43 protein-coding genes and 1 tRNA gene are annotated in these 48,257 nt (G+C 34.4%); 24 read left to right on the plus strand and 20 right to left on the minus strand.

Features of this window, described 5'->3' with window-relative positions; genetic code table 11:
• Nucleotides 1–97: 97 nt before the first annotated feature.
• From IWX83_RS13765 to IWX83_RS13785, 5 genes are read right to left on the minus strand one after another with little or no spacing between them, the layout of a single operon-like run.
• Nucleotides 98–787 (minus strand): YjjG family noncanonical pyrimidine nucleotidase, encoded by a 690-nt coding sequence (locus tag IWX83_RS13765; protein WP_196830457.1) that lies wholly within the window; start codon nucleotides 785–787, stop codon nucleotides 98–100.
• A 9-nt stretch (nucleotides 788–796) separates the two neighbouring features.
• Nucleotides 797–1,492, minus strand: coding sequence for a DNA repair protein RadC (gene radC / locus IWX83_RS13770; RefSeq protein WP_196830459.1), 696 nt, complete (start codon nucleotides 1,490–1,492; stop codon nucleotides 797–799).
• A gap of 12 nt (nucleotides 1,493–1,504) precedes the next feature.
• Nucleotides 1,505–1,963 carry a GNAT family N-acetyltransferase gene (locus tag IWX83_RS13775; protein WP_196830461.1) on the minus strand — a complete coding sequence of 153 codons (459 nt, stop codon included), beginning with the start codon at nucleotides 1,961–1,963 and terminating at the stop codon, nucleotides 1,505–1,507.
• Nucleotides 1,964–1,970: 7 nt separating this feature from the next.
• Entirely contained in the window at nucleotides 1,971–3,326 is a 1,356-nt protein-coding gene (gene murC / locus IWX83_RS13780) for a UDP-N-acetylmuramate--L-alanine ligase (protein WP_196830463.1), read from the minus strand.
• A 43-nt stretch (nucleotides 3,327–3,369) separates the two neighbouring features.
• The gene (locus IWX83_RS13785; RefSeq protein WP_073351475.1) at nucleotides 3,370–4,068 is read right to left on the minus strand and encodes a lipopolysaccharide assembly protein LapB; all 699 of its coding nucleotides are present in this window, start codon (nucleotides 4,066–4,068) and stop codon (nucleotides 3,370–3,372) included.
• Nucleotides 4,069–4,197: 129 nt separating this feature from the next.
• On the opposite strand from IWX83_RS13785, the gene IWX83_RS13790 reads away from it, so the two are divergent.
• The 3 genes from IWX83_RS13790 to IWX83_RS13800 all read left to right on the plus strand — a co-directional run bounded on the left by IWX83_RS13790 (nucleotide 4,198) and on the right by IWX83_RS13800 (nucleotide 10,383).
• Nucleotides 4,198–5,490 (plus strand): hypothetical protein, encoded by a 1,293-nt coding sequence (locus IWX83_RS13790; RefSeq protein ID WP_196830465.1) that lies wholly within the window; start codon nucleotides 4,198–4,200, stop codon nucleotides 5,488–5,490.
• Between the two features lie 36 nt (nucleotides 5,491–5,526).
• On the plus strand, nucleotides 5,527–7,503 hold the full coding sequence (locus IWX83_RS13795; RefSeq protein ID WP_370568430.1) for an MG2 domain-containing protein: 1,977 nt from the start codon (nucleotides 5,527–5,529) through the stop codon (nucleotides 7,501–7,503).
• Nucleotides 7,504–7,614: 111 nt separating this feature from the next.
• Nucleotides 7,615–10,383: an alpha-2-macroglobulin family protein gene (locus IWX83_RS13800; RefSeq protein ID WP_196830469.1), complete on the plus strand. Its 2,769-nt coding sequence runs from the start codon at nucleotides 7,615–7,617 to the stop codon at nucleotides 10,381–10,383.
• A gap of 72 nt (nucleotides 10,384–10,455) precedes the next feature.
• Here the strand turns inward: IWX83_RS13800 and obgE are convergent, their stop codons facing one another.
• The 4 genes from obgE to hpt all read right to left on the minus strand — a co-directional run bounded on the left by obgE (nucleotide 10,456) and on the right by hpt (nucleotide 14,138).
• A complete protein-coding gene (gene obgE, locus IWX83_RS13805; protein ID WP_132067556.1) occupies nucleotides 10,456–11,457 on the minus strand; it encodes a GTPase ObgE in 1,002 nt (333 codons plus the stop codon).
• A 72-nt stretch (nucleotides 11,458–11,529) separates the two neighbouring features.
• Nucleotides 11,530–12,804: a hemolysin family protein gene (locus IWX83_RS13810; protein WP_073351588.1), complete on the minus strand. Its 1,275-nt coding sequence runs from the start codon at nucleotides 12,802–12,804 to the stop codon at nucleotides 11,530–11,532.
• Nucleotides 12,805–13,019: 215 nt separating this feature from the next.
• Entirely contained in the window at nucleotides 13,020–13,592 is a 573-nt protein-coding gene (locus tag IWX83_RS17290; protein WP_084129481.1) for an adenylate kinase, read from the minus strand.
• 15 nt (nucleotides 13,593–13,607) lie between these two features.
• Complete coding sequence (gene hpt / locus IWX83_RS17295; RefSeq protein WP_084129483.1) at nucleotides 13,608–14,138, minus strand: hypoxanthine phosphoribosyltransferase; 531 nt, start codon at nucleotides 14,136–14,138, stop codon at nucleotides 13,608–13,610.
• Nucleotides 14,139–14,353: 215 nt separating this feature from the next.
• On the opposite strand from hpt, the gene IWX83_RS13820 reads away from it, so the two are divergent.
• Entirely contained in the window at nucleotides 14,354–15,505 is a 1,152-nt protein-coding gene (locus tag IWX83_RS13820; protein WP_196830470.1) for a 5-(carboxyamino)imidazole ribonucleotide synthase, read from the plus strand.
• Nucleotides 15,506–15,613: 108 nt separating this feature from the next.
• Nucleotides 15,614–16,099, plus strand: coding sequence for a 5-(carboxyamino)imidazole ribonucleotide mutase (gene purE, locus IWX83_RS13825; protein ID WP_196830473.1), 486 nt, complete (start codon nucleotides 15,614–15,616; stop codon nucleotides 16,097–16,099).
• Nucleotides 16,100–16,149: 50 nt separating this feature from the next.
• Here purE and IWX83_RS13830 read toward each other — a convergent pair whose 3' ends face one another.
• Entirely contained in the window at nucleotides 16,150–16,821 is a 672-nt protein-coding gene (locus tag IWX83_RS13830) for a hypothetical protein (protein ID WP_196830475.1), read from the minus strand.
• Nucleotides 16,822–17,044: 223 nt separating this feature from the next.
• Between IWX83_RS13830 and IWX83_RS13835 the strand changes: the two genes are divergently transcribed.
• The 4 genes from IWX83_RS13835 to IWX83_RS13850 all read left to right on the plus strand — a co-directional run bounded on the left by IWX83_RS13835 (nucleotide 17,045) and on the right by IWX83_RS13850 (nucleotide 24,199).
• The gene (locus IWX83_RS13835; protein ID WP_196830477.1) at nucleotides 17,045–19,072 is read left to right on the plus strand and encodes a M3 family metallopeptidase; all 2,028 of its coding nucleotides are present in this window, start codon (nucleotides 17,045–17,047) and stop codon (nucleotides 19,070–19,072) included.
• A gap of 24 nt (nucleotides 19,073–19,096) precedes the next feature.
• Nucleotides 19,097–22,765 (plus strand): SNF2-related protein, encoded by a 3,669-nt coding sequence (locus IWX83_RS13840; protein ID WP_196830479.1) that lies wholly within the window; start codon nucleotides 19,097–19,099, stop codon nucleotides 22,763–22,765.
• A 268-nt stretch (nucleotides 22,766–23,033) separates the two neighbouring features.
• Nucleotides 23,034–23,741, plus strand: a complete 708-nt coding sequence (locus IWX83_RS13845) for a YqjF family protein (RefSeq protein WP_073351500.1) — start codon at nucleotides 23,034–23,036, stop codon at nucleotides 23,739–23,741.
• A gap of 5 nt (nucleotides 23,742–23,746) precedes the next feature.
• Nucleotides 23,747–24,199 (plus strand): SRPBCC family protein, encoded by a 453-nt coding sequence (locus IWX83_RS13850; RefSeq protein ID WP_073351503.1) that lies wholly within the window; start codon nucleotides 23,747–23,749, stop codon nucleotides 24,197–24,199.
• A gap of 105 nt (nucleotides 24,200–24,304) precedes the next feature.
• On the opposite strand, the gene IWX83_RS13855 is transcribed toward IWX83_RS13850, so the two are convergent.
• Nucleotides 24,305–25,117, minus strand: coding sequence for a hypothetical protein (locus IWX83_RS13855; RefSeq protein ID WP_073351505.1), 813 nt, complete (start codon nucleotides 25,115–25,117; stop codon nucleotides 24,305–24,307).
• A 147-nt stretch (nucleotides 25,118–25,264) separates the two neighbouring features.
• Here IWX83_RS13855 and gcvP point away from each other — a divergent pair, with 147 nt between their 5' ends.
• The 6 genes from gcvP (at nucleotide 25,265) to IWX83_RS13885 (ending at nucleotide 32,646) form a co-directional block, all read left to right on the plus strand.
• Entirely contained in the window at nucleotides 25,265–28,114 is a 2,850-nt protein-coding gene (gcvP, locus tag IWX83_RS13860; RefSeq protein WP_196830481.1) for an aminomethyl-transferring glycine dehydrogenase, read from the plus strand.
• A 281-nt stretch (nucleotides 28,115–28,395) separates the two neighbouring features.
• The gene (locus IWX83_RS13865) at nucleotides 28,396–29,454 is read left to right on the plus strand and encodes a 3-oxoacyl-ACP synthase III family protein (protein WP_196830483.1); all 1,059 of its coding nucleotides are present in this window, start codon (nucleotides 28,396–28,398) and stop codon (nucleotides 29,452–29,454) included.
• 231 nt (nucleotides 29,455–29,685) lie between these two features.
• Complete coding sequence (locus tag IWX83_RS13870; protein WP_196830484.1) at nucleotides 29,686–30,210, plus strand: methyltransferase; 525 nt, start codon at nucleotides 29,686–29,688, stop codon at nucleotides 30,208–30,210.
• On the plus strand, nucleotides 30,210–31,058 hold the full coding sequence (locus IWX83_RS13875; RefSeq protein WP_196830486.1) for a glycosyltransferase family 2 protein: 849 nt from the start codon (nucleotides 30,210–30,212) through the stop codon (nucleotides 31,056–31,058). The genes IWX83_RS13870 and IWX83_RS13875 overlap by 1 nt, the downstream gene beginning before the upstream one ends.
• A gap of 80 nt (nucleotides 31,059–31,138) precedes the next feature.
• Nucleotides 31,139–31,888, plus strand: a complete 750-nt coding sequence (locus tag IWX83_RS13880; RefSeq protein WP_066081144.1) for an ABC transporter permease — start codon at nucleotides 31,139–31,141, stop codon at nucleotides 31,886–31,888.
• Nucleotides 31,885–32,646, plus strand: a complete 762-nt coding sequence (locus IWX83_RS13885; RefSeq protein ID WP_073351517.1) for an ABC transporter ATP-binding protein — start codon at nucleotides 31,885–31,887, stop codon at nucleotides 32,644–32,646. The genes IWX83_RS13880 and IWX83_RS13885 overlap by 4 nt, the downstream gene beginning before the upstream one ends.
• Nucleotides 32,647–32,650: 4 nt before the next feature.
• Here the strand turns inward: IWX83_RS13885 and IWX83_RS13890 are convergent, their stop codons facing one another.
• Both IWX83_RS13890 and IWX83_RS13895 read right to left on the minus strand, forming a co-directional pair.
• Nucleotides 32,651–33,253 carry a SprT-like domain-containing protein gene (locus IWX83_RS13890; RefSeq protein ID WP_066081151.1) on the minus strand — a complete coding sequence of 201 codons (603 nt, stop codon included), beginning with the start codon at nucleotides 33,251–33,253 and terminating at the stop codon, nucleotides 32,651–32,653.
• A gap of 12 nt (nucleotides 33,254–33,265) precedes the next feature.
• Entirely contained in the window at nucleotides 33,266–33,943 is a 678-nt protein-coding gene (locus tag IWX83_RS13895) for an SDR family oxidoreductase (protein ID WP_073351521.1), read from the minus strand.
• 130 nt (nucleotides 33,944–34,073) lie between these two features.
• Between IWX83_RS13895 and IWX83_RS13900 the strand changes: the two genes are divergently transcribed.
• Nucleotides 34,074–34,652, plus strand: coding sequence for a GNAT family acetyltransferase (locus IWX83_RS13900; RefSeq protein WP_196830488.1), 579 nt, complete (start codon nucleotides 34,074–34,076; stop codon nucleotides 34,650–34,652).
• Here IWX83_RS13900 and IWX83_RS13905 read toward each other — a convergent pair.
• The 6 genes from IWX83_RS13905 to IWX83_RS13930 all read right to left on the minus strand — a co-directional run bounded on the left by IWX83_RS13905 (nucleotide 34,645) and on the right by IWX83_RS13930 (nucleotide 40,175).
• Nucleotides 34,645–35,616: a M20/M25/M40 family metallo-hydrolase gene (locus IWX83_RS13905; protein ID WP_196830490.1), complete on the minus strand. Its 972-nt coding sequence runs from the start codon at nucleotides 35,614–35,616 to the stop codon at nucleotides 34,645–34,647. The genes IWX83_RS13900 and IWX83_RS13905 overlap by 8 nt on opposite strands.
• Nucleotides 35,617–35,668: 52 nt before the next feature.
• Nucleotides 35,669–36,322, minus strand: a complete 654-nt coding sequence (locus IWX83_RS13910; RefSeq protein WP_196830493.1) for a hypothetical protein — start codon at nucleotides 36,320–36,322, stop codon at nucleotides 35,669–35,671.
• 4 nt (nucleotides 36,323–36,326) lie between these two features.
• Nucleotides 36,327–37,361, minus strand: coding sequence for a D-alanine--D-alanine ligase (locus IWX83_RS13915; protein ID WP_196830495.1), 1,035 nt, complete (start codon nucleotides 37,359–37,361; stop codon nucleotides 36,327–36,329).
• 10 nt (nucleotides 37,362–37,371) lie between these two features.
• Complete coding sequence (locus IWX83_RS13920; RefSeq protein WP_196830504.1) at nucleotides 37,372–38,082, minus strand: NRDE family protein; 711 nt, start codon at nucleotides 38,080–38,082, stop codon at nucleotides 37,372–37,374.
• On the minus strand, nucleotides 38,070–38,558 hold the full coding sequence (locus tag IWX83_RS13925) for a hypothetical protein (RefSeq protein WP_073351530.1): 489 nt from the start codon (nucleotides 38,556–38,558) through the stop codon (nucleotides 38,070–38,072). The genes IWX83_RS13920 and IWX83_RS13925 overlap by 13 nt, the downstream gene beginning before the upstream one ends.
• 480 nt (nucleotides 38,559–39,038) lie before the next feature.
• Nucleotides 39,039–40,175, minus strand: coding sequence for an acyl-CoA dehydrogenase family protein (locus IWX83_RS13930; protein WP_066081176.1), 1,137 nt, complete (start codon nucleotides 40,173–40,175; stop codon nucleotides 39,039–39,041).
• Between the two features lie 88 nt (nucleotides 40,176–40,263).
• On the opposite strand from IWX83_RS13930, the gene IWX83_RS13935 reads away from it, so the two are divergent.
• The 8 genes from IWX83_RS13935 (at nucleotide 40,264) to IWX83_RS13970 (ending at nucleotide 46,617) form a co-directional block, all read left to right on the plus strand.
• Nucleotides 40,264–41,331 carry an anhydro-N-acetylmuramic acid kinase gene (locus IWX83_RS13935; protein WP_196830506.1) on the plus strand — a complete coding sequence of 356 codons (1,068 nt, stop codon included), beginning with the start codon at nucleotides 40,264–40,266 and terminating at the stop codon, nucleotides 41,329–41,331.
• Nucleotides 41,328–41,684, plus strand: a complete 357-nt coding sequence (locus IWX83_RS13940) for a DUF2809 domain-containing protein (RefSeq protein ID WP_196830508.1) — start codon at nucleotides 41,328–41,330, stop codon at nucleotides 41,682–41,684. The genes IWX83_RS13935 and IWX83_RS13940 overlap by 4 nt, the downstream gene beginning before the upstream one ends.
• A gap of 106 nt (nucleotides 41,685–41,790) precedes the next feature.
• On the plus strand, nucleotides 41,791–43,017 hold the full coding sequence (locus IWX83_RS13945) for a Glu/Leu/Phe/Val dehydrogenase dimerization domain-containing protein (RefSeq protein ID WP_196830510.1): 1,227 nt from the start codon (nucleotides 41,791–41,793) through the stop codon (nucleotides 43,015–43,017).
• 229 nt (nucleotides 43,018–43,246) lie between these two features.
• Entirely contained in the window at nucleotides 43,247–43,951 is a 705-nt protein-coding gene (locus IWX83_RS13950) for a MotA/TolQ/ExbB proton channel family protein (RefSeq protein ID WP_073351540.1), read from the plus strand.
• Nucleotides 43,952–43,953: 2 nt separating this feature from the next.
• Nucleotides 43,954–44,346, plus strand: coding sequence for a biopolymer transporter ExbD (locus IWX83_RS13955; RefSeq protein WP_073351542.1), 393 nt, complete (start codon nucleotides 43,954–43,956; stop codon nucleotides 44,344–44,346).
• A 33-nt stretch (nucleotides 44,347–44,379) separates the two neighbouring features.
• Nucleotides 44,380–45,177, plus strand: a complete 798-nt coding sequence (locus IWX83_RS13960; protein WP_196830512.1) for an energy transducer TonB — start codon at nucleotides 44,380–44,382, stop codon at nucleotides 45,175–45,177.
• A gap of 59 nt (nucleotides 45,178–45,236) precedes the next feature.
• Nucleotides 45,237–46,457 (plus strand): folylpolyglutamate synthase/dihydrofolate synthase family protein, encoded by a 1,221-nt coding sequence (locus IWX83_RS13965; protein WP_196830514.1) that lies wholly within the window; start codon nucleotides 45,237–45,239, stop codon nucleotides 46,455–46,457.
• Nucleotides 46,458–46,542: 85 nt separating this feature from the next.
• Nucleotides 46,543–46,617 (plus strand) — tRNA-Val (locus IWX83_RS13970).
• Nucleotides 46,618–46,881: 264 nt separating this feature from the next.
• On the opposite strand, the gene IWX83_RS13975 is transcribed toward IWX83_RS13970, so the two are convergent.
• Nucleotides 46,882–47,637: an NUDIX hydrolase gene (locus IWX83_RS13975; RefSeq protein WP_196830516.1), complete on the minus strand. Its 756-nt coding sequence runs from the start codon at nucleotides 47,635–47,637 to the stop codon at nucleotides 46,882–46,884.
• Nucleotides 47,638–48,257: the final 620 nt, after the last annotated feature.

The raw sequence follows: 48,257 nt of genomic DNA on the forward strand, positions 1-48,257 counted from the left end.
CGAATTCAACTGTTTTCATAATGTCGTTTTTTAGGACATCTAAGTTACGAAAAACTCATCGGTGTTTGCGTTTGCTAAATCATGGATATTTCATAGTTTATAAATATTTTTTGATTTCTAATAAATGGTTAATTTGTTTAATGTGAGTTCCAACTTCAATTTTTGCTTCGTTGAAAAATACAGCATCTAATCCTGCGTCAATCGCTCCTTGAACGTCAGCATCTAAGCTATCTCCAATCATAATGCTACTTTCTTTTTTGGCTTTAGCCAAATCTAAAGCAAAATCAAAAATTAGTGGATTTGGTTTCTTAACTCCAGCCATTTCAGAATTAGTAACGGTTCGAAAATAAGACTCAATCTTAGAATTACTTATCTTTTTATATTGAACCTCCGCAAATCCATTTGTAATTATGTGAAGTGTATACCTTTGATTTAAATACTCTAAAACTTCAATTGTTCCATCAAAAAGGTGATTGTTATCGGGCAAAAAACGAAGATAATCCTTGGCAATAGCATCTATTTCTTCATCGGAAATTGTATAATTTATAGCATCAAAAGAGTGTTTCAGTCGATTGTATCGCAGTTCTTGATGAGTAATTTTATCATATTGATACAACTTCCAACATTCTTGATTTATGGGTACGTATTTTTCAATAAATTGTTTGGTTTCAATTTCGGGATGATTTCTATTAAAAATCCCCTCGAAAGTCAACTCTGAATTTTTATCAAAATCCCAAAGTGTATGGTCTAAATCGAAAAATACATCTTTTATGTGTGTTTGTTTCATTTTTAAATTTTAAAATATTCCTTCATCTGCAAAGCTGAAATAACTGTTTTCAGTTACAATGACATGATCCAAGACTTTTATTTCTAAACTATCTCCAGCTAATTTCAATTTCCTTGTAATTTGCTTGTCTGCATCACTAGGAATCAAAGTACCAGAAGGATGATTGTGGCATAGTATTAAGGCTGTAGCTCCCATTTCTAGCGCCGTTTTAAAGACAATACGAACATCCACTAGCGTTCCCGTAATACCGCCTTTACTTAACTGCGATTTAGCAATCACCTTATTTGAATTATTCATGTAAATGATCCAAAATTCTTCATGGGGTAATTCACCAATAATAGGTTGCATAATCTCAAAAATAATTTTGCTAGAGGTGATTTTTTTTAACTCTATTGCATCCTCAGAACGCCTGCGCCTTCCTAATTCCAAAGCTGCTATAATTGAAATTGCCTTTGCCTCTCCTATTCCTTTGAACTGAATAAGCTGAGAAAATGATAATTTTCCCAACGCATTCAAATTATTGTCCACACTTGCTAGAATCCGTTTACTTAAATCCACCGCCGATTCATTTCTACTTCCAGAACCAATCAAAATAGCAATTAATTCCGCGTCACTTAAGACACTTTTGCCTTTGAGCATCAGTTTTTCGCGTGGCTTATCATCTTCAGACCAATTCGTTATAGGGAAAAAGGAATTTTCAGCCATTTAGTTTGTTGTTTAAATTGGTTTCCGCATGCAAATACTATTTTCTAAACCTACATAAGGCTCATAATTATCAACTATGACATATCCAGCTTTTTGATATAAAGCAATCGCTTCTTTTTGTTTATATAAAGTTTCCAAAACAGAAAATGAATATCCTAAGCCCTTTGCCCAACGTTCTAATTCCATTAAAATAGTTTGCGCTAAACCCATTCCTCTCGCTTCAATAGAAACAAACATACGCTTTATTTCAATTTTATTTGTATCGTATTTTTTAAAGCAACCACAACCAACGGCTTTGTCTTCTAGATAAAAAATAACGACATTTGGATTTAATTCCAAAATATTATTACCCCAATAATCCGATTTTAATTCCGGATAACGCTCCCATAAACTCTTATCCAAAGCAGCAATCAAATTGACAAAATCTAGGTTTTCACTGGTAGTCTTAACAATTCTAATATTTTCTTTCATACCACTTTTACTTTACCAATTCTTTTACCTCATCAAAGTTTAATCCACCGTAATTACCGGAACTCATCAATAGTAAAGCAGAATTTTCAAGATTCAAGTTGAAAAGATAGTCTTTGAAATCTTTTGGATTAGTATAAATAATTAAATCTTCACGATTAAACGCTTTAGCAATTTGTTCGTAAGTAACTTCTTCAAGCTGTTTGATTTTCACGGCATCTGGCGAATAAAAAACGAATGCTTTATCGGCATATTCCAATGCACCTTCGTATTCTTTCAGGAATTCAGCATTCAAGCTACTATACGTATGCAATTCTAAACAAGCTACTAACGTTCGGTTTGGATATTGCTCTTTCACCGCTTTTGTAGTTGCTGAAACCTTACTTGGTGAATGGGCAAAATCTTTATAGGCAACTTTCGTTTTGCTTTCGGCAATTTTTTCTAATCTTTTTGATGCGCCTTTGAAACTGGCAATGGCTTCATAAAAATCAGCTTCATCAACGCCCATATTTTGACAGATCCATTTGGCTCCAGCCAAATTATTCAAATTATGCGCTCCAAAAACTTCAATTGGCATGTCGCCCTCTGGAGTTTCCAGTAATGTTACGCCATCATTGACAGCATATTTTGGCGTATGATAGGCTAGTTTTCGAATTGGATTTGTCGCGGCTTCAGCAACCCGTTTTACTTCAGCATCATCTTCATTATACACCAGAATTCCGCCATTAGTGATTTTACCAATAAAACTTTCGAACTGTTCTACGTAGTTTTCATAGGTTGGAAAAACATTAATATGATCCCATGCAATCCCTGAAATCAAAGCGATATTGGGTTGGTATAAATGAAATTTTGGTCTGCGGTCAATTGGAGAAGACAAATATTCATCTCCTTCCAAAACTATAAAATCATTCTCCTCCGTAAGATGAACCATCGTATCGAAGCCTTCCAACTGTGCACCAACCATGTAATCTACCGCTATGTCATGGTAATGCATAACATGCAAAATCATTGAAGTAATTGTTGTTTTCCCATGAGATCCGCCAATAACTACTCGTGTTTTATTTTTGGATTGCTCGTAAAGAAATTCAGGATAAGAATATATTTTTAGCCCTAATTCTTGTGCTTTTAATAATTCTGGATTATCTGCTTTGGCGTGCATCCCAAGAATAACTGCTTCAACAGCTGAAGTTATTTTCTCAGGAAACCAGCCTAATTCTGGAGGCAAAATCCCCTTTTTATCTAATCTTGATTTTGATGGTTCAAAAATTGCATCGTCACTTCCAGTAACTTGATATCCTTTGTTATGTAGTGCTAAAGCCAGATTGTGCATCGCGCTTCCGCCGATAGCTATAAAATGTGTACGCATTCTAATTTTGGTTTATTAATTTTGGATTCAGAAGAAATTATAATTAGTCCTGATTTTTTTTATTATATGTTTCTAATACTGTTTTTGCCTTTTCAGGATCCCGCATTTTGTTTTTGTACAAGCTAGCTAATTTTTGATAACTTGTTTTGGAACCTCCAGCCATTATCGCTTTTTTGTATTGTTGTTCTGCTGTTTTATATCTTTTAAAATATTCTTCGATGTGTCCTCGTGACAAATAACCGTCAACAGGCGACAATCGTAATAATTCATTGGAATATTTGATAGCTTTCGATTCGCTTCCACCTACAATTCCCGGCAACTGAATATACAGCTCAATTAATGCCCAACGCGCTTCAAGGTGCTTAGGATTTAGGGTGATTGCTTTTTCGAAGGAGGTCTTCACTTCGTCAATCATTCCAAGGGCTTTAAACTTGTTTGAATCTTTGGCTTTCATTCCTAAAGCGCCACCATATTTATAATAATAATTAGCTTCAGAAGGTTTGAGTTGCTTGAGTTTTTTATAATAGCCAATCGCCTTATCCCACAATTTATCATGACCAGCAATATCTCCAAGATATTCAATGGTTTTTAAATCCGATGGATTAGACCTCAAAACAGATTCAAAAGCCACCTCAGCTTGATCCATTTTATCTGCCTTATACAGTTTTTCTGCTTTTTCGAAATCTGATTGTCCCCACATCATAACCGGTAGAAATACAAATAAATAAATAATATGTTTCATTCTTCAAAAATAGGGAAATATGATAAGTTAGATTTGATTTTAAGTAAATATTAGTAATTTAGTAAGAAATATTTCTAATATTAATTCTCCATAATTGAAAAATATTTACAACTTATTTTAAATCAACTTATGAAAAAAATTTTCTTACTCCTTATTTTAGTATCTACTTCAATTTTTGGACAAAACTATGACAAAAACTGGCTTAAAGTAATTGAATTTGAAAACGAAGGGAAAATAAAATCAGCCAATGAAATAGTTTCTAAAATCCGTCAAAAAGCTACTCGAGATAAAGATGAAGTTCAAATCATAAAATGTTTTTTCTATGAATCCAAATATTTACAAGTTTTGGATGAAGATGCTCAAACCAAAATTATCAACAATTTAAAAACTGAAATCAACAAAGTCTCCATTCCATCTAAAGCAATTTTGAATTTGGTTTATGCGAAATGTTTAATTGATTATCGAAATCAAAACTCATATTTATTGTACAACAGAACCAATACGGTGAGTTTTGACGATCAATTTTTAACTTGGACTCCAAAAGACTTTTCGGAACAAATAGATGGTGCTTTAAAAAAAACACTTCTTAATGAAACAATATTAAAACAAACTTCCTTGAGCACGTATCTTCAAATATTTGATTATAGTGACGAAGAAAAAACTAAAAAAGACAATCTATTTAACTATTTAGTAAAAGAAAACATTGCGCTATATACGCCACAGATTAGGCAATGGGAAATTCAAAAAAAAGAATTCTTGCCTTATGAAAAAGGATTTTTAGAGAATTCAGAATCTTTTGCACAACTCAATTTTGATTTTGTAAAAAATGAAAAACTAAAAAAAGTGCTTGAATTATACCAAAAACAAGAGAAAAACACTCCTACTTTAGAAAACCAATTCGACCGAATTCAATTTTGCAACAACGTTTTGTTAGATTCAAACGAAGGATTTATGAAATCCTTACGATCCATGCAAAAAGAATCCAAGGACACCATTTTGATTCAAAAAATACAATTAGAAAAGGCAATTATTCTCAACAATCTCGCTTCAAAAGAAGCACATCCTGATTATAACATTCAAGCCATCGCAACACTTGACAGCATTTTAAAAATTAATAATCGTTCAAATGCTCACAAAATAGCTTTACAAAAAATACAAAATATTCAAGCTAAATCCTTGAACATTCAGCTTCAAAAATTCAGCTATACTGATGAAAATACCAGAGCATTTATTCGGTATAAAAATTTAAATCGCCTGTCAGTTTCTTTCTTTAAAATTGATCAAAACATGACAAAAAATTTCCGAAATTCTCCTCACAACAAAGACAGTTTAGTAGCTGCAATCATCAAAAACAAAAAAGCAATTGCCAGTAAAAACTATGTACTTGAAGAAAAAAATAATTATTTTGAATACAGCACGTAAGTCCTTTTACCGCCATTAAAAACAGGCAGTTATTTGGTGTATTTTGAAAGCAATTCAGACCTCAAGAATGCAAAAGCATTTGCTTACGAAACTATTACAGTTTCTAATATCACCGTACTAACTTCGGAAAACGATAAGAAAGAAAACTATCAAGTTTTAGACAGAAAAACGGGAAAATCTCTAGAAAATGTTTCAATAAAACTATTAAATCAAACCATTATAAATGACAAAAGTGGTAATGCAACGTTTACCAAAGAAAATAACAACCGCAATTACAGTCTTATTGAATTTACAACTGAAAACGATTCACTGTTACTAAACAATCGATACTCAAATTACTATAATGATTATGCTACTTTAGAAAACCAAAAAGCAAAAGGTAAAGTCGAATTCTATTTGGACCGCGCTATTTACCGTCCGGGACAAACGGTTTATTACAAAGGAATTGCTTTTAGAAAAGACCAAGACAAAACGAGCGTGGTTGCAAAAACAGCATTCAAAATTACAATTCAAGACCCTAACGGTACTGCCTTCAAAGAATTTGAAGCCGTTACTAATGAATACGGCTCTTTTTCTGGAGAATTTTTATTACCAAAAAGTGGAATGACAGGAAATTTCAGAATCATTGCTGATGAACCTGATGATTATGAAAAAGATGTTTTTTACGATAAAATAAAAGACGAGCACCCGTTTTGGGACAATGTAAATTATGAGAATTCTCAAATATCATTTCAAGTGGAAGAATACAAACGTCCTAAATTTGAAGTTACTTTTGAGGCAGTAAAAAAAACATATAAAGTCAATCAAAAAGTAAGTGTAACTGGAATTGCCAAAGCTTTTTCGGGAAGCAACATCTCCGATGCAAAAGTAAGTTATAAGATTACACTAATCCCTTACACCTTAAGCAACGGTTACTATTACCAACAAAACGGCAAATCAGAAAATCTTTTAGTTGGTGAGACTACAACAGATGCTTCGGGGAAATTCGATATAAATTTTATCGCTAAACCATTTGAAAACAGCTCTAAAGAACAGTTACCCATTTTTGAATATTCTATCTCAGCATCCGTGACTGATAGTAATGGGGAGACCCAACAAGCTCAAACAAATGTTAGGGTTGGCTATCATTCTTTGACACTTACTGCAACTATACCAAATCGAATTGAAACCAAAAATGAAAATGAAATTGAACTAAAAAGCACCAATCTCAATGGAGAATTTTTAGCTGTAAAAGGCGAGATTAACCTTTATTATGTGAGTCCTTTTTTGGATAAATTTAAATCCCGAGTTTTTCCACAACCAGAAATCGAATCGATTTCAAAAGAAGAGTTTGAGCGATTATTTCCATACGAACAAAATGAAAAAGCAACTGTTGAAAAACCAAGTCCAACTTTAGTCTTTTCTAAAAAAATTGACACAGAAAAAGACAAGATATTAGTTTTAGATTTTATTTCCAATTACAAATCCGGGAATTACAAAGTGGTATTTTCCGCTAGAGATGCTTTTGAAAATCCAATAGAAACCAGTACTAATTTCCAATTGATACAAAACAAAGACAAAATTGATTCGAGTAAACTATTCACGGCAAAACAAATTAATACTGATGCCAAAAAAGATGGTTTTGTTTTAGTACAATTAACCTCGATTATTCCGGAACTGTATATCAACACCACCGGAAATTACCAAAGTTTCCTCTATTTTGAGCATAATTTCCACTTGCAAAACAATCAAATCATTGTCAAAATTCCTTTGAAAAAAGAATTTGAAAAAAGCATGAAAATTGCTTTTGAAAGTGTTTTTGAAAATCAAACTTTTTACGACCAAATAGACGTAATTCTTAGAGAGGAGGAATCCAAATTGCAATTCACAGTTGAAAGTTTCAGAAACAAATTACAACCCGGAACCAATGAAAATTGGTCGTTTCAAATAAAATCAACTAATACTGCAAAAGAAGCTGAAGTCTTAGCCTCAATGTATGACAGTTCTTTAAATCAGTTTGCTAAAAGAGACTAGAATCCCCTGAAATTCAATAATTATAATTACAATTCTGCTAATTTTAAAACTAGTATCGGATTCGATAAAACCTCAATTTACATTCGGAATCTAAATCCTATTCCAAATCGCATGGAACTTATTGATGAAACTACAAAACTAATATGGTTTGGCTTTAACTTCAACGAAATCATAAAAACTGAGTTTGACGCTGTATTAACTGTAGAGCCAAGGGGAACTGGCAATGCATCCCTGTTAGAAGAAGTAGACAATCAAATTTATAATACTGCAGGAATAGATATGAAATTAGAAGGAAAAGCTAATGGAATAACAATTAGAGGAAACTCTAATATTTCAGGCAACTACAAAAATGCCTTGTATATCGTTGATGGCGAAGTAATAACGGAAGAGCAATTCAGATTAATTTCTCCGACCGATATTATTGCTATTGATGTTCTAAAAGAAGAGAAAGCCATCGCATTATATGGAAGTAAAGCAGCTAACGGGGTCATTATCATCACAACCAAAAAAGCTTTAGAAGCCTTGACTCAAGTGAAAGCCAGAAAAAATCTCTCAGAAACTGCTTTCTTTTATCCGAATCTAAAAACAGATAAAACAGGAAAAGTAAGTTTCAATTTCACTTCGCCTGAAGCTTTAACCGCTTGGAAACTTCGGCTATTAGCGCACAATAAAGAGGCAACAAGCGGCTATTTAGAAAAAAGTGTCATTACTCTAAAAGAGTTAATGGTTACACCAAATTTTCCTCGTTTTTTCAGGGAAAAAGACAGCATTTATATCACGGCAAAAGTGGCGAATATTACCAATGAAGCCAAAACTGGAATTGCTGTTTTACAACTTTTTGATGCAACAACAATGCAACCAATAGATGCTAAAATGGAAAATGCGAATTCAGTAAAAAACTTTAAAATCGCTCCTTTTGGAAATACAACCGTGAGTTGGAAAATTTATGTTCCAGAAGGTCTGCAAGGAGTTCAGTATAAAGTTTTAGCTAAGGCAGGTAACTTTTCGGATGGGGAAGAAAACCTACTTCCTGTTTTAACAAATTCTATGTTGGTTACCGAGAGCATTCCGATTTGGGTTCGAAAAAATTCAAAGAAAGAATATACCTTCGAAAACCTAAAAAACAACAATTCGACCAGTCTGCAAAACCATCAATTTACGTTAGAATACACCTCAAATCCATCTTGGTTAGCCATTCAGTCTTTGCCCTATTTGATGGAATACGAACACGAAAGCGCGGAACATACCTTTGCCAGATTTTATGCGAATGCTTTAGCGTCTGAAATTATTTCTAGCAATCCAAAAATTGCTAATCTATTCGAAACTTGGAGAAAAAATGAAAAGTTGAATTCGAAACTAGAAGAAAACGAAGAACTAAAATCGATTATTCTTGCAGAAACACCGTGGTTGAATGATGCTCAAACCGAAGAAGAGAAAAAGAAAAATCTTGCTTTACTTTTTGATTTAGAAAAAATGAAAAACGCACAAGAAATAACTTTTGATAAGCTGAAACAAAAGCAAACAACGTCCGGAGGTTTCGCATGGTTTGAAGGAAGTACTGAAAACGAATACATAACCCGACATATTTTGGCCGGTTTAGGACATCTTTCAAAATTAAGTAATAATGAAAACATCACTTCCAAAATCAAGCAAATTACAGCAATCGGAATTCCATTTTTAGATAAAAAGTTTTTAGAAAATCATAAAACCAGAACAGAAAAATTAAAAACAAAAGAAAAATTGATTTGGTTCAATCCGTATTCTGATTTACATTATTTATACACCCGAAGCTATTATCTGAAAACGTATCCGCTTTCGGATACGTTACAAAAAGCCTCTAAATTGTACCTTGAAATTGCGAAAAAAGAGTGGTTAACCTATTCCTTATACGAAAAAGGATTAGCGGCATTGACTCTAGAGCGCTTTGGCGAAAAAGAAGCTGCCAAAATAATTCTGGCAAGCTTGAAAGAAACCGCTTCGAATAATGAAGATTGGGGAATGTATTGGATAGCTAATAAATCTGGCTATTTCTGGTACCAAGCCCCTATTGAAACGCAAGCACTATTGATTGAGGCTTTCGCAGAAATTAGCAACGACACTAAATCTGTAGATGCTATGAAGGTTTGGTTATTAAAAAACAAACAAAGCAAAAACTGGCCCACCACAAAATCCACCACCGAAGCAATTTATGCTTTATTGATGCAAGGAACCGATTGGTTGAGCGTCAAAGACAACACAATTTTCAAAATTGGAACCGAAAAAATATTAACCAAAAAATTAGTTGAAAACGAAAAAGAAGCCGAAACAGGTTATGTAAAACTAAACTGGAACGCAGAAGAAATCAAAAAAGACATGGCAACTATTTCCATCGAAAACAAATCTAAAGTTCCAGGTTTTGGAGGTATTTATTGGCAATATTTTGAAGAATTAGATAAAATAAAAACCAATTCTGGAACTGCATTATCAGTTTCCAAAGAATTATATGTAAAGAAAGATACTGACAAAGGCGAAATATTGGAACGAATCAATTCAAATAATCTATTGAAAATCGGTGATTTAGTCACCGTTAGATTAGTAATTTCTGCAAAGGAAGACATGGAATTTGTACATTTAAAAGACATGCGTGCTTCTTGTTTTGAACCCATAGATGTACTTTCTGCATACCAATACAAAGGTGGGTTGGGCTTTTATAAAAGTACTAAAGATGCCGCAACTCATTTCTTTTTTGACCAAATAAACAAAGGAACTTATGTTCTGGAATATGATATTCGAGTAAATAACATCGGTGATTTCTCTAATGGTATTTCTACGATTCAAAGCATGTACGCTCCTGAATATTCCAGTCATACTAAAGGAATTCGGGTACAAGTCAAGGAATAAAATCACTACAATAGCAAAAAAATCCGCTTCAAGTTATTTGAAGCGGATTTACTATTTTAAAGAAAACTTAAATTAGTCATTCAACATTTTCCACAACTTGTCTTTCAACTCTGTCAATCCTTGTTGAGCCACAGAAGAAATAAACATATATGGCACATCCTTAAAAGCGACATCTAGTTCTGTTTTCAATTCTGCTTTTAATTCGTCATCCAGCATATCGCATTTTGAAATTACTAGCAAACGCTCTTTGTCTAGCATTTCTGGATTGTATTTGGTCAACTCATTCACTAGAATATCATATTCTCCTTTAATATCTGGTGTATCAACCGGTACTAAAAACAGCAATGTTGAATTACGCTCGATATGTCTTAAAAAATAATGTCCAAGTCCTTTTCCTTCGGCAGCACCTTCAATAATTCCAGGAATATCAGCAATTACAAACGACTGAAAATCTCTGTAGGCTACAATTCCAAGATTTGGTTTTAATGTCGTAAAAGGATAATCAGCAATTTTGGGTTTAGCTGAAGTCAAAACTGACAACAAGGTTGACTTTCCTGCATTAGGAAAACCTACCAATCCTACATCGGCTAGTACTTTCAACTCTAGAATAACGTCCATCTCTGCTCCTGGCAATCCTGGTTGAGAATACCGTGGTGTTTGATTTGTTGAACTTCTAAAATGCCAGTTCCCTAAACCCCCTTTACCTCCTCTTGAAAGTATTTGTTTCTCGCCATCTTCGGTGATTTCAAATAATATTTCTCCAGTTTCTTTGTCTTTTACCACAGTTCCTAAAGGGACTTCGATAAATTTATCATCACCGTCGGCACCTGTACTTCTATCACCACTACCATCTCCACCATTACCTGCTTTGATGTGTCTGGCGAATTTTAAGTGAAATAAAGTCCATAGACCTTTGTTTCCAACCAAATACACATGACCACCGCGACCACCGTCTCCACCATCTGGACCTCCTTTTTCAATAAATTTTTCTCTGTGCAAGTGCGTAGATCCTTTTCCTCCCTTTCCGGAAGAAACATATATTTTAACGTAATCTACAAAATTCCCTTCTGTCATTTTTTCTACTATTCAATTTTCAACTACACCATTGAAATTCCATTTTGAAATTCCCCATGATGTTCACTATTTTTATACTTGTAATGCCTTTACCATTACTTTATCAATTTTCACACCATCCATATCGATGACTTCTAACTCAAATTTTTGCCAAATCAATTTTTCCCCTTGTTTGGGTATATGAGAGAGTTCTGTCATGATTAATCCGCTTACCGTTGTGACTTCATAATCATTGATTAATTCATCTAACTCAAAGTAAGTCAAGAAATCGTGCAACGAATAATGCCCGTCTACTAACCACGTTCCATCTTCTCTTTCTACTAGCTGAAAATCATCTTTATAAAAATCAGATGCATCACCTACCAACGCTTCTAGAATATCATTCAAAGTAATTACTCCTTGAAATACGCCATATTCATCGGATACAAATGCGTAATGGATACCCGATTTTTTAAATATTTCTAAAGCGATATATGCGGTCGTTTGCTCCATCATAAATGGAGCTTCGGTCATAATGTCAACCAAATTGAAATTTTCATTTTCAAAATGAGCAAAAATATTTTTTAGATTTACAACGCCAACAATATCATCATAATTTTCTCCATAAACTGGATAAATTGAATGCAGCTCCTTCAACATAAACTCCCTAACTTGTTCTTTATTAGAGTGCAAAGGCAAAAACATAACTGATTTTCTATGAGTCATCAAAGAGTTTATTTTGCGGTCTCCAATATGAAATACACGCTCCACAATATCTTGTTCTATTTCCTGCACTTCGCCACCTTCAGTTCCTTCTTTGATAATCGCTTTTATTTCTTCCTCGGTCACTCGACCATCTGCTGTGGGCTTTATTTGTAAAATGTTAAGTAAAAACTCGGTAGAATGTGTTAATAACCAAATAAAAGGTGCCGTAACGATTGAGACTATTTTCATAGGCAATGCTACTGCTTTTGCTATCGCTTCTGGATGATTTAAACCAATTCTCTTTGGCAATAATTCCCCTAGAACTAAAGAGAAAAAGGTCAAAATAACAACAACTAAACCTACCGCAACAGGGTGTGCATACGGTGTTAATAGTTCAATGCCTTTGATGAATACCTCAACATCTTTCGTGATTTTATCGCCACTGTAAATACCGGTAAGAATCCCTATCAAAGTGATTCCTATTTGTACCGTAGACAAAAATTTATTGGGTGAATTTGCTAAATCCAAAGCGATTTTAGCACTTTTATTCCCCTTTTTTGCTGCCGTTTCAAGCCTATTTTTTCGTGCTGAAATCAATGCGATTTCTGACATGGAGAAAACCCCATTTAGTAATATTAGAAAAAATATTATTAGTATTTCCAATGTATTAGTGGATTCGTTTTTAAATAAAAATCTAATTTCTGAATTTTTCGTTCTTGAAATTGTCAATCCGGTTTTTAGCCCAGATCAAAGTGAAAAGCCCGGAGATAAAAAAACTATTTTTTCTTGTCAAAAAAGAGCGACCAAAGGAAGCTCCTTTTAGGACTTAGAAAAATGTTTTTTTATCGAGGACTTGTAACATAGAGCTGGAATAGCTCCTATAAATTATCAATAACCGCGCTTACTCGTTGCGTAATTTCGGCAATAGTACCTATACCATTCACTGCAAAAAACTTACCCTGAGCTTGATAATAATCCATTAAAGGCGCTGTTTTTTCATTGTATTCCTGGTAGCGATTTCTGATCTTTTCTTCATCTTGATCGTCAATTCGGCCACTTGTTTTTCCTCTTTCTAACAAGCGCTGTACTAAAAGCTCATCATCAGCTTCTAGTGCTATTGTTGCGGCAACTTTGGAACCAATTGAAGTAAGAAAACCATCTAAAGCCTCGGCTTGTGATAGTGTTCTTGGGTAACCGTCAAACAATATTCCGTTAGCCTCTGGATGCTTATTCACTTCATCAATCAGCATTTTTGTAGTCAGTTCATCTGGCACTAAATCACCGGCATCCATAAATACTCTTGCTTGTTTGCCAAGTTCGGTATCATTTTTTAAATTAAACCGAAATACATCACCGGTGGATATATGCGTTAATTTGTATTTTTCCTTCAAAAACTCTGCTTGAGTTCCTTTACCTGCTCCTGGTTTTCCAAATAAAACAATGTTAGTCATGTTGTTGTTGTGTAGTTATTCTTTTAGTTTATATACTTCTGGTAAATTTCTTCCTAATCCATCGTAATCTAAGCCATAACCAACAATAAATTTATTAGGAATTCGGATTCCTATATAATCTATCTTGATGTCCTTCGTGTAGGCTTCTGGTTTAAAAAAAAGAGTTGCAATTTTAAAATGCTTGACATTTTGTTTTTTGAACAATTCTTTTAGTTCCACCAATGTGTTTCCAGTATCCACGATATCTTCGATAATGATTACAGAACGACCCGTTAAATCCTGATTTAAACCAATCAACTGTTTCACTTCGTTTGTAGAAGAAGTTCCCTCGTACGATGCCATTTTTATAAAAGAAACTTCACATGGCTTTTTATATAACTTCATAAAATCAGAAACTACCATAAAAGCACCGTTCAATACACCTACAAATACGGGTGTTTCATCAGCAAAATCGTCTTCTATTTGGGCAATCATTTTTGTTAAAGCAAATTCTATTTCTTTAGCAGAAATAAACGGAACAAATTGTTTATCGTGAAGTTGTATCATTTTTTGATGTTTAAAATAATGGGCAAAGATACAGAATTCGGAATTGTGAATTGATAAATGGTCATTAATTTGTATTTTTAAGTAAATCCCATAAAAAACAACCTAAAAATCGATCGAAAGTCATAAAAGTTACAACATAAATTCCGAAGAAAATAAAATAGCATTTCCCAATTCAATCATTATAAAGTATCTTTGCTTAAACATACAACGACATCATGAATTATTTTTCTTCGGATTTTAAATTGGGGATTCTCGGCGGCGGACAATTAGGCAAAATGCTATTGTTTGACACTCGGAAATTTGACATCCAAACTTATGTGCTGGATCCTAGTGATGAAGCGCCCTGCAAAATTGCCTGCAATCAATTTTTTAAAGGCGACTTAATGGACTTTGAAACGGTTTATAATTTTGGGAAATTAGTCGATGTTTTAACTTTCGAAATTGAACTAGTCAATCTAGACGCCTTGGTAAAACTAGAAGACGAAGGATTAAAAGTGTATCCTTCGCCAAAAACTTTAAAATTGATTCAGAACAAAGGAATTCAAAAAGATTTCTACCTGCACCATGCAATTCCAACTGCAAATTACCAACGATTTGACGATTTAAAAAGTTTAGTGGTATCGATTTTGGATTCAAAAACAAAAGTCCCTTTCGTTTGGAAATGCACCGAATTTGGGTACGATGGAAATGGCGTAAAAGTCATTCGACAAATTTCAGATTTGGACAATCTAGCCAATGTAGAATGCATTGCTGAAGAAATGATTCCTTTTAAAAACGAATTGGCGGTTATTGTTTGCCGTAATCCTTCGGGCGAAATAAAAACCTATCCCGTGGTAGAAATGGAATTTCATCCAGAAGCAAACCAGGTAGAATATGTGATTTGTCCTGCTCGAATTGAAGATACAGTAGCAAAAAAAGCAAGAGCAATCGCGCTTCATGTTTCTGAAAAATTCAATCATGTTGGATTATTAGCTGTAGAAATGTTTCAGACCGATGATGATGAAATCCTTGTAAACGAAGTAGCTCCACGCCCGCACAATTCCGGTCATTATTCTATTGAAGCCAGTTATACATCGCAATTTGAAAACCATTTACGCGCAATCCTAGATTTACCATTAGGAAATACAGATAGCAAAGTAGCTGGAATTATGGTAAATTTAGTTGGTTCAGCAGGATTTTCTGGAGACGTAGTTTATCAAAATATTGAAAAAATATTAGGTTGGAATGGTGTTACTCCACACATTTATGGAAAGAAACAAACGCGTCCATTTAGAAAAATGGGACACGTGACCATCGTAAATGAAAATATCAATGAAGCAAGACGAATTGCCGAAGAGGTAAAAAATACCATAAGAGTAATTAGTTAATAGAAAGATTGAAAAATTAAAAGATTGAAAAATTTAGAACAACAAGTATATGTCAGTTCTCAAACAAATCTTTAAATGCTTAAATCTTTAAATCTTTAAATCATAAAAATGAGCAAAGTAGCCGTAATAATGGGAAGCATTTCAGACATGCCGATCATGCAAGAAGCAATAGATATTTTAAAAGCATTCGAAATAGAAATAGAAGTCGATATTGTCTCGGCACACCGAACTCCTGAAAAACTATTTGATTTTAGCAAAAATGCACACACCCGTGGAATTTCGGTTGTTATCGCTGGCGCTGGTGGAGCGGCACATTTGCCAGGAATGGTTGCCTCTATGTCTCCACTTCCAGTTATTGGCGTTCCTATCAAATCAAGTAATTCTATAGATGGTTGGGACAGTGTTTTATCCATTCTACAAATGCCCGGTGGTGTACCTGTCGCAACGGTTGCTTTGAATGGTGCCAAAAACGCAGGGATTTTGGCAGTTCAAATCTTAGGAAGCCACGACAGAACTATATTAGAAAAAATAATCAAGTATAAAACAGGATTAAAAGAAGCGGTTATTATCGCCTCTGAAAGTCTACAAAAATAAAAAAAGCTCCAGATGGAGCTTTTTTTACGGCATAAAAGTGTTGACATAATTTATTCAACGTCAAGTGGAATTTCTAGAATTCCTTCAAATTCCGATGCTATAATATCTTCTTTACTCAACCAATATTCAGAAGTTATGATCGTAAAATTACTATTATCCGTTGATCGTACTTCCCATAAAATATCTTCAGCTTCTGGAAAAGGTAGGTTTTCAGTCATAGGCAGGTCGAACAATCTTTTGATCAAATTACTACCTGACAAACCGTTGTTTAACAATTTCAAAATATTCTCTTTAGTCAATTCAATTTCGCTTTCCTCTTCCAAAGGCACAAAACTACATTCGATAATAGTCGCTTTTGCATTAGGAAAAGTACCGTTGTACGCTTTGAAGAGTAATTGATTCACATGGAACAAGGTTGCGTGTAGTCCAATTTCAGGATATTCTTCACATACTTTATCTAATAACATATCATTTGAAATCTGTTGAATCTGACCTTCATTCAAATTTTCAGACAACTTATATTCCAATGCAATTACGGCAGCATCTTTAGGTTCAAAATCAGATATAGCCATGAATAACAACTCCTTCAAAGTGGCAGGATCCGAATCACCAGCATCTGGGTAATCGAATTTTTCTAACAACTTTATATAATCATCACTTGTCCAACAATCTTCAATTTCATCAACGGTGTAGGCTTTCTTTATTGTAATTTGATAGTTCATCTTTTCTTTAAAATTTATTGTTTTTTAGATTCGTTTCGTTAAAAACCAATCTTTTTTCACAATTTAAGGCTTTATTACTCACAAACGAAATAAATAACATTTAAATAACACAATCTACTCTAGCATTTTAGGGCAAATCAATTCCTTTAACATCCTCGTTTTTTTCAATAAATCCCTACCTTTGTTCTGTTTAAAACATCAAATTATTTTTATTAAAAAACAAATGAGCATCTTAACCCATCACTTCAATACAAAATACAATACGGCCCCTTTTTCGAAAATAAAAAACGAGGATTTTCTTCCTGCTTTTCAAAAAGGAATCGAACTCGCAAAAGCCGAAATCGATGCCATTATCAGAAACCCTATACAACCTACTTTTGAAAATACGATAGAAGCATTGGACTTTAGCGGTGCTATTCTAGATCGAATTTCTAGTATTTTTTTCAACTTAAATTCTGCAGAAACCAACGATGAGATTCAAAAAATTGCACAAGAAGTTTCTCCTTTATTATCAGAGTTTGGAAATGATATTCGACTGAACCCTGATTTATTTGCACGAGTAAAAACAGTGTACGACCAAAGAGAAAAATTAAATCTGACGGCAGAACAAACTACGCTTTTAGACAAAAAATACAAGGGTTTTTCTAGAAATGGTGCTAATTTACCCGAGGATAAAAAAAATCAATTAAGAGAAATAGACAAAGAATTATCAAAATTAAGTTTGCAGTTTGGCGAAAATGTTTTAGCCGAAACCCAAGCCTATCAGTTGCATATTACAGATGCATCTGACCTAGCTGGTTTACCGGAAGGAACGATCGAAGCCGCTCGATCATTGGCCAAAAGCCAAGAAAAAGAAGGTTGGATTTTTACTTTGGATTACCCAAGCTATGTTCCATTTGTGACCTATGCTGATAATCGCGAATTGCGTAAAAAGATGGCAATTGCTTTTGGTGCCAAAGGTTTTCAAAATAACGAATTTGACAACCAAGAAATTGTCCTTAAAATTGCCAAATTACGTTTTGATCGAGCACAAGTTTTAGGATATGCAAGCCACGCCCATTTTGTACTTGAAGAAAGAATGTCCGAAAGTCCTGAGAAAGTAAAAAAATTCTCAAATGACTTATTAGAAAAAGCAAAAACGGCTGCTTTAAAAGAATTTGCACAATTATCAGCTTTCGCCAAAGAATTAGACGGCGTTACATTGCTGGAAAAGTGGGATGGCGCTTATTACTCAGAGAAATTAAAACAGCAATTATTCCATTTAGACGATGAAATACTAAAACCCTATTTTCAATTAGAAAAAGTGTTGGAAGGTGCTTTTGCCGTAGCGCAAAAATTATACGGAATCACATTCGAAGAAACTTTTGAAGTAGACAAATACCATGAAGAGGTAAAAACATACGTAGCAAAAGATGAGGAAGACCAATTTGTCGCCATTTTTTACGCTGATTTCTTTCCAAGAAAAGGGAAACGCAACGGTGCCTGGATGACTTCTTTTAAATCGCAATACATAAAAAAGGGAATTAATGAAAGACCGCACATTTCCATTGTATGCAATTTTACCAAACCTACAGAAACAAAGCCATCCTTATTAACTTTTAATGAAGTTACCACTTTATTTCATGAATTTGGTCATGCTTTGCACGGCATGTTGGCTAATACTACGTATCCCAGTTTATCAGGAACAAGTGTTTATTGGGATTTTGTGGAATTACCAAGTCAGATTTTAGAAAACTGGTGCTACGAGCCGGAGGCATTAGCCTTATTCGCCTACCATTATGAAACTGGCGAAATGATTCCGCTAGAATTAGTGAACAATATTAAAGAAAGTGCTAGTTTTCAAGAAGGAATTGCAACGATGCGTCAATTGAGTTTTGGGCTCTTGGATATGGGTTGGCATGCAGAAGATCCTTCGAATATTAAAAATATTAAAGCTTTTGAAGCCAAACAATTTTCTGCTACACAATTATATCCCGATGTAAAGGAAAACGCTATGAGTACTTCTTTTTCGCATATTTTTCAAGGCGGATATTCCTCTGGCTATTACAGCTACAAATGGGCAGAAGTGCTGGACGCTGACGCTTTTGAATATTTTCAAGAAAAAGGTATTTTCAATAAGGAGGTCGCCACTAAATTTAAAGAGCACGTACTTTCTAAAGGTGGAACAGAACATCCTATGATTTTATACAAACGCTTTAGAGGTCAGGAACCAAGACCACAAGCTTTGCTAAAAAGAGCTGGATTGCTTTAAATTACTGATTTATAAAGTTTAAAAATGGAGCTTACCGACCTAAAATTAATACAAGATTATTTAAAAGAAAATAGTATTGCAAGTTCTACGGCTAATGCAAAAAACATTAGCCCTACGCTTATTAACGTATACTTTGGGCAATATGAATTTGAATATCTTGGCGGCGCAACTAAACCGTATCAAATAGAAATTAATATTGCTAATCCTAAAAAAATTGAGTCTTATTGCAGTTGTCCTTACGATCACGGAGGTGTTTGCAAGCATATAATTGCAGCTCTTACTGATATTAGTAAAGTCATTATTAAAAAAACAAATAGTATTTTGCACGATTTAAATGATTTTACAGCAACCCAGAAATTACCTTTAAATCAGACACATTTAGAAAACGAACTCCTTTCGGATGCCGTTCTCTCGCAATTTCCCTCGCGTTATACTAGTTACTATGACCATCAGCTACAAATTAGCAATGCGTCACAATCAGAGGTAAAAACAATGTTTTTAGATTGGGGAAACCATGAACAAACCATAAGCTATGATAGCGAAACTAAAATTTTAAAAACGCGTTGTACTTGTTCTAAAGCAGAAAAACCATGCGATCACATTGGTATTAGTTTGCGGATTATAAAAAAGAAATTGGGCGAAAATTTCTTTAATACAAATTATTTACCGCAAAAAATTGAAGCATTTTTAAAACCATATCAGATAACCGATAACGCGGAAATTGGAAAAATATTCGATTTTCAAATTACAAAAAAAGGATTTGAAGCAACTTCAAAATATAAAAATATCCAACAAGGATTTCAAGATCTTTCTAATATTTACGCGAATGAAGCGGTTGAGCTAAGCGCTAAATTACCCATGTCAGATCATTTTGATCATGATTTTGGACTGGGAATATATTTTGGATTTAGAGCAAAAAAATTAAAGGGTATCTTTCCTTTTCAGGCAAAGTACAACAAGGCTAAAACCGATTTTGCATCGAGCATTTCCGACCTTAACTATTACAGTATCGGAGAATCTATGCACTTATTTCTTAATGAAAATAATGATGCGGTAATCATAAAATCGCTACAGCTAAACGACCTAATTTCCAGCTATGAATCAAAAAGAGAAATTGGTTACTTAACAAAAGCATTTGAACATTTAGAACTTTTATTACCATTATGGAAAACGCTCTTGATATATAAACATGAAGACAAAGTCAGTCTGACAAGGAAAAATCTGGTGTCCACAAAAATAGAGGATATCAAAATAAGATTGTTTTTTACTCTTAGCGAAAATGAATATTTTTACAAACTAAAAGCAAAAATAGCAATTGGAGATAAAGATTTTAACCTTAACAGTACAGCAATAATTGTGAGTTCGTTGTTTATATTTTTTCAGGGTAATGCTTATCCCATTCCAAATGCCAATGTTTCTGCACATTTAAATAGTTTCGCTAATCACTCTGAAATTAATTACTTCAAAAAAGATGTGCCCAATTTTATTGAAAAAGTAATTTTACCGTTATCTAAAAAATTTGAAATTCAAACTACCATTTTCAAGAAATCTAAAGCCAAAATAGAAAATGAAAGTATTGAAAAACAAATCTACATGTCGGATTTAGAAGGACATTATATTGTTTTTAAGCCTGTAATTCAGTATGGCAAAACGCTCGTACCAGTATTTTCAAACGAACTGTTATTAGAAGCCACCGAAGATTCAAAAATCACATATCAAGACCGTAATCAGTCTTTTGAGGATAATTTTATAGAAGAATTCAGAAGCCTCCATCCAAAGTTTGAAACTCAAGAAAGTATGTTTTTCCTCACACCCGAAGAACTTTTCGAGAATTACTGGATGTTACACGCCACGGAAAGAATGAAGCAATTAGGCATCACTGTTTTTGGAGCCAATGAATTGAAATCATTCAAATTTAATTTGAACAAACCCGTAATCCGAGTCAATTTAAAATCGGATATTGATTGGTTTGATATTGAAATCGACATTAGTTTTGGCAATCAAAAAGTAAACATTAAGGAGTTACAGAAGGCCTTTTTGAAAAAATCAAATTATGTTGCGCTTGGTGATGGAACACTGGGAATTCTTCCAGAGGAATGGATGAAAAAATTTGCTAACTATTTCAAGACTGGTGAAGTCAAGAAAAACGGCATAGAAATGTCGAATTATCAGTTCGGAATCATTGAAGAACTGTATGAGGAAATGGATACCAAACCTGCATTTCTGGAAGAGCTGTACAACAAGAAAATGCGTTTACAAAACATTTCTGAAATTGAAACTATTCCAATTCCAAAAGGGATAAAAGCAAAACTCCGAGATTACCAACACCACGGACTAAACTGGCTCGCTTTTTTAGATAAAAACCAATTGGGCGGTTGTTTGGCAGACGATATGGGATTAGGGAAGACCTTGCAAACTATTGCATTTTTACAACATTTGAAAGTGACAAATCCTAAGAATCAACCTTCCCTAATTATTGCTCCAACCTCATTAATTTTTAACTGGAGAAATGAAATAGAAAAGTTTTGTCCAACCCTGAAGATGCTTACTTTTACGGGTGGAAACAGACTTGAAAATAAAGATAATTTCAACAAGTACGATTTAATTATTTCCACTTATGGCTCTTTGCTGAACGACATTGCGTTTTTGAAAGATTTTAAATTTAATTATATTGTTTTAGACGAAAGTCAAGCGATAAAAAACCCAAATTCGAAGAGATACAAAGCCGTCAGATTGTTGAATTCGTATAACAGAATTGCACTTACGGGAACACCAATAGAAAATAACACTTTTGATTTGTATGCACAACTTAACTTTTTGAACCCTGGATTACTGGGTAATATGACGCATTTTAAAAATAATTTTTCGGATGCCATAGACAAAGAAAAAGATGTTGACGCTTCGCAAATTTTGAGTAAAATTATTACGCCTTTTATGTTGCGAAGAACCAAAGAACAAGTTGCCACCGAATTGCCAGAAAAAACAGAAAGCATCATTTTTTGTGAAATGGAAAAAGAGCAACGTGCGGTTTACAACACCTTCAAAAATAAATACCGTGATTATTTAATGAATAAAATTGATGAAAATGGCGTCGAAAAATCACAAATTTACATCTTAGAAGGTTTAACTAAACTCCGGCAAATTTGCAATTCGACCGCGCTAATTCCGACTGATGAGGACTTTGGGAATTATTCGGTAAAGCTCGAGGCATTAATGGAAAACATCAAAGAAAAAACGGGAAATCATAAAATTTTAGTTTTTTCACAGTTTGTCAAAATGCTTCAAATCGTAAAAACGAGACTAGAAGAAGACCACATTCATTATGAATATTTAGACGGAAAAACGTCCAACAGACAAGAGCGAGTCGAGAATTTTCAAAATAATGCCGATGTTCGGGTCTTTCTCATTAGCCTCAAAGCTGGTGGAACCGGACTAAATCTAACCGAAGCAGATTATGTTTTCATTTTAGATCCTTGGTGGAATCCTGCCGTTGAAAACCAAGCCATTGATCGCTGTTATCGCATTGGACAAACCAAAAAAGTAATGGCATACCGCATGATTTGTAAAGATACAATCGAAGAAAAAATTGTTTCATTGCAACAAAAAAAGAAAAATGTAGCTTCGAGTATTATTTCGATCGACGACGAGAAAAAATCGTTTGATATTAATGAGGTAAAGGAATTATTTCGGTAGTTCCGATTCCTAAAATACTTTGCTTATTTTTCGAAAAAAGACACTTATAATAAAAAAGTAACACTAAAAGTAACGAAATGTACTTTTCGAAGCGAAAATAAAATTGACGATAGCACTTTACGAACGCTTTAAAGAACAAGATCCAAAACTGGAAGCTTTATTGAAAAAAGTGAAATTGTTTAATCATAAATTTCTGAAAACCAAAGTACAATGGTTCGGATTCTTTGATAAATTTTAGAATAATTAAAAAAATAAAACCTACAATAAAATGAGTTTTTTAAAAGCAGAGTGGAATAATTTAGCCATGATTAATTATGAGGTTGATCCTCAAATTTTACAAAAATATGTCCCAAAAGGAACCGAACTCGATTTTTGGAACGGCAAATGCTACGTCAGTTTTATTGGGTTTCTTTTTGAAAAGGTGCGTGTTCTAGGAATCAAAATTCCCTTCCATAGTGATTTTGAGGAAGTCAATCTTCGGTTTTATGTGAGGCGTTTTGAAAATGGAGTATGGAAAAGAGGGGCCGTTTTTATAAGCGAAATTGTTCCGAAATACGCCATTTCATTTATTGCCAATACGTTTTATAATGAGCACTACAGCACGTTACCCATGAAACACACTTTAACAGTCAATGAAAAGTCAAGAGAATTTATATACCAATGGAAAGTCCGTAACAATTGGAATACCATTCATGTAACAACGGACAAGACGCCCATTGCAATTGAACCGGATTCAGAAGCTGAATTTATTACAGAACACTACTTTGGGTATACCAAAATAAATGAAAATGAAACTTTTGAGTACCAAGTCACACATCCCAGATGGCAACAATTTGAAGTAACGAAGAATAACTCTAAAATAGATTTTGAAGGTGTATACGGGAAGGAATTTGCATTTATTGCTAATTTAGAACCAACTTCCGTATTTCTAGCTATTGGCTCCAAAATAACTATTGAAGACAAACGAAAATTATAATTTTAATGACCCGAATAAAAATTAGGACTAAAATAAATGCCCCAATACAAACTGTTTTTGATATTTCCAGAGACATCGATGTACACCAAAAATCAGCTAGTCCTACAAAAGAAACGGCTATCGACGGCATCACTTCCGGCTTGATCAACTATAATGAAACAGTGACTTGGCGCGGAAAACATTTTGGTTTTTACCTGACTCACAAAAGCCGAATAACCGCCATGAACTTATACGATTATTTTGTAGATGAGATGGAGGACGGGAAATTCAAATCATTCCGACATGAACATCTTTTCATAGAAAAGAATGGCCTGACAGTAATGAAAGACAAAATACATTATGAAGTTCCTTACGGTGTTTTTGGCGAATTATTTGATTTTTTGTTTCTAAAAAATCACATGATAAATTTCGTTTTGGCAAGAAACAAGGTGTTGAAAGAATTAGCTGAAAGCAAGTAATTTACAAAAAGTGGACAATATGAAGTAACGTATTGAACCACTAAAATGACCCTCTTCACCACTCTTTCAGTGCTATTGACGAACGCACGCACCACTATTTACTTTTTACCCTAAAACCAGCAACATCCACCAGACGATTGGAATACTTTCTACCCAAAAAGAGGTGTAATATTTCGATCGTTTATCATTGGCAAAAATTAGAAATAATGAAATCATAATCACTAGCAGCAAGTTGACTACTAATTGGTTTTTATCAAAATTACTTTTTAAAAATTCCAAAAAATAAAAAGGAAGCAAAAGCAACAGTCCTAATAGTTTGGTTCGCCTCACCCCTATTTGTTGTGGAACGGTTTTTAAATGCGGATCATCGTTTGCCAAATCAATGATTTCAAAAACAAGCACCAAAACAAAAATAAGAATAAACCGTTGTAAACATTTTAGATAAAAATCTGCTGTTATAGGTATCTCCGCATTTAATATGGGCAAACCCAAAGTCACTCCTACCCAACACAGAGCCACAATATAAATTTTTACCCCAGCCCAATTTCTAGCATTCCTTTTAGTAGGAAAAAAAGGAAGTGTATATAATAATGTGATACTTAAAAAAATAACAGCTGCAATTTGAGTAACTCGTTGCAATTGAAAAAAATAATAACCTACTAAAATAAAACAACAAAAACTAAACAGCGCAATTGCTTTTAGTTCGTTCCGCATTTGAATTTTTTTTGCTCGGGCTAATGCATCGTATTTAACAAAATTGTATCCAACGACAATTCCAAAAAAAGCAAAGTGTGCAATGGAGTCCTCATAAGAAATGTGGAACATGTGTTGGGTCATTCTTACTAAGGCATAGCACGATAAACCCACGTGAATACTGCCTTTAATATAAAAATCGATTATTAGTTTAAAAACCCTCATTAGACAAAATTAATCAAAGTGTTAATAAGAACGGCTTTTAGTTGAAAAATTCACAGAAAATCACGTTAAAAAAGGCTATTAATAGCATATTAATATTTAATTTTACAGCCTTTTAAAACAAGAAACACACAACCCATTTTATATACAATGAAAACAGACGCTTTTGCATTAAGACACATTGGCCCAAGAGAAAATGATTTAGAACACATGTTGAAGACAATTGGCGCAGCAACTCTGAATCAATTGATTGATGAAACTATTCCAAGTGACATTCGTTTAAAATCGGATTTAGATTTAGAACCGGCAATGACCGAATATGAGTTTGCAAATCACATTCAAAAATTAGGAAATAAAAATAAAGTTTTTCAATCTTATATAGGCTTAGGATACAACGCTGCAATTATTCCTGCAGTAATCCAAAGAAATGTTTTTGAAAACCCAGGTTGGTACACTGCTTACACACCGTATCAAGCAGAAATAGCCCAAGGTCGTCTCGAAGCGATTTTGAATTTTCAAACCATGGTTATCGAATTAACTGGAATGGAAATTGCTAACGCTTCCTTATTAGATGAAGGAACTGCTGCTGCTGAAGCTATGGCGCTCCTTTTTGATGTGCGTTCCCGTGATCAAAAGAAAAACAAAACGAATAAATTCTTCGTTTCCGAAGAAATATTTCCTCAAACTTTATCGGTTTTACAAACGCGTTCCTCTCCAATTGGAGTTGAATTAGTAATTGGAAATCATGAAGAATTTGATTTTTCATCGGAATATTTTGGAGCAATCCTTCAATATCCTGGAAAATTTGGACAAGTTAACGACTACACTGATTTTATCGCAAAAGCTGCTGAAAACGAAATTAAAGTAGCGGTTGCTGCTGATATTTTGAGTTTAGTAAAATTAACTCCTCCAGGAGAAATGGGCGCTGCAGTGGTACTTGGAACTACACAACGTTTTGGAATTCCGTTAGGTTATGGCGGACCACATGCAGCTTATTTTGCTACAAAAGACGAATACAAAAGAAGCATGCCAGGCAGAATCATCGGTGTAACAGTAGATACAGATGGAAATCGTGCACTACGTATGGCACTGCAAACGCGCGAGCAACACATTAAAAGAGACAAAGCAACCTCAAACATTTGTACTGCTCAAGTTTTATTATCCGTTATGGCTGGAATGTATTCTGTGTATCACGGACCAAAAGGCTTACAGTATATTGCTGATAAAGTACATGCATCTGCAGCAACTTTAGCAAATGCATTAGAACAATCAGGGTATCAACAAACGAATACCGCTTTCTTCGACACCATTGTTGTTAAGGCTGATGCCAAAAAAGTAAAAGCGATTGCCGAAGAAAACGAAATTAATTTCTACTATATAGACGACAATACGATTTCAATTTCTTTAAATGAAACGACAAGCATCACTGATTTAAATAAAATTGTTGCTGTATTCGCTTCTGCAAATGGGACTGCACTGACTCTGATTGAAACACTATCTGAAACCAATCATTTTCCAGAAAATGTAAACAGAACATCTACTTTTTTAACGCACGATGTTTTCAACAAATACCATTCTGAAACCGCTTTGATGCGCTACATCAAAATGCTAGAAAGAAAAGATTTAGCCTTGAATCATTCCATGATTTCTTTAGGTTCATGCACCATGAAACTGAATGCAGCTTCAGAAATGTTGCCTTTAAGTATGCCACAATGGAATAACATTCATCCTTTTGCACCATTGGATCAAGTACAAGGATACCAAGAAATGTTAGCTAAACTAGAACAACAGTTAAATGTAATAACTGGTTTTGCTGGAACAACATTACAACCTAACTCAGGTGCGCAAGGAGAATATGCCGGATTAATGGTGATTCGTGCTTACCACCTTTCAAGAGGAGACCATCATAGAAACATTGCTTTAATCCCATCATCGGCGCACGGAACAAATCCAGCATCGGCAGCTATGGCAGGAATGAAAGTTGTTGTTACTAAAACATTAGAAAACGGAAACATTGATGTAGACGATTTACGAGAGAAAGCTATTTTACACAAGGACAACCTCGCTTGTTTGATGGTAACCTATCCTTCCACTCACGGTGTATTTGAAAGTGCAATCAAAGAAATTACACAATTGATTCACGATAATGGTGGACAAGTTTATATGGATGGTGCTAATATGAATGCTCAAGTTGGATTGACAAATCCCGCAACTATTGGCGCTGACGTATGTCACTTGAATTTGCATAAAACATTTGCTATTCCTCATGGCGGTGGCGGACCAGGTGTAGGACCTATCTGTGTGGCACCACAATTAGTTCCCTTCTTACCTACAAATCCAGTGATACCAACAGGCGGAGAAAATGCAATTACTGCAATATCTGCTGCTCCTTGGGGTTCTGCATTAGTTTGTCTGATATCTTATGGTTACATCTGTATGTTAGGTGCCGAAGGTTTGAGACAATCTACGGAATATGCGATTTTAAATGCAAACTATATCAAGGAAAAATTAAACGGTCACTACGACACGTTATATTCAGGAGAAATGGGTCGCGCAGCACATGAAATGATTATTGAATGCCGTCCATTTAAAGAAAAAGGAATTGAAGTAACTGATATTGCTAAACGATTGATGGATTATGGTTTCCATGCACCTACAGTTTCCTTCCCAGTTGCTGGAACAATGATGATTGAACCAACAGAGAGTGAAAACTTAGAAGAATTAGATCGTTTTTGTGACGCGATGATTGCCATAAGAAAAGAAATTGAAACGGCTACTTTAGACAATCCAAACAATATCTTAAAAAACGCACCCCACACTTTAATGATGGCCACCACAGACAACTGGAATTTTCCTTACAGTCGTGAAGCCGCAGCCTTCCCATTAGAATACATTGCCGAAAATAAATTCTGGCCTACCGTACGTAGAGTCGACGAAGCGTATGGAGATAGAAATTTAAATTGTTCCTGTGCGCCAATTGAAGCGTATATAGAAAGTTAAATTGCAACTTAAAATGTCTCGAGAAATCGGGACATTTTTTTTTGACTTCAAAAATAAAAGTGAATTAAAATACTTTTAATTCAAAATTTAAAAAAATCACTTTTTTTCGCTTAAAAGATTTAAGAAATAAATATCACACAAAAACTTCAATTTCGTAATAAAATAATCAAAATTTTTGCCAATAAGTTATTATTTCGTAATTATATGCATGCATAGTAAATTTTGTAGCTGTAATTATTTTTTAATGATTAAATTAGCCTAAAATTTGGAAAATTAACGCAATGAAAATAAAAATAGCTGGAATAGGAAGCTATATTCCTGAGAAAAAAGTAAGTAATACAGATTTTAGCGAACATGTTTTTTTAAACGAGGATGGAACAGCTTTTGGCTATCCAAATGAAATAGTCATCAATAAATTTAAAGGCATAACTGGAATTGAGCATAGGCGCTATGCTGAAGATCATTTAAACTCCTCCGATCTAGCTTTTTTAGCTTCTCAAAAAGCCATTAAAAATGCTGGAATTGACCCCGAAACAATCGATTACATCATCTTCGCTCATAACTTTGGCGATGTAAAATACGGCACAACCCAATCCGACATGCTTCCAAGTTTGGCTACCCGTGTTAAACATAAATTACAAATAAAAAATCCAAAATGCGTCGCGTATGACATTCTTTTTGGATGCCCAGGATGGATTGAAGGCGTACTTCAAGCCAATGCATTCATCAAATCTGGAATGGCAAAGCGCTGTTTGGTTATAGGTTCAGAAACGTTATCCAGAGTAGTTGATGCTCATGATAGAGACTCCATGATCTATTCTGATGGCGCAGGAGCTTCTATTATTGAGGCTTCAGATGATGAAACGGGATTATTGGCCTATGAAAGTGCCACTTATGCAAATGACGAAGCAGGCTATTTGTTTTTTGGCAAATCCTACAATCCTGATTTAGACCCAGACACCCGCTATATAAAAATGTACGGGCGCAAAATATATGAATTCGCTCTTAATCACGTTCCAGCAGCCATGAAAAGTTGTTTAGACAAAAGTGGATTAGGTATTGACGATGTGAAAAAAATACTCATTCACCAAGCCAATGAAAAAATGGATGAAGCCATAATCCACCGCTTTTACAAACTTTACAACAAGTCAGTTCCTAAAGACATTATGCCTATGAGCATTCATGAACTAGGAAATAGCAGTGTGGCTACCGTTCCTACTCTTTTTGATTTGTTAATTCGCGGCGAAATCCAGAATCAAGAAATACACAAAGGGGATGTTATGATTTTTGCGTCTGTAGGAGCAGGAATGAACATCAACGCATTTATTTATAGATATTAATTTGTAGTAGGAGCTATTCCTGCTGTACATTACAATTCCTCACTACAAAACTTGTTTTTCTAGGGTGCAAGAAAGCTTCTTTTAGTCGCTTTTTGCACCCTGAAAAACTACCTTTTGCCGCTCCGGGATTTTCATTTCCATCAGGGCTAAAAAACAATACCAAAAAACACTTTTATTACTATATTTGTGGCTTCATTCCCGAAGCTTGAGGATTGCGCAAAATAAATAAACATGTACGAGAAAACGTTTCCCAATAAAAGATTCAAACATACTTTAGAATTTCTAAAAAAACACGTGTCAAATTCAGAGACCATATTAGATTTAGGTGTTGAAAACCCTTTTTCTAAAATCATGAAGGCAGAAGGTTTCAATGTTAAAAACACAACTGGTGAAGATTTAGACCTAGATCAATCAGTATTTCAATCTGAAAGAACGACTGTGGTAACTGCTTTCGAGATCTTTGAACATCTTTTAAATCCTTTCACTATTTTAAGAGAAATAAAATCCGAGAAACTATTTATATCCATTCCCATGCGTCTTTGGTTTTCCCCAGCCTATAGAAGCAAAACAGATTTATGGGACAGACATTACCATGAATTTGAAGATTGGCAACTCGATTGGCTTTTGGAAAAAACCGGTTGGAAAATAATAGATCGAGAAAAGTGGACCAATCCGGTAAAGAAACTTGGAATTCGACCATTACTTCGAAAATTCACACCAAGATATTATATCGTTTATGCCGAAAAAATAAAATAATGAATTACTACATTGTCATTCCGGCGCATAACGAAGAAGATTTTATTGCTTTAACGTTAGATTCTTTGATTTCGCAAAGCGTTTTACCTAAAAAAGTAGTTGTTGTCAATGACAATTCAACAGATAAAACGGCCCAAATTGTAACTTCTTTCGCTAAAGAAAATCCGTTCATTACTTTAGTTAATAAGAGTTCTGAAGCGATACATTTGCCAGGGAGCAAAGTCATTCAAGCTTTTCAAAAAGGCTTTGAAACATTGGACGACAATTACGATGTCATTGTAAAGCTAGATGCAGATTTAATTCTACCCAACAATTATTTTGAAACTATTTTAAATACTTTCGAAAAAGATGCCACCATAGGAATGGTTGGTGGATTTGCGTATATCGAGAAAAATGGCTCTTGGATTCTAGAAAATCTAACTGATAAAGACCACATTAGGGGCGCCTTCAAAGCCTACAGAAAAGAATGTTTTCTACAAATAGGCAATTTGAAGCCAGCAATGGGTTGGGATACCGTCGATGAATTACTCTCGAAATTTTACGGATGGAAAGTCGTTACGGATGCTTCATTAATTGTAAAACATCTGAAACCAACCGGAGCAAACTACAACAAAACAGCCCGATACAAACAAGGAGAAGCATTTTATACTTTAGGCTACGGATTCCTTATCACTTCCATAGCTTCGGCAAAACTAGCGATAATGAAGAAAAAACCGCTGCTTTTTATAGATTACATCAAAGGTTTCTGGAAAGCTAAAGCGGCCCAAACGCCTTTATTAGTAACAACCGAACAAGCAAAATTCATTCGAAAATACCGTTTGAAGAAAATGAAACAAAAGCTTTTTTAGCCAACAAAATCAAAAAACTGCTGAACCAAAAGAGATAACTCCTAACATTTTTTGTAATTTAGCCCATATTCGCAAAACTTATGATGCTCATTCGCTATATAACGCAAATAGGAAGATACTTCTTAATGCTGAAAGAAATTTTCAATAAACAAACCAAATGGTCTGTAATGAAAAATCTTATTTTCAAGGAAATTGATGACTTAATTATCGATTCTCTTGGTATTGTTGCTTTCATTTCTTTCTTCGTAGGAGGAGTTGTTGCCATTCAAACAGCATTAAATTTAACGAATCCTTTGATTCCTAAATACCTTATTGGCTTTGCAACCCGACAATCCGTAATATTAGAGTTTGCTCCCACTTTTATTTCCGTTATTATGGCTGGGAAAATGGGTTCCTTTATCACTTCAAGCATAGGAACGATGAGGGTTACGGAACAAATTGATGCCTTAGAAGTAATGGGGGTAAACTCCTTAAATTATCTTGTATTCCCAAAAATAATAGCCTTATTGTTATATCCATTTCTTATTGGAATCGCTATGTTTCTAGGCGTTCTCGGTGGATGGATGGCGGGTGTTTATGGCGGCTTTATCTCAAGCGCTGAATTTATAAATGGAACTCAAATGGACTTTATTCCGTTTCATATTGTTTATGCCTTCATAAAAACATTAATTTTTGCCATGCTATTAGCAACCATACCTTCATTTCACGGCTATTACATGAAAGGTGGCGCACTTGAAGTAGGGAAAGCGAGCACCGTTTCCTTTGTTTGGACATCCGTTTCCATTATACTTTTTAATTACATATTAACACAACTGTTACTAGGCTCATGATAGAAATTAAAAATATAGAAAAATCATTTAACGGAAACAAAATTCTTAAAGGCATTTCGACCGTATTTGAAACTGGAAAAACCAATTTAATTATTGGACAAAGTGGCTCTGGAAAAACAGTTTTATTAAAAAGTCTTTTGGGTATTCACACACCTGAATCAGGTCAAATATGTTTTGATGGAAGAATTTACTCCGAATTAGATCCTAATGAAAAGAGAGAGCTTAGAACGGAAATTGGAATGGTATTTCAAGGAAGTGCTCTGTTTGACTCGATGACTGTAGCTGAAAATGTTGGATTCCCATTACGAATGTTTACCAAAGACAACAAAGCTAAAATAAAAGAACGTGTTGATTTTGTGCTAGAAAGAGTAGCATTAACAGACGCACATGGAAAATTACCTTCTCAAATTTCTGGAGGGATGCAAAAACGTGTTGCTATTGCTCGTGCCATCGTAAACAAACCTAAATACTTATTTTGCGACGAACCTAACTCTGGTTTAGATCCCAATACAGCAATTTTGATTGATAATTTGATCAAAGAAATCACGGAAGAGTACAACATCACAACAGTCATAAACACCCATGATATGAACTCTGTGATGGAAATTGGAGAGCGAATCTTATTCCTTAAAGACGGTTTAAAAGCTTGGGAAGGAACTAAAGAAGAAATCTTTAAAACAGATAATCAATCGGTTGTTGATTTTGTTTATTCTTCTAATTTATTCAAAAAAGTAAGAGAAGCGTATTTGAAAGAGTAAAAACCTAGCTTGATTTCAACAACTCCACCTCAGCATTGGGATTGAATAAATACGTTTTTCCAGAACTCATTTCAAGGCATTCAAAACGTTTGGTTCTAACGGCTATTTTCTTGAAAATCTTTCCATTTTGGATTCGGAAAACACTGCCGTAAGGAATTTCAAAAACGTAATTTTTATCATTTTGCTGATCAAATTGCTTCAGTGCCAAAGCCAAATTAGCATCTGTATCGCTGCTGGCTGTTGGATTTTTGAAATGTCTCGCCAGTAAAGGCAATAAATGATTAGGAAAAATCTCCGGACGAATGTATGGAATCATTAACCTTTGGAAAGAATATTTCCATTCATTTCCATGCGGCTTAATGTTTCGCCCAAATTTCTCAAAGGCCACCAAATGCGCAATCTCATGAATCAAGGTGATCAAAAACTTGTATTTATTCAGGTTTGAGTTTACCGTAATTTCATGCTTTCCATTCAGTCCTTTTCGATAATCTCCATGACGCGTCTGGCGCTCGTTGACAATCTTAAGATGCACTTGATTGGCAACAATAAGTTCGAAAACGGGTTTTACCGCATGCTCGGGAATGTATCTGGCTAAGGTTTCGCTCAAAACAAATAGGAGTTACGGATTAGTTGAAGAAACTTGCAACACTTTTCCATTGAAATATTTATTACCGTTCAACGTAAAATCATAAATATAATTTGCCATTTCACTTGCTGATATAGGTGCTTGATAGCCTGGAAAAGCTTCAGCTAGCATTTCAGTTTGCACTGATCCTAACGCTAAAACGTTGAATGAAATTCCACGATCTTTGTATTCTTCTGCCAGTAATTCTGATAATGTAATCACGGCTCCTTTACTCGAACTATAAGCCGCCAATCCAGCAAACTTCAAACTTCCCTGAATTCCGCCCATAGAACTAATCGTTACTACATGGCTTCCTTTATGTAGGTACGGCAAACAAATACGTGTCAAATTAGCGACTCCAAAGACATTTACTTTATAGATATTTTCGAAATCCTCTTGGGTTGTTTCTAGAAAAGGTTTCAACAATAAACTTCCTGCGTTATGAATGACGGCATCTACTTGTTTCCACGACTTAGAAAGAAAACTACTTACTCTATCTAATTCCAATTCATTGGATAAATCAACCGAAAGACAAGTAATATTTTCGTTCCCCAATAACGCCTGAGGAATTTTTCTAGAAATAGCAAGCACCTGATGACCGGCAGCTGCAAATAGCAAGGCCAATTCAAATCCTATCCCCCTACTTGTTCCTGTGATAATAATATTTTTCATGAAACAAAAATAAACAAAACCAACAAAAAAGTACTGCTTTACGCCAAGATTATTACGGCAATGAAATTAAAATTTTATTATAAAATTCATTATTTTTGATTCAAAATCCTAACCATCGAATTATCAGAAAATGAGAGAAATTATCACATTCCAAATCGCAAAAATAAGTGATATTGAAGGCGTTTTGGCACTACAAGATTTATACCTTGTCACTAATTTATCCGAAGAAGAAAAAGCTTTTGGATTTGTTACCACGCCATTTACAGTACAACAACTTACCGAAGTTATCCAAAAAGAAGAATTGTTCCTAGCAAAAGATAACAACAAAATCATTGGGTATATTTTTGCCGGTAGTTGGGAATTCTTCAATCAATGGCCCATTTTTAACTATATGAATTCCCTTTTTCCCAAACTAACTTTTTTAGATTTTAAGATCACTACCACCAATAGTTTCCAATATGGACCCGTTTGTATTCATAAGGACTACCGTGGAAAGGGATTAATAACTTCCCTTTTTGAGTTAATGAGAATAAACCTGTCGCAAAAATACCCTTTGAGTTTGACCTTCATTAACAAAATTAATATCCCCTCCACCAAAGCGCATACCGAAAAGCTAAAATGGACTATTATAGGCGATTTTCAATTCAACACTAATGACTATTATATTTTGGCTTATGATATGAAGCAATCCGTTTCTTATCTTATTTAAGCATTATTATTTCTTGAGTAGGTGTGTTTGCCATTTGTGCTACAGCAGGCAATAATTCTTGTATAAAGGATGTCATGTGTGGAATGTCCATTGCTTTAAAATCATCTGAAACATGATGATAGAATTCAAAATTCTCAAAATCGAAAGTACTAACCGATTGGCAAGGAACTTTGAAAACATCATAAAAAGAGAAGTTATCAGATCTGTAAAAGAGTTGAAATTCAGCTTCCTTTGGAAGAAAACCAATCGTGTTTTTTCCAGTATATTCATTTATTTTCCCAGCCATATTCGACTTATCAAAACCCGTAATATAAGCTAAATAATCTCTTTTCATTGGGACACCAATCATCTCAATATTGAACTGCGCATAGAGTTTAAAATCCTGTGCTTTCAATTTCTTGGCTAAATGTTTAGACCCTAATAATCCCTTTTCTTCTCCTGTAAAAAACACAAAAAGAATGCTACGTTTATTATTTTTGGCACTACTGAAATACTTTGCCATTTCGGCAACTGCGGTTGTTCCTGAGGCATCATCATTGGCACCATTATTAATAAAATCTCCATTCACCCCTTTTTTATCTATTCCAATATGATCATAATGCGCGCTTAGAATTATAAATTCATTTTTTAGAACAGCATCAGTACCTTCAACATAACCAACAACATTAAACGCAGTACCCTTGAAAGTGGAAAGTGTATCCCGATACGATTTGAAATAGGGCTTTACCCTATTATCTTTAAAAAATTGCTCTAAATAATCCGCAGCTTTTACCATCCCTGCTTGTCCAGTTTCCCTTCCTTCCAATTCATCTGAAGCTAAATATTGTAACGTTTTAGCAACATCCTTTTGCTGCACCGTATACGCGAGATGCGATGGAACACTATTTGCAGCATCCTTTACAACTACAGAAGAAGGTTTGCAACATAAGAAAAGAAATGGGAGTAAAAGAAAAAGTTTTTTCATAATTGAAAAGAATTAGTATTAATAAAGACAGCTGTGAATTAGAATTACACTTTTATAATTCCGTTTTATTTCGATAATGTTTTCTATAAACTTTGACTATTTGAACAACAGCCAAAACCACAAAAAAGAACGGAATTACGACTGGGATTACATACATAGAAAAGCTACTTGTATTTTGAGCTAATGTGTTTAAAATCAAAATTAAACCAAGCATCCCCATAAATGTACCTACCAAAGTTCCTGCAATATAATACACTTTGTCTTTATTTACAATTGAAATATAATTCCCATTCATCAAATAGAGATTCCATCCGGTCCAAAATGGTACTTGAAGAAAATTAATAGCGCTCAAAAAAACACCAATTAAAAAAGGAGAATACGTCGCATATTTTTCTACTATTCCTTGTTGTTCTATTGGCTGATTAGCGCTAGCAAAAAACGAATACGCTAAAATTAAGAGAAAGAAAATAGCACAAAAATCAATGATCTTCATTAATTTCTTATTACTAACCAATTGCTTTGCAAATTGTAATGTAAAATAAATCACGAACATCTCCACAAAAATGACTCCAGCTAAAAACAAAAACAAGCTATTAATGCCAAGTTTGACATATATTTCGAAACCGATCAAATTCAAATATCCTAACGGTATGGAACCAATAAAGCTCACTAAAAAACCAATAAAAATGTTCTTTAATTCCTTCATTACTTTAAAAATTTACAATTTTATTGCTTTGTTCTAAGTGCATTTTATATTCTTTCATGCCTTCCTTATGCAGTAAATAGCAAGCACCCTTTTTATGGTTCGCTGCGCTTATTTCATACATATACGTAATATGCCGTGCGAGTTCTTTCCAAGCAAAAAACAAAGAATGCTTTGGGTCGTATATGTGAGTGGGTTCACTCCCAGCGCCATTTAGTTCTACAACTGAAAAATTAAGTCCTTGCTCCAGTTCTACGATAGTATGGTACATTACATCCAATCTACCAAAATAGAAACCTGGAATTTGCAAACACATTTCGTTTATAGTCTGTGTTAATTTTGGAGTTATCCAATGACTTCCATCAATGAATTTTGCGCCTCGAGCATGATTCCCATAAGGCACCAAATTCAATTTCTCCCCTACAGGTAGAATATCGAGTAGTTTTCGACCATATTCCTGCTTTAAAACGGGCAGTTGTAATTCATATCGCGGATTTTCTTTAATCAATTCTTCTACCGTTGAAAAGCCGTCACCAATGACAATCAGAAATTCCTTTGATACGATACCTGTAATTCTACCCGTTTTTTCATGAGGATAACGAACATAGAAAATGCCAACTTCATTATCAAATGGAATTAAATCCTGAACCACATAATCGAAATTTGCTTTCTGTGTATATTCTTCTAAATCGGCTATTGAATTGATTTTTTTTACTGCAGAACCACGCAGACCTATATCGGGTTTTGCAATCAAAGGGTATTTTATTTTTGCTTTTGTGATAACATTCAAAACGTTTTGAAGATCAGTTCCCTCTTTTATTAATTCCGTTTTCGGGAAATACTGTTGTGGAATCAAATCGTAAATTTCTTTTTTGGACTCCATCATAAAACCTCCATTCTTGATGGTTGGATTACAGGCATTGAAGAAAAAAATTGACTTTGCCTTGAGGGAATAATAGGACCATAAAAAATAAATAGGAATATATACAATCTGGAAAGGCCAGTATTCCCAATGCGTAATTTTATGAAAAAATAGTTTCATACTATAGTTATTAAACGGTGATAAATGACGAAGAATACTCCTGTTGGGCAATCAAATCATAGTGAAAGATACTGACTTTGTTATTTTCTAACACGGATTGTGTGATGCTTAACGTTTTCAACTCGTCATTCCTATTAATCACAAGGCCGTTTTCATTATTTCCGGACTCCGTGTGGCGATGAAAACCATACATTGTTGATACTGAAATCTCCGAATTCTGATCCACAAAAGTATGAAACCAATTCGAGCGTTTTTCTCGAATGGCCAACGGATATAAAGTAGATGATGACCAAATGTGATTTTTTTTAATATCCAAAGATGTGGTTTCTTTCTCCTTTCCGTTCCATCGCAATTGAAAAAGCATCTTATTTTGAAACAAAACTAAAGTAAACGGTTCTATCTTTTCTAAATCAATGTCGTTCCAGAAATCCTTTGGCGAAAAGCTGCTGATCACATCTAAAACAACCAAACCCCTACTTTTTCGATACGGCAGTTGTACTTTATGCTTTTCATCAGCGCCATTTAACAGCACTAAAATCGTTCCGTCTGCTCTAGTAACAAACCAAGTTCCACCTGCTAACGGATCCTTTGGAAAAATAAGATCATTCCCATTTATTGTATAGAGTCTAGGTGGAATAGCGCTAGGTCGCACTATTTTTTCATCCCGATTAGAGGTAATGATAATTTTATCCTTTGTGGTTACAAAACTTACTGTGCACATTGCTTCCTATATTCTATTGTAGAGCGAGCAACACCAAAATCAGGATTAACAGTAACGGTTTCACATTGTAAAATAGCTACTTTTATCAATGCTTGATGATGAATACAATGTTCCAAATTATAAAGTAACTCTCTAAAATAATTACTTTCAATCCAAATTTCTTCGTCATCAATAACTTGTAACAGCTCAATTTTCTTATTTTTTTTATCCACATTTTGTTGAATCATCACAATATTTTCGATAGCAAAAGCAGTATCCGTTTGAATGCGACTATTTCGTTCTCTAGTATCATAATTAACAACACCACAATCATATCGATTTTCTAAGCACTGAAACATCTCAATAATATGTCTGGTGTGTTCTCCAATAGTTGCATTACTTAATTCCGCACAAGAATTTGAATATTCTTTTTGGGACAATTGATTCAGCAAATCAATTAGTTCATTTAAGCTATTTTTAATAGAGGGTATTAGCATATTTATATTTTAAATCAACAAATTTGAGCCGACAGTTTTATCTTATAAACCACGATATTGCAACAAAGAAAGGGAATTAGTACCAAAATAAAAAGTACACTATCCCCATTTTAACTTCATTTTAAGCATGTGCAGCAGAACAAAAATCACACCAATAATAAATCCGTAGTCATTTTAGCTTCTCCCCGCGCTACTATAAGTGCTAAAGGCCAAATCCTAAAAATCTAAAAAGTAGTACTAGTACTCCTATAAAATTCAATTTTTAAACTTTTGACGAATACCAAAAAGGCTCATCACATGATTTAGTTTTAAACTTTAAAGTCGATTAAAACCGCTCTTCTTAGACAATCGTACCATTACTCAAAGCAAAGCTATTTTCCAATTTAAGACTAATCCCAATATTTAAAACTTGATTTAATGAACAAAACCCTTCCCAACCGAAATTGAAAAGGGTTTTTAATAATTATAATTTGTTTCTTACTATACCAATCCTCTTGAAATTACGATTCGCTGTATTTCAGAAGTTCCTTCGTAAATTTGTGTAATTTTAGAATCCCTCATCATACGTTCTACATGATATTCAGCAACATAACCATTCCCACCATGAATTTGAACCGCTTCGTTTGCCACTTCTAAAGCTATTTCTGACGCATATAATTTTGCCATAGCACCAGAATGTGCAATATCTTTACCTTCATCTTTCTCACAAGCTGCTTTCATCACTAATAATCTTGCAGCAGTTACTTTCACATACATATCGGCAAGTTTAAAAGCAATCGCTTGATGATTGAAAATTTCTTTACCAAATGCTTTTCTTTCATGAGAATATTTTAAAGCAATTTCGTACGCTCCAGTTGCAATTCCTAAAGCTTGGGATGCAATACCTATTCTTCCACCATTTAAAACATTCATTGCAAAAGCAAATCCAAATCCATCATCACCAATTCTATTTTCTTTAGGAACCTTTACGTCAGAAAAAAGTAACGAATGCGTATCACTTCCACGAATTCCCATTTTTCTTTCTTTTGGTCCAATATCAAATCCAGCCCAACCTTTCTCCACTATAAAAGCGTTGATTCCTTTATGCCCTTTTTCAACATCAGTTTGAGCAATAACAATATATGTAGAAGCGGTTGAACCATTTGTGATCCAGTTTTTTGTTCCATTTAACAAATAATGATCTCCTTTGTCTATTGCTGTTGTTTTTTGTGAAGTCGCATCACTTCCTGCCTCAGGCTCTGATAAACAGAAAGCACCGATTACCGCTCCTTTTGCCAAAGGAACTAAATATTTTATTTTTTGTTCTTCATTGCAATATTTCTCTATACCCGCACAAACTAGCGAATTATTTACGGACATAATCACAGCAGCGGAGGCATCAACTTTCGCAATTTCTGTCATTGCCAGAACATAAGAAATACTATCTAAACCCGAACCTCCATATTTAGGATCAACCATCATTCCCATAAACCCTAAATCAGCCATCATTTTCAACTGCTCGGTTGGAAATTTTGAATGTTCATCCCGTTCAATAACGCCTGGTAACAATTCTGCAATTGCAAAATCTTTAGCAGCTTGTTGAATCATTAAATGCTCTTCGGTTAGATTAAAATCCATATTTTTATTATAAATTAAATGTTCTTAAATTTGTGGACAAAAGTAATTATTAAATATCAGATTTCAAACGTTTTCGTAAATTTAGCCAATGTTTAAAGAAAAATATAATGTAGTAGGTGTCATGTCCGGAACTTCGCTAGACGGGATAGATTTGGCACACATTGTCTTTACTGTAGAAAACAATATTTGGGAATTTGAAATAGTAACTTCTGAAACTGTTTCTTACACAAGTGATTGGTTAAACAAATTAAAAATTGCCATATCCTTCTCTGCGGTGGCTCTAGAAATACTGAATCAGGAATACACCTCGCTACTAGCTGTTATTATTGGTGATTTCATCAAAAAAAAGGATATCAAGAATCTTGATGCCGTTTGTTCCCATGGTCATACAATAGTACATCAACCGCAAAACGGAATTACACTTCAAATAGGTAATTTGCCCCAGATTTCATCCTTGATCCACCAAACTGTAGTTTGTGATTTTAGAGTTCAAGATGTGCAACTTGGAGGTCAAGGTGCTCCTTTGGTTCCTATTGGGGATCAAATATTATTTCCTGAATATGATTACTGCATGAATTTAGGTGGTTTTTCGAATGTTTCCTTTGAACAAAATAAAAAAAGAATTGCATTCGATATTTCGCCTGTAAATACTGTTTTGAATTTTTATGCCAATGAAATAGGACTGGATTATGATGATAAAGGCAGTATTTCCAGAACTGGAATTTGCAACCAAAATCTATTGAATGAATTAAATGCAGTGAATTTCTATCAAAAAACACCTCCCAAATCGTTGGGTTTCGAATTTGTAAAAGAAACTATCTTACCTATTATCAATAGTTATTCCATTGCTGTTGAGGACAAATTACGCACTTTCACGGAGCATGCGGCCTTGCAAATTGCTTTGGCTTTGCCAAATAAAAACGGCAGTATTTTTATAACTGGTGGCGGTGCATACAATGATTTTCTTCTTGAGAGAATTCAATTCCATTTACCAAAAATGAAACTAATAATTCCAACAGCTAAAATTTTAGAATTCAAAGAGGCATTGATTTTTGCATTGCTCGGCGTTTTAAAATTACGGGGAGAAATCAATGTCCTAAGTAGCGTAACAGGAGCAAAAAAAGACCATAGTTCCGGTGTCATTGTTAGAGCATGAAAAACCAACGAGTCAATTACCTGATACTAATTTTAACAATTATTTTACTAGGGCTATTTTCTAGAACATTTTCTTTTATCCCATTGCGTATTGGAGACGTTTTATATGCCGCAATGATATACTTCATGATCCGATTCCTACTTTTAAAAACTTCAAAACTAAAAATTGCGTGGATTGCTATTGCTATTTGTTTTGCAATTGAATTTTCACAGCTGTATCAATCAGGTTGGATTATTGCAGTTCGAAAAACAGTCCCAGGACATTACATTTTGGGACAAGGGTTTCTATTTAGTGATTTGATTGCCTCTATTTTTGGCGTTTTAACCGCTTTTATTTTAGACCGAACCAGATGATAATTCCCATTTATTTAAATTTTAAACACTTCAAAATAAAATTAAAAATACATAATTCACATTATTCTATTTTTTATATTTGCCAAAATTAAACATATCGCAAAAAATGAAAGATTTATTAAAGAAATTCGAAAATAAAGAACCTGAGATAGTTTTCCATTGGAAAGATGCGGAAACAGAAGCTGAAGGATGGACAGTTATCAATTCTCTACGAGGTGGTGCTGCCGGTGGTGGAACTCGCATGAGAAAAGGATTAGATATGAATGAAGTTTTGTCTTTGGCAAAAACTATGGAAGTGAAATTTTCAGTTTCCGGGCCAGCTATAGGTGGTGCCAAATCTGGAATTAATTTTGACCCAAACGATCCAAGAAAAAAAGGCGTTTTACAGCGCTGGTATAAAGCCGTATCCCCATTATTAAAAAGTTATTACGGAACAGGCGGCGATTTAAATGTTGATGAAATTCACGAAGTAATTCCAATGACGGAAGAATGTGGCGTTTGGCATCCGCAAGAAGGGGTGTTTAACGGGCACTTTAAACCAACTGAAGCAGACAAAATCAACAGAATTGGACAATTGCGCCAAGGTGTGGTGAAAGTCATAGAAAATCCAAGATTTTCCCCAGATGTTTCCAAGAAATACACTGTGGCTGATATGATAACCGGTTTTGGAGTGGCTGAAGCCGTTCGTAATTATTACGCTATTTATGGCGGTGAAGTAAAAGGAAAAAAAGCGATCGTACAAGGTTTTGGAAATGTAGGTTCAGCTGCCGCTTTTTACCTTGCTGAAATGGGCGTTAAAGTGATTGGTATTATCGATAGAGATGGTGGACTAATCAATGAAGCAGGGTTTTCATTCGAAGAAATAAGAGCCTTATTTATTGCCAAAGACGGAAACAAACTAGTTGCTGAAAACATGATTCCTTTTGATGAAATCAATCAAAAAATATGGACAATTGGAGCCGAAATATTCACTCCATGTGCCGCTTCCAGATTAGTTACTCAATCTCAAATTGATAGTTTGATTGGCAATGGCCTAGAAGTAATTTCCTGTGGTGCCAATGTTCCTTTCGCAGACGCGGCAATCTTTTTTGGCCCAATAATGGAAGATGTCGATCACAAAGTAAGTTTGATTCCAGACTTTATTTCTAACTGTGGTATGGCTCGTGTTTTTGCTTATTTCATGGAAAAGAAAGTACAAATGACGGACGAGGCTATTTTTCAAGACACTTCAGAAACCATTAGAAAAGCAATCGAAAAAGCACATGCTTTAAACAGTTCAAAAACTAACATTAGCGCTACAGCTTTTGAAATAGCTTTAAAGCAACTTGTGTAAATTATAGCGCTGTTCTTTTTTGAGCAGACGAATTCTAAGACTTATTACGATTTCCCTTAAATCAGTTTGATAAAAATACATCCCTGTAAATTTATCAAACTGTTTTTTTTATATCCGCTCCAGAATTTGAAAGAATGTGCGATCTAAAATCCCGTTTCTTTCCAATTTAAATCTTAAAAAGTAACAATTTTTATAATATATTAGCGTTTCAATAACAAAGAAAAATTATATGAGCATATTGTTACAAGCAGACACCCTATCTGTTGCAAGTGAAAGTTTAGCGGAGGCGGTCCCAGTTGAAAAAACGTTATCTATCATTGAATTATTAACTAGCGGAGGATTAGCGGGTCAAATAATAATGACTGCCTTATTCATTATGTTTTTTATAGCGCTATATCTTTATTTTGAGCGCCTAATGGCTATCAATGCAGCGTCACAAATCGACGTGAATTTCATGGGACAAATAAGAGAAAACATTAGAAATGGCCGCATTGATAACGCAAAAATCTCCTGCGCTCACTCTAAATCTCCTGTTGCAAGATTGATTGAGAAAGGAATTTCAAGAATTGGAAAGCCTCTAGACGATATTAATACCGCAATTGAAAATGCTGGTAAATTAGAAATATACAAACTTGAAAAAAATGTAAGCATGTTAGCCACTATTTCAGGAGCTGGTCCTATGACTGGTTTTTTAGGAACGGTAGTAGGAATGATTCAAGCATTTCACAAGATGGCAAGTTCTGGCGGACAAATCGAAGTTGGAGCGCTATCTGAAGGCATCTATACCGCAATGACAACAACCGTTGTTGGTTTAGTGGTTGGAATTATAGCCTATGTTGGATACAATCATTTGGTGGTGAAAACAGATAAAATTGTGCACCAAATGGAGGCCAATGCAGTTGACTTTTTAGACTTATTAAACGACCCCGCATAATTATGAATTTAAGAGGAAGAAATAAAGTTAGTGCAGAATTCAACATGTCGTCTATGACTGATATTGTATTCCTATTGCTGATATTTTTTATGCTAACATCAACTATGGTAACCACTAATGCTTTAGACCTGGTGCTACCAAAAGCAAAAGGAAAAACGGACAGTAATAAAAACATTGCAGTCAGTATTAATAAAAAACTGGAGTTTTTCATTGACAAACAACCAGTTTTGGAAAATGAGTTAGAAGCAAAATTACTATCGCTTTTTACTGCCGATCAAACTAAGGCGATTATTTTGAGAGCTGAAGAAGGGGTACCAATTGAAAAAGCGGTCAACGTTTTGGATATTGCAAACCGAAACCAAATCAAAGTTGTTTTAGCGGTAAGACCCAAATAACGATACTAGTCCTTCAAAAAAGAGTTAATCTACATGAAATATTTAGAAACAGAAGAAGAAAAAAAATCATTTGCTATCACATCAATCCTATTTGTGATTCTATTTGTTTTGTTCTTTTATTTAGGATTAACTTCTTTAGATCCACCTCCAGAAAATGGTATTGCTATAAACTTTGGAACCACTGAATATGGTTCCGGAGAGATTCAACCAACAGAGCCCATTCAATCTGCACCAAAAGCAACTGCAGCCAAGCAAGCAGCAACTAGCGATGACGATATTCTTTCACAAGATATAGAAGAGGCTGTAGTCATGAAGCAAACTAAAAAAATACAACCTTCAAAAGAAACAGCAAAAGAAGAGGTTAAACCAAAACCGAAAGAAAACCCAAAACCTTCAAAAAGTACTTCTGACGCATTGTCAAGTATTCTAAACGGACCCAAGTCAGATGGAAAAGCAAAAGGCGGACAAGGAGATGATAACGTTGCTGGAGACAAAGGAAGTCTAAATGGAGACCCCTATGCCAATAGTTATTACGGCTCTGGAGGCGGCAGTGGAAATGGAAGCGGATGGGGATTAAATGGGCGAAATATCAGCTCAAGAGGAAAAGAAGTACAAAAATGTAATGAGTTTGGGACTGTAGTGGTCCAAATAACTGTTAATAGAAGCGGAAATGTTATTGCTGCCAAATATACCAAAGGGACAACAAATACGAATCCCTGCTTAGTAGAACCAGCACTGGCAACAGCCAGGAAATACAGATGGCAACCAGATGCCAATGCACCTGCGACACAAATTGGATTTATTACCGTTAACTTCAAATTAGGGGAATAATAACTTTTGATGAATTTCCAAAGACTTAGGAAACGTAAAATCAATTTTCAATAAACAACATGAATTATAAAGAAACTACGGACTGGATGTTTAACCAACTCCCTATGTATCAACTTCAGGGCGCTTCAGCCTATAAGAAGGACTTAACCAACGCCTATTTACTTATAGATCATCTACAGAACCCCCAAGAAAAATTAAAATGCATTCATGTTGCAGGGACTAACGGCAAAGGTTCTACCTCTCACATGCTAGCATCTGTAATTCAAGAAGCTGGGTACAAAGTTGGATTATACACCTCTCCCCATTTAAAAGATTTCCGAGAGCGTATTAAAATAAACGGAATTGATATTCCAGAAGCGTTCGTTACAGATTTTATTAACAAGCACAAACATTTTTTCGAGGCAAATGACCTGAGCTTCTTCGAAATGACTGTAGGCTTGGCTTTCGATTATTTTGCAAAAGAAAAAGTTGATATTGCCGTAATTGAAGTAGGAATGGGTGGTCGACTGGACGCAACGAATATCATTACTCCCATAGTCTCTGTGATTACAAATATTGGATTGGATCACACTTCGTTTTTAGGCAACACCCTTGACGCAATCGCTTTTGAAAAAGCAGGGATCATAAAATTAAATATTCCCGTAATCATTGGAGAATATACCCCAGAAACACAGCCTGTATTTGCAGCTAAAGCTAAAGAATGCAATTCAGAACTCTTTTTTGCTGCTGATTTGATATTTGAAAACTACACTTCTGATTTAATTGGAGATTATCAAATACACAATAAAAAAACCGTTTTACAAACCATTGCAGTTTTAAATACTCAAACAGCCTTTAAAATTACTCCCGATAATACCAAATTTGGTTTATTAAACGTGGTCAAAAACACAGGTCTTCAAGGAAGATGGCAACAACTAAGTGAATTCCCCAAGGTCATTTGTGATACAGCCCATAACAAGAATGGACTAGAAATTGTATTGAATCAAATAAAAAAAGAAGATTTTAACAGTTTACATATCGTTTTAGGAGTTGTAAATGACAAAGATTTAGAGGAGATTTTACCTTTATTCCCTAAAGAGGCAAATTATTATTTCTGCAAACCTAATATTCCACGGGGATTAGATCCTCAAATTTTAAAACAAAAAGCAGCTCATTTTGACTTAAAAGGCGAAGTATACATTTCTGTTTCAGAAGCTTATCAAAAAGCGATTGAAAACGCAACAAAATCTGATTTTATATATATTGGAGGAAGCACATTTGTGGTAGCAGAAATTTTATAATTTTTTTATTTTTTACTTGCACATGTAGAAAAGTGGCGTATATTTGCACACACAAGAACGGTAACGAAAGAAACCAAATTGTTTAGGGCGATTAGCTCAGCTGGTTCAGAGCACCTCGTTTACACCGAGGGGGTCGGGGGTTCGAACCCCTCATCGCCCACAAAAACTCCATTAGAAATAATGGAGTTTTTTTTATGCTATTTTTTTTTAAATAGAATTTTGTAAATGGCAACATCAAAAACAGCACGGATCTAGCAATAGCGATATCCTTAACTACAACTGCTCTAATTCCGAACCCATTTAATCTTCCTTGTAGTTGTGCTGTAACCGGCTCCTACTAAAACCTTTCAATTTGAATATCAGAAATTCTGGTAAAATCTCAAGCTTCATTGTTCCTGCCTAAAGAATTGAATCGGCTTTGAGACTACCATCCTTGTGTTAATCCATTCTTCACTACCTCTTCATACTTTTCTTTATCAAAACTATATAAGTTAGGTGCTTTATGGGCTACATTACTTTTCTTTTCGTTCAATTTTGTTAGAATCCCAATAGCTGTAATTTTACGTAAAAAGTTTCTACGGTCCAGCTTTCTACCCAATATGGTTTCATATAATTTTTGTAATTCGGGAATTGTAAATTTCTCTGGCAGTAGATTATATCCTACTGGCATCAAATTCAGTTCCATACGCAAAGTCTGTAAAGCCGTATTTAAAATTTCTTTATGGTCTAAAATTAATTCAGGCACGTCATTATGATCAATCCATTCTATAATATCATTCTTACCATCCTCTGGCGGAATTGCTTGCAAAAAATCGACCAATGCGTAATATCCGACAGTGACAAAACGACTTGCAAACCATTTGCCTTCCTCTATAGGTATCCCGTAAAAATCTAAAACACTATTGCTAAAGTCAACATTACACCTTCTCGAACTACCAAAAGTGGAAAACTGCCTTAAAAAAATCCCTTTCAATCCTGTTCTACCATACAAAACCGTGACTGCAGCTTCATCAATACCTTCATCAATTGACACAAAACCTCCTGGCAAAGCCCATAGATCGCTATACCTAGTTTTTATCAGTAATACTTTAAGCTGATTGTTATGGAATCCAAAAATCACACAATCTATTGACAAACCCGGGTGATAAGACTCCTGATTAGCTAAAACATCTTTTAACATGTACTTTTTACTTGTAATTAATACGCTCTTTAAAAGATGCAATTTAGCTTATTTTTGATAAGAAAATAAATGAATGACCTATTTTGAAAAATCATCACTATTGTTTTCGGTTTATAATAAAGAATTCATTTAGGCAAACGAAAAAACCCCTTCCCAAAGAAGCAGCATTTATACAAAAAAAACAACTACACAAAACCAAGTAAAAAAAATCAACTTACAAAACAACTGCCCTATGCATCACTATTAATCATGATGTGAAGACAATAGTTCATTATTACAACAACTTTAGTTTACGAACGCTCAATTATAAGAATAAATCCAATTCAACTGTAATTTTTAACCATTCGAATACCAACTAAAAAATCTTTAACAACAAAAATGATTGTGATTTATAACGAAACGGTATTAACTTAAAAATGCCATCCTTTTTAGGCGATGGCATTAAAAATAAATAATCACTGCTATCCGAAAGTTTTGAATAAAACTTAAAAATACTTTGTTAGGTATTGTATTTGTTGAGTCTTGTTTTTTTTATTGAGAAAATAAGTCAGGTTTAAATATGATTTTGTTTTGGTTAATTACTTTCTTAGCCCCTTCATTTACTTGATTGCAGACATATT

This window comes from Flavobacterium sp. CG_9.1, from assembly GCF_015751645.1.
Lineage (GTDB): Bacteria > Bacteroidota > Bacteroidia > Flavobacteriales > Flavobacteriaceae > Flavobacterium > Flavobacterium xanthum.

What these genes read in the sequence shown, in the direction of transcription:
- IWX83_RS13765 (WP_196830457.1), bottom strand. Translation starts at nt 787, where the DNA reads ATGAAACAAACACACATAAAAGATGTATTTTTCGATTTAGACCATACA.
- radC (WP_196830459.1), bottom strand. Translation starts at nt 1,492, where the DNA reads ATGGCTGAAAATTCCTTTTTCCCTATAACGAATTGGTCTGAAGATGAT.
- IWX83_RS13775 (WP_196830461.1), bottom strand. Translation starts at nt 1,963, where the DNA reads ATGAAAGAAAATATTAGAATTGTTAAGACTACCAGTGAAAACCTAGAT.
- murC (WP_196830463.1), bottom strand. Translation starts at nt 3,326, where the DNA reads ATGCGTACACATTTTATAGCTATCGGCGGAAGCGCGATGCACAATCTG.
- IWX83_RS13785 (WP_073351475.1), bottom strand. Translation starts at nt 4,068, where the DNA reads ATGAAACATATTATTTATTTATTTGTATTTCTACCGGTTATGATGTGG.
- IWX83_RS13790 (WP_196830465.1), top strand. Translation starts at nt 4,198, where the DNA reads ATGAAAAAAATTTTCTTACTCCTTATTTTAGTATCTACTTCAATTTTT.
- IWX83_RS13800 (WP_196830469.1), top strand. Translation starts at nt 7,615, where the DNA reads ATGGAACTTATTGATGAAACTACAAAACTAATATGGTTTGGCTTTAAC.
- obgE (WP_132067556.1), bottom strand. Translation starts at nt 11,457, where the DNA reads ATGACAGAAGGGAATTTTGTAGATTACGTTAAAATATATGTTTCTTCC.
- IWX83_RS17290 (WP_084129481.1), bottom strand. Translation starts at nt 13,592, where the DNA reads ATGACTAACATTGTTTTATTTGGAAAACCAGGAGCAGGTAAAGGAACT.
- hpt (WP_084129483.1), bottom strand. Translation starts at nt 14,138, where the DNA reads ATGATACAACTTCACGATAAACAATTTGTTCCGTTTATTTCTGCTAAA.
- IWX83_RS13820 (WP_196830470.1), top strand. Translation starts at nt 14,354, where the DNA reads ATGAATTATTTTTCTTCGGATTTTAAATTGGGGATTCTCGGCGGCGGA.
- purE (WP_196830473.1), top strand. Translation starts at nt 15,614, where the DNA reads ATGAGCAAAGTAGCCGTAATAATGGGAAGCATTTCAGACATGCCGATC.
- IWX83_RS13830 (WP_196830475.1), bottom strand. Translation starts at nt 16,821, where the DNA reads ATGAACTATCAAATTACAATAAAGAAAGCCTACACCGTTGATGAAATT.
- IWX83_RS13835 (WP_196830477.1), top strand. Translation starts at nt 17,045, where the DNA reads ATGAGCATCTTAACCCATCACTTCAATACAAAATACAATACGGCCCCT.
- IWX83_RS13840 (WP_196830479.1), top strand. Translation starts at nt 19,097, where the DNA reads ATGGAGCTTACCGACCTAAAATTAATACAAGATTATTTAAAAGAAAAT.
- IWX83_RS13845 (WP_073351500.1), top strand. Translation starts at nt 23,034, where the DNA reads ATGAGTTTTTTAAAAGCAGAGTGGAATAATTTAGCCATGATTAATTAT.
- IWX83_RS13850 (WP_073351503.1), top strand. Translation starts at nt 23,747, where the DNA reads ATGACCCGAATAAAAATTAGGACTAAAATAAATGCCCCAATACAAACT.
- IWX83_RS13855 (WP_073351505.1), bottom strand. Translation starts at nt 25,117, where the DNA reads ATGAGGGTTTTTAAACTAATAATCGATTTTTATATTAAAGGCAGTATT.
- gcvP (WP_196830481.1), top strand. Translation starts at nt 25,265, where the DNA reads ATGAAAACAGACGCTTTTGCATTAAGACACATTGGCCCAAGAGAAAAT.
- IWX83_RS13865 (WP_196830483.1), top strand. Translation starts at nt 28,396, where the DNA reads ATGAAAATAAAAATAGCTGGAATAGGAAGCTATATTCCTGAGAAAAAA.
- IWX83_RS13870 (WP_196830484.1), top strand. Translation starts at nt 29,686, where the DNA reads ATGTACGAGAAAACGTTTCCCAATAAAAGATTCAAACATACTTTAGAA.
- IWX83_RS13875 (WP_196830486.1), top strand. Translation starts at nt 30,210, where the DNA reads ATGAATTACTACATTGTCATTCCGGCGCATAACGAAGAAGATTTTATT.
- IWX83_RS13880 (WP_066081144.1), top strand. Translation starts at nt 31,139, where the DNA reads ATGATGCTCATTCGCTATATAACGCAAATAGGAAGATACTTCTTAATG.
- IWX83_RS13885 (WP_073351517.1), top strand. Translation starts at nt 31,885, where the DNA reads ATGATAGAAATTAAAAATATAGAAAAATCATTTAACGGAAACAAAATT.
- IWX83_RS13895 (WP_073351521.1), bottom strand. Translation starts at nt 33,943, where the DNA reads ATGAAAAATATTATTATCACAGGAACAAGTAGGGGGATAGGATTTGAA.
- IWX83_RS13900 (WP_196830488.1), top strand. Translation starts at nt 34,074, where the DNA reads ATGAGAGAAATTATCACATTCCAAATCGCAAAAATAAGTGATATTGAA.
- IWX83_RS13905 (WP_196830490.1), bottom strand. Translation starts at nt 35,616, where the DNA reads ATGAAAAAACTTTTTCTTTTACTCCCATTTCTTTTCTTATGTTGCAAA.
- IWX83_RS13910 (WP_196830493.1), bottom strand. Translation starts at nt 36,322, where the DNA reads ATGAAGGAATTAAAGAACATTTTTATTGGTTTTTTAGTGAGCTTTATT.
- IWX83_RS13915 (WP_196830495.1), bottom strand. Translation starts at nt 37,361, where the DNA reads ATGAAACTATTTTTTCATAAAATTACGCATTGGGAATACTGGCCTTTC.
- IWX83_RS13920 (WP_196830504.1), bottom strand. Translation starts at nt 38,082, where the DNA reads ATGTGCACAGTAAGTTTTGTAACCACAAAGGATAAAATTATCATTACC.
- IWX83_RS13925 (WP_073351530.1), bottom strand. Translation starts at nt 38,558, where the DNA reads ATGCTAATACCCTCTATTAAAAATAGCTTAAATGAACTAATTGATTTG.
- IWX83_RS13930 (WP_066081176.1), bottom strand. Translation starts at nt 40,175, where the DNA reads ATGGATTTTAATCTAACCGAAGAGCATTTAATGATTCAACAAGCTGCT.
- IWX83_RS13935 (WP_196830506.1), top strand. Translation starts at nt 40,264, where the DNA reads ATGTTTAAAGAAAAATATAATGTAGTAGGTGTCATGTCCGGAACTTCG.
- IWX83_RS13940 (WP_196830508.1), top strand. Translation starts at nt 41,328, where the DNA reads ATGAAAAACCAACGAGTCAATTACCTGATACTAATTTTAACAATTATT.
- IWX83_RS13945 (WP_196830510.1), top strand. Translation starts at nt 41,791, where the DNA reads ATGAAAGATTTATTAAAGAAATTCGAAAATAAAGAACCTGAGATAGTT.
- IWX83_RS13950 (WP_073351540.1), top strand. Translation starts at nt 43,247, where the DNA reads ATGAGCATATTGTTACAAGCAGACACCCTATCTGTTGCAAGTGAAAGT.
- IWX83_RS13955 (WP_073351542.1), top strand. Translation starts at nt 43,954, where the DNA reads ATGAATTTAAGAGGAAGAAATAAAGTTAGTGCAGAATTCAACATGTCG.
- IWX83_RS13960 (WP_196830512.1), top strand. Translation starts at nt 44,380, where the DNA reads ATGAAATATTTAGAAACAGAAGAAGAAAAAAAATCATTTGCTATCACA.
- IWX83_RS13965 (WP_196830514.1), top strand. Translation starts at nt 45,237, where the DNA reads ATGAATTATAAAGAAACTACGGACTGGATGTTTAACCAACTCCCTATG.
- IWX83_RS13975 (WP_196830516.1), bottom strand. Translation starts at nt 47,637, where the DNA reads ATGTTAAAAGATGTTTTAGCTAATCAGGAGTCTTATCACCCGGGTTTG.